The sequence below is a fragment of the Corynebacterium sp. HMSC078H07 genome (assembly GCF_001812805.1).
Lineage (GTDB): Bacteria > Actinomycetota > Actinomycetes > Mycobacteriales > Mycobacteriaceae > Corynebacterium.
The window spans coordinates 55,080-112,570 of sequence record NZ_KV810437.1 but is presented as its reverse complement, the minus strand read 5'-3'; the positions used below and the strand labels follow the sequence as shown (position 1 = coordinate 112,570).

Below are 57,491 nucleotides of genomic sequence, written 5' to 3'. Positions count from 1 at the left end.
TTGAGCGGAATCTTCGGGTTGGTGTAGCCGATAAGTGCGGTGGAATTGGTCAGGTAAATCTCGCCGACCTCACCGCGGGGAACCTCGTTGCCGTCCTCATCGAGGATGCGCAGTTTCGTGCCGGAGGCAATCTTGCCGCCAATGGTGGGGTCCTTGGCCACCTCCTCCATGCTGGCCGTCGATGCCAGCGCGAGCTCTGTCGAACCATAGACATTGCACAGAATCGGTCCGAAGCGCTCGTGGGTTTCCTTGACAATCTCCGGGGTCAGCGCATGACCAGCCGAGGCAATGAACTGCAGGCTCGAGGTGTCATAGTGCGCATCGGGGTCGGCTTCGACCATCTGACGGAAGAAAACAGGGGAGGACAGCAGGCCATCGAGCTGGTAGCGCTGAATGTCATCGAGTGCGGCCGCCGGGTCAAAGACGCGCCGCGTCACGATGGTGTTGCGCAGACCTAGCGCAATGTTGATGCAGGCCCAGCCCCACGTGTGGAAAATAGAGGCGGTCATCTGCACCTTCTGGTTCGCGCGCCACGGCACCGAGCCCACAATGGAGGCCACGACCACCGGCATTGTGGGCTCTGGGCGCATGATGCCCTTGGGAATTCCGGTGGTGCCGGAGGACATGAGCACGATATGCCCGTGCTGGGGCCAGGCGGGAAGCTTGTGCTTCTCGACGTCCCGCGGGCGCATCACAATCTGGCGCAGCGTAGGAGCCGCAGCCAGCGCCGCCGGACGATCTTCGCCGGATTCGTGAGCGATGACGACGGACAGGCCTTCGGGGAGGTCGCCGACAGGGTAGAGGCGGTCAATAAACTCATCATCGATGACGAGCACGTTGATGCGGTTTTCCTCGATGCAGCCGGCCAGCTGCTCCGGGGAGGAACCCACGTTGAGCAAGAAGATGTGCGCGCCCGCATAGCCCTTGGCTGCCAACGGGGTAATGATGCCGCGGCCGTTGCGGGCCATGACGCCTAAGCGGATCTCGTCGAGGTTTTTCGAGAGCAGCCAGCGCGCGAAGGTCTGGGAGTGATCGCGGAGTTGGCGGTAGGTGAGGGCCCCGTTGTCGTCGATAAGCGCCAGGCGTTCCGGGCAGGTCAGGTAGGCCTGCTCGACCTCGCGGGCGGTGGTGAAACGGTAGCGTGCCAAGACGGGCAGGGTTGCAGCCCAAGCGCGGGGCCCGCCGGCGGGGCTGATGAGGCCGGCGTGGAAGAGCGAGGGGATAAACCGAGCGATCGCGGTGGCGTGGAAGGTGATATCAGAAAGCTTCATAAGATTCTCGTGGTGGGGTAGAGGCGATAGGGAGGGATAGAAAGGCCGTCAATCAGAGCAATATGTTAAAGGTGTTGCTATTGTTACATAAGCTTCAATCGTTAGCTTAGTCTATTATGGTTTCGGTCTAGAACATACTCTTTCCCGAAAGGAACTCGTCACGTGAAGTCTACTCAGCGCCTCGCGGCCCTCTGCGCAACCCTCCTCGTGGCAGTCGGTCTTTCTCAGGCTCCCCAGGCAGCAGCAGCGGAACGCAACCTCGTTGCCTTCGGCGACTCCGTCCTGGCAGACCCGCAGTTGGATACCTACCTCTCCTCGCGCTTGGGCTCGTCCGGCCGCAATCCCAGCCTGGATTGCCCATCCGGTAATAACTTTGCCAAGCGTACCGCCGCCAAGCTGGGCATGCCGGTGGCGGACTTCTCCTGCTCTGGTGCGGTATCGATGTCGCAGGGCCCGCAGATGAATGCGCAGGTTGATGATGCAATTCGCCGTGGCAAGCTCACCGCTGAGACCCAACGCGTGATCTACGCCGGCGGTTTCAATGACACGTACAACAACGCTGGGCTGTCTGATAAGGACATGCGTGCCCGCTGGGTTGGCGCCAACGCGCCGATTATTCACAAGATTCGTGCCGCTGCGCCGAATGCCCGCATTCAGATTGTGGGTTACCCGACTATCGGTTCTGGTGACCGTTACTGCCTTATCCACGTTGGCCCTAAGCCGGCTGATGCCACCGCTTTGCCGATGGTCCAGCGCTATGAGAATGTCACGCAGTGGATGCAGGTGGACTTGGCTCACGCGACCGGCACGGAGTTTGTGGACATGAAGCCGATGACGTGGGACCGCGGCATGTGTGCGGATGCCAATAAGCGCCTGTGGGCAGGTCTCGTGGACTTCTCTGCAGGGCCGGGCAACCTGCCGCTGCATGTCAACGCGCGTGGTCACGAGTTTGTGGCCAACCATCTCGCTAGCTTCTAAAGGCGAACTCGTCTTCTCGTTGGGCCCGGGCGACGTTGCTCGGGCCTTTCGCGTACCCTCGCGGGCATGACTGTTAATGAAAATGTAAATGAAAATAGCTCCCAGCAAGGTGCGGAGGTTGTCCGCGGCGTCATTGCACGTTCCAAAGGTGCGCCCGTCGAGACCGTCAACATCGTAGTTCCCGCCCCCGGTGAGCACGATGTCATCGTCAAGGTGCAGGCCTGCGGTGTCTGCCATACCGACTTGGCCTACCGCGATGGTGACATTGAGGATGCTTTCCCCTTCCTGTTGGGCCATGAGGCGGCGGGCGTCGTCGAGCGCGTAGGTTCTGCCGTTAGCCACGTTGAGGTTGGTGACTTCGTCATCCTGAATTGGCGCGCGGTGTGCGGTGAGTGCCGTGCATGTAAGAAGGGCGAGCCGAAGTACTGTTTCAATACCCACAACGCGTCCGCGAAGATGACGCTCGCGGATGGGGATACAGACGCCGGCACCGAGCTCACCCCGGCGCTCGGCATTGGTTCCTTCGCCGAGAAGACCCTGGTCCACGAGGGCCAGTGCACCAAGGTAGAGGAGACCGACCCGGCCGCCGCCGGTCTGCTCGGCTGCGGCATCATGGCGGGCCTGGGCGCGGCCGTTAACACCGCTGACATCCAGCTTGGCGAGTCCGTGGCTGTCTTCGGCTGCGGTGGTGTGGGCACTGCTGCGATTGCCGGCGCGAAGTTGGCCGGTGCAGCGAAGATTATCGCCGTGGACCTTGATGAAAACAAGCTTGAGACCGCCCGTGAGTTCGGCGCAACTGACACTATTTGCGGCAAGGACCTCTCCGAGGATGAGGTAATCGAGGCCGTGCGTGAGCTTACCGACGGCTTCGGCACCGACGTCACCATTGATGCTGTAGGTATCCAGCCCACCTGGCGCCAGGCTTTCTACTCCCGCGACCACGCCGGCCGCATGGTGATGGTGGGCGTTCCCAACCTCACCGACCACGTCGACATCCCCGCCATCGATCTCTATGGCCGCGGCGGTTCCATCAAACCGGCGTGGTACGGCGACTGCCTGCCGGAGCGTGACTTCCCGGCTTACGTATCCTTGTCCAAGAACGGCCAGTTCCCGCTGGACAAGTTCGTTTCTGAGCGCATTGCGCTAGACGACGTCGAAGAGGCCTTCGGCACCATGAAAGCTGGCAAGGTTCTGCGGTCCGTCGTCGAATTCTAAAGAAAGCCGAATCTTCACAAGCACGAGCTTTACCTCAGCCCGGAAAGGAACCCGAAATGAAGATTGAACAGTTTGTCACCTCTGGCAAGTTCCGCCTTGATGGCGGTGAGTGGGACGTGGACAACAACGTCTACATCGTCTCCGGTGGCCAGGAGCTCTACATCGTGGATCCGGCACACGATGCCGAGCGCATTTACGACGAGGTGGGCGAGCGCTCCGTGACGGGTGTGCTGCTTACCCACGCGCACAACGATCACTGCGAGCTCGCTCCTGAGATTGCTGAGCACTATGGTGTGCAGCTCTACCTCCATCCGGACGATGAGCAGCTGTGGCGCGAAACCCACGCGGAGTCTAACTACGCCGCGCTGGAGGATAACCAGATCTTCAAGATTGGTGGGGAGGATCTCGTGGTCTTCCACACCCCGGGCCACTCCCCGGGCTGCGTCGTGCTGTACGACGCCGCCGATAACACCCTGCTCTCCGGGGACACCCTCTTCAACGGTGGCCCGGGAGCTACGGGCCGCAAGTACTCCGATTTCGATGTCATCATCGAGTCCCTGCGCAACCGCGTGCTCAACCTCCCGCCGGAGACCCGCGTCCTGCCGGGCCACGGCGATGAGACCACTGTGGGCGCGGAAGCTGCCCGCATCGACGAATACGTCGCCCGCGGCTACTAACTCTTAAACGCCGGCCCTAGGCCGGCGTGCGGGCAGCCTTAATGCCCACCGCCACCGTGGCGGCCAGGGACAGGCCGAACCAGACCCAGGCATCCGCTACGCCTTCGCTGAAGCTGCGAGCCTTTTCCTGCACCGCGAACTGCGCATCCGTGCTCAGTACCGCGGGCAGTGTCGCACTGCCATAACTGACAATGAACAGCGCGCCGATGAGCACGAAGAATGCTCCCGACACAATGGACACGGTATTCGTGTGTACGGGGCCTACAGTGACTTCGCGTCCGCGCAGCCACCGCCACGAACCGACGTCGAGGCGCTCCCACAGCGCAGCCAGCAGGAAGAGTGGCGCGGCCATGCCCGCGGCATACGCCACCATGATGATCCCGCCACAGAGTGCGTTGCCGGATGCAGCCGCCGTGGTGAGAACAGCACCCAACAGCGGGCCCGCGCAAAAACCGGCAAAGCCATACACCGCACCAAGCAGAAACACCCTGCCCCGGGCTTTTCCGGAGAGCGCATCCATGCCGGGGATGCGAAAGCCACCGCCCAGCGCGGTAAAGATTCCCAGGGCGATAATGATCCAGCCCGCCACCGTGATGACCTGGCTGCGATACTGCGCGAGCAGGGCGGCCAACCCCATGCCGATGGGCACGAGCGTGGTGCACAAGCCTAGGAAGAACACCAGGGTCTTAAACAGCAGCTGGCGCTGCGAATCAAAGGCATAGGCAAAGAAGGCCGGCACCAACAGCGCTGAACAGGGGCTGATCAAAGTCAGCACGCCAGCGATGAGGGCACCGAAAATCCCGATGCTCATACGCTCACCCCCACCGCATAACCACCCAGCAGCCCGGTCAGAAGGACGAGCGCGATGAAGACCCACACAATCAGCGGCGGCTTATCCATTGGCTGCCTTTCCTAGCTGCTCTTGGATGATCTGCTCAAATACCTCGGGCGGCTGTGCGCCACCGACGAACTGGTCTCCCACCACGAATGCCGGAGTACCCGTGATGCCAATCTGGGAAGCATAGCGAGTGGCCGTCTCGATGACCTCCGTGTAGGTATCGTCCGTGGCCTGCTGGCGGAACTTATCCAGGTCTGCAACGCCGGCCTGCTTGGCAAATGTCATGAAGTCGTCGATGTCGAACTCTGGGTGGCCACTGATGTCCTTGCTGGCGGTGTAAAGCTCGTGCTTGAACTCCGCGAACTTGCCTTGTGCCGCGGCAGCGCGTCCAGCCTTGGCGGCCTCGATGGCGGCAGGGCCGTTGACGGGGAAGTCATTCCACTCAATGCGCACCAAGCCCTTCTCCACGTACTTGGAGAGGATATCCGGCTCGGTCACGTTGGCGTGACGGGAGCAGAACGGGCACTCGAAGTCGGAAAACTCTGAAATCACTACGGGGGCATCCACCGCACCAATGGCGAAAGGATCATCCTCCTTCTTGCGGTGCACCACCGTGATGTCGCCGGACTTGGTGTCGCCGCCGGGGCCGAACGTCATCGGGTCACCCTTCCCGTCGGAAAATTTCGTGCCGGGGGTGGCCTTGGAGGCGTCGGCAGCCATGTCCTTACTGGAGTCCGCAGGGGCCGCGCTGGTCTGTACCTGCTCAGCACCCGGTGCCACGTTATCCTTTCCCGTATTGCGTTCACCCAGTAGGAAGCCAATGACGACCACCAAGAGAAGGATGACCACCAGCATTCCCCACACGATGGGGCTGACCGTGGACAGGGCTGACTTGCGGGAGGATGAGGACTCGCGTGAATTCGGCATGCCGTTACCTTAACCGCTACACGGCGCCGTGCCAGATTAGGGGTGAATTTAATTAGTTGGGACGGCCCTCGTCGGCGGCCGCGAGAAGGTAGTGGCCGTAGCCGGATTTCAGGAGCGGCTGAGCCAGCGCGGTAAGCGCTGCGGCGTCGATGAAACCTTCTGCAAACGCGGCTACTTCCGGTGAGCCAATGACGGTGCCGGTGCGCTTCTGCATGACTTCCACATATGCGGAGGCCTCACTCATGGAGTCCACCGTGCCGGTATCGAGCCAGACATCACCGCGCTGCATGCGCTTGACGCGGAGCCGTCCGCGGCGCAGGTATTCTTCGTTGACTGCGGTGATTTCTAATTCCCCACGCGCGCTGGGCTTAATGCCTTTCGCAATCTCCACTACGGAGTTGTCGTAGAAGTACAACCCCACCACGGCATGATTGGATTTTGGCGTGGCGGGCTTTTCCTCGATGGAGAGGGCCTGGCCGGTCTCGTCGAAATCGACGACGCCATAGCGCTGTGGGTCGGAGACCTCGTAGGCAAAGATGATGCCGCCATCGGGGCGGCGGCACTCATTAAGTGCGGTGGAGAAGCCGTGGCCTTCGAAGATGTTGTCACCCAAGACGAGTGCCACGTCGTCATCAGCGATGAAGTCTTCCGCAATGAGGAAGGCCTGGGCCAGGCCTTCTGGGCGCGGCTGGACCGCATAGTGGAGCATGAGGCCCAGCTGGGAGCCATCTCCCAGTAGGCGCTTGAAGGCGTCCTGGTCCTCCGGGGTGGTGATGATGAGGATCTCACGGATGCCGGCCTGAATCAGCGTGGTCAGTGGGTAATAGACCATCGGCTTGTCGTAGATAGGCATGAGCTGCTTTGAGATGCCCTTGGTGATGGGGTAGAGGCGGGTCCCAGAACCGCCAGCGAGGATGATGCCCTTCATGAGGTTTAAGCTTAACGGAGGAGGGCCCAGCGCTGGGGCGCGGCGGCGCGGGCTGGGGGAACATAACACTTAACTTCCCACTTAACATAACACGTGGGAAGTTAAGTGTTATGTTGAGTGTTATGCTCTATTTTCGCAGTCTGTAGCGTTGTTTGGGGCTGCGGCCGGGTTCGGTCTTCTCGGCGATATTATCGCGGATGAGCTCGTTCAGCGCTTTCTGGACTGCTGTCCTGCTCAGCTTTGTAGCCTCAACCAGCTCCGTCGTAGACACGGATGGGCTGGTATGGAGAAGGTGCTCCACGTGGTCGCGAGCCGTGCCGTAGCGTTCCTGGGTGGCCACTTTGCGGCGGTGAAAAATGATGGTGAAACTATCGAGCCGGTTGATAATCTCTGGCTTCGGCATGAGCGCATCAGCCAAAGCTTGGTGGATAGTAGCGATGCCAGTGCCGCGGTTCTCCGCGGCGACGCCGCCTTCTGGCAAGGGGATATCCTCCAGGAATGTGGTTAGCCGTTGGTTGCGGGTAGAGCTGACCCCAGCCTCTCCCAGATTCCGCAGCGTAACCCCTCCATAAAGACCACCCGGGCTGGTGATTTCTAGGCGGTCAACAAACATGTTGATTTGTACTTGGCTGCCGCGAGCGGTGGGGGAATAGTCGCGGTGCATGAGCGCATTCACCAAGGCCTCACGGACAGCGACTATGGGATAGTCCGGAAGTGCGGTACGAGACTTATCGCCTATAAAACCCGCAGTGCGCATGTTCTTTTTCACAATATCGATGCCCTCGCTCACTAGCTCCGGAATAGTGCCGTGAAGAGTAGCGCTGTCGAGTAGGCGAATGCCCGTGGTGACGTCTCCTTTGGATGTTCCCGGAAAGAGGGCGAAGGTCACGGTGAGGCGTGGGAAGAACTCCTGAGGGTAATCTCCCATCACGAGTAGGGAAGCCAGGGTTGGGTGGCCGCCCTTGAGGATGCGTAATCGTTTCAACGCTGTGTCATGCCCATTGGCAAAGGTTTTGGGTCGGCGTTCCTGTTGTACTGCAAGAAATGCATCGAGGGTTGCACCCTCGATATCGTCTAGGGAGGAGTCAGGGATTGCCTCCTCGTCCCACGTGGGCTGGGTGTGCTCCTCAACGAGCCGGTTCACCTCGTACTGCGAGAGCCGTGTATCGCCATCACCTGTGCGAATATAGCTGCCCTTATACAAGCCGCGTTCGGAAACATAGCAGGGCTTGTCGCGGGCGGGGAGTTCATCAATGGCTGCAACAAGTACTGTGCTGCCTTCGAACTCAATGATGTCGATATTGGGGCGAACCGGAGGGATGAGCTGTTGGCAGCGGGTTTCTAGTTGATCTTGGGATGTGGACGCGGAGAAGTTCTTCACGGGCGTGAAGCCATCGTCCTCTGATAGGCCAACGATGAGTGTGCCGCCGGTGCCATTGGCGAAGGCACTCAGGGAAGAGAGCACGTCCTTGCCCACAGCGGACTTCACTTCTACGGACTGCTTGTCGCTGCCGATAACCCGCAGCTGTGCAATCAACTCGCTGAGCTCCGTTAGGGTCATGAGCAGGCCTTTCTCTCTACATGCCACTCAACATAACACATAACATAACACGTGGGAAGTTAAGTGTTATGTTGAGTGTTATGCTGGGTAAAGTCCCAGGTAGAGCGCCAAAGCGGCCCGCCAATTCATCGGTGTGAAGCCGGTGGATTCAATCTTGGACAAGTCGAAGGCGGACTCTTTCGGGCGGGGAGCCTCGGGCCCGGCAATCTCGCGGTACTGCTCGGTGCTCACCGGCGTGACATCGGCGGGGTCCTGGCCCACGCCGGTGAAAACGGCCATGGCAATCTCATCGCGGCCCACGACGTCACCGGAGTTGGAGATGTTGTAGACGCCGTACTCCGCCTTGGTCTTGAGCAGGTGAATGATGCCCTTGGCTAGGTCCTCGGCAAAGGTGGGGCGTCCGCGCTGATCGTGAATGACGGAGGGCTTGACTCCCTTATTCGCCAGCGAGCGCATGGTGGCCATGAAGTTGGCGCCATCACCAAAGACCCACGAGGTGCGGATGACGTAGTGGCGCGGGGCGGTTTGCGCGGCGGTATCGCCCGCGGCTTTCGACGCCCCGTAGGCCGAGAGAGGTGAGGGTATTTCCTCTTCATCGTGGACCTCGTGGAAGCCATCAAAGATGTAGTCGCTGGAGACGTGCACCAAGGTGAGGTTGTTTTCTGCAGCAATGCGCGCGAGCTTCGCTGGCGCATCGGCGTTGACCGCCCATGCCGCAGCACGATTGTCCTCCGCGCCGTTGACGTTGTTAAAAGCCGCGCAGTTGATGATGGCGGAATACTGCTTCCACGCGCGGGCAGGTGGGCTGGTGATGTCGAAGTCCTCGTGCCCGCAGAACTCCACCGCGCCCAGGCCGGCAGAGGGCAGGAACTTCTGCAGTGCGCGGCCCAGCTGCCCGTTGGCGCCGGTGACGAGGATGCGGCGAGGGGGCATGGGGGAGACGTCGCCAAGCGCGGCGTGGTCCCTGTCCTTGTCGGAGATTTCCGTCGGCTCCAGCGGCCAGTCCACCATGTCGAGGTTGACGCAGGTGTACTCCGCATCCGGGGACCAGTGGTCATTGACCAGGTAGGAGTAGGCACAGGCTTCCAGGGCCTGGAAGCCGTTGGCCACCCCACGCGGGACGAACACGGCCGTGTCGGGGCCAATCTCGTGGGTCACCAGCTGGCCAAAGGTGGCAGAGCCCTCGCGCAGATCGCACCACGCGCCGAACACCCGGCCAGACGCCACGGAGACGAACTTATCCCAGGGCTCCGCATGTAGGCCGCGCGTGACACCTTTCTCCGCATTGAAGGAGACGTTGTTCTGCACTGGCTGGAAATCCGGCAGGCCCGCCGCCACCATCTTCTCGCGCTGCCAGTTCTCCTTGAACCAGCCGCGGTTATCGCCGTGGACGTCGAGCTCCACAATGAGCAGGCCCTCGATGGCCGTTGTCTGCACCTTCATGGCTTTTTATTGTCCTTGTTTTGCGTAGTTGGCTTCGACTTCTTCCTTGCCCGCGCGCCACCAGTCCTCGTTAGCGCGGTACCACTCGATGGTGGCGGCGAGGCCCTCCCGCAAGTCCGTATAACGCGGGGTCCATCCCAGCTCGCGGCGCAGCTTGCTGGCATCCATGGCGTAGCGCTGGTCATGGCCCGGGCGGTCCGCCACGTGGATGTAGTTCGCTTGGTCGCCGTCAGTAGCCCCCATGAGCTCGCAAATCATCTCGATGACCTGGCGGTTATTCGTATCCTCCTGGTCGGCGCCGATGTTATACGTCTCACCAATCTGCCCGCGGTCCAAGATGGCGAGTACGGCCTCGTTGTGGTCATCCACGTGAATCCAATCCCGCACCTGCTCGCCCGTGCCATAAAGCTTGGCCGGCTGGCCCAGGAGCAGATTGGTGATCTGGCGCGGAATGAATTTCTCAATGTGCTGGTAAGGGCCGTAATTATTGGAACAATTCGAAATAGTTGCCCGCAGCCCAAAGCTGCGTACCCACGCGCGCACCAGGTGATCCGAGCCGGCCTTTGTGGCCGAATACGGCGACGACGGGTTATACGGAGTCTCCTCCGTGAAGTAGGTATCCGCGCCAATCTCTAGGTCCCCGAAGACCTCATCGGTAGAGACGTGGTGGAAGCGCACATCGTGGCGGCGGCAGGCCTCCAGCAGCACGAAGGTGCCCATGATGTTGGTGTGGAGGAAGGGCGAAGGGTCCCGCAAAGAGTTGTCATTGTGGGACTCGGCGGCGAAATGGACGACGACATCGCTGTGTGCCACGAGCTTATCGACGACCCCCTCATCCGCCACATCGCCCACCACCAGCGTGGCGTCCACACCGGTGAGGTTGGCGCGGTTGCCCGCGTAGGTGAGCTTATCGAGGACAGTAATCTCCACCTCTGGCCGCTTTCGGGCCACGAGTCTGACGAAGTTTGCCCCAATAAAACCGGCGCCGCCGGTCACAAGCATTCTGCGCATGGTGCTCAAGTGTAGGGCATGGCGGCGCAGTTTTAAGCCGGGAACTTAGGCAGTGCCTCGTGGTTGAGCCACTCATCCAGGAGAGTGTCCACGGCCGAGGGATCAACAGCCACCGCACGCAGACGGCTGATGAGGTCCTCCGGGGTCACCGTGGAATGCTGTGCGGCGGAGAGGTACTCACGGACCGTGAGGAAGAAGATCTCATCACCCAACAGCCGACGCAGTGCATGGACGGTCAGCGCGCCGCGCTTATAGACACGGTCATCAAACATGTCGCGCGTGCCCGGGTCACTCAAAACAATGTCTTGCCGCTTGCGGGCCAACACCTGGTAATGCGAACGTGCAGAGTCATGCGCCGGGTGGCCATGGGCATGCTCGCGCCACAGCCACTCGCTGTAGCAGGCAAAGCCCTCATTGAGCCAAATATCCTTCCACTCACGCAGGCCTACGGAGTTGCCGAACCACTGGTGGGAAAGCTCATGAGCGATGAGGCGCTCGAAGACGTGATCACCTTTGACATGGTTGGAGCCGAAGATGGACAGGCCTTGGGCCTCCAGGGGGATTTCCAGCTCATCATCGGTGATGACCACCTGGTAGTCGGGGAAGGGATACTCACCAAAGAGACCGGAGAAGAAGTCCAGCATCTCTTGCTGCTGTGCAAACTCATCCAGCACCAGCTGCTTCAGGCGGGCTGGGGCCCAGGCGCGGACGTTGCGGCCGAGGCTGATTTCTATGTACTCGCCCACCTGCACTGTGGCGAGGTACGTCGCCATCGGGTGCGTCACGCGGTAGTGCCAGCGCGTCATGGAACCACCCGAACGGCGGCGGGAGACCAGCGTGCCGTTGGAGATCACGATGAAAGGATCATCCGCGGTGATGCGGATATCGAAGGTGGCCTTCTCACCGGGGGTGTCATCACACGGGAACCAGCTCGGTGCGCCATTAGGCTGGCTTGCGACGAGCGAGCCGGAATCGGTCTCCTCCCATCCAATCTCGCCCCATGGCGTGCGCAGTGGGCGCGGCGAGCCGCCATAGCGGATGTGCAGCTCGAATTCTTGGTCCTCCGCGATGGCGTCCGCAAAACTCACGCGCAGCTTTCCGGCAGAAAGGCGGTGGCGGGCCACGCGCGGGGCATTTTTTGCGGTGACGCGGCGAGCAACCATGGCTCCGCCGAGGTCCAACGTGAGCTTATCCAGCTCTTCCAGTGCGCGGATGTGCAGTACCGCAGTGCCTTGGAGCATATTGGGCTCTACGCGGTAGGTCAGGTCCAAGTCATAATGGGTAACCTCAAACCCGATGTTGAAGTCCACTCCCGTATAGCTATCCCGAGTGTGCGCGGCGGTTCCGTGAGCGGCGGTGATATGCGAAAGGGCGGTGGAGAGCAGCTTCATAATGCCGCTATCCTACCGCCCTTATCCCGCAAGACCGAAAAGCTTGGGGCTCTTGGTGGAGGCCTCTACAGAACGTTTAGGAGTTGAAAGCCGCCTCAAACGTAGGCCAAGACTTCTCCATGTCCTCGCTCCAGCCCGGCCAGGAGTGGGTACCAACATTGCGGAAGTTGTAGGTGGCCGGAATGTTCTGCTTATCCAGCTTCGCCTTGAGCATGTGGGTGCAGTGGTTGACACCTGCCTCAATGACGCCGCCCTCAACCTGCAGCTGAGCGGAACCAACGAAGGCGGCCGCCGGGTTGTAGCCCTTGTTAATCCAGTAGGACGGGGTGTCCTTCTCACCGGCCAGGCCGCTCGCGGAAGAAATGTACAGGTCGGTTCCGCGCAGCTTCTCCGAGTTCATGAGGGCATCGTTGTAGCGGTTGTACGGCGAGCCCATCGGGCCCCACATCTGCTCCGGCTGTCCACCGCCGCGGTTGACAGTGACGCGCAGGAACTCGTACTCCAGCGGGTAGGCAGTCGCAGCACAACCTGCGAAGGATCCCGCAGCATCATAGAAACCTGGGTTGTGTTGTGCCAGCAGCAGCGAGGACGTGGCGGACATGGACATGCCGGCAATGGCGCGCTTGTTGTTGGCATTGAGGCGCTGCTCCAGCGGTCCCGGAAGTTCCTTGGTTAGGAAGGTTTCCCACTTTTGTGGGCCCTTGAGGTACTTGCCGTTCGGGTCTTCCTGCCAGTCGGTATAGTAGGAGAACGCGCCTGACTGCGGAATAACCACATTGACGTCCTTGTCCGCGTAAAAGTCCACCACATTAGAGTTGGCCAGCCAGTCCGTGTCTTGCTCGGCAGAGCCAGCGCCGTTGAGCAGGTAGATGGTCGGGCGATCCGGATTCTTCGCCGGAATAACGGCCAGCGGAATCACGCGGCCGTTCATGGACGGCGACGTAGCCTGCAGCTTCAGCAGGCGCGGATCATCCTTGTAACGGTCGTACCACTTTTGACCCTCTATCTCGGGATTAGGTTCCAAGTCCGACACAGTGGACAGCGCGGCATCACCCGCAACCTCCTGCGGCTTCAGGGTGGCGGCACCCGCGACGGGGCTGACCAGCGCGGCTGCGGTGAGCGCGCCGGCGGCGAGAAGAGAGCTAAGACGCTTCATGGGGATCCTTATTCGACAATTGTTATGGCGAGTTGAGCTTACTGCTCAGTGGCTTCGGGGTCGACCTTCGGGGCTGCTTCAGAGTCGACCGGCAAGGAGTCAGCGGGGGCAGCAGGGTCTGCCTCTGCCGCAGCCTTGTCCGTATTTTTCTTATCGGTATCTTCCGCCTTGGCGTTAGCGTCCGACTCAGCGTCAGCATTGTCGACGGTATCTGCCTCAGACTCCGTCTCAGCCTCCGCCTCAGCGTCCTTGGCAGCCGGTGCATTCACCGCGCTGTCCGACGTCCCGCCGCTCACCGGCTCCACCGGAAGATCGAAAGCGCGGGCAAAGGTAGGCCACGAGGAGTTGATGTCATCGAGCCAGCCTGGCCACGAGTGCGTACCGGTCTCGCGGAAGTTGAAGTCTGCGTTGATGCCTTCGCGGTTGAACTTGGACTGCAGGTCGTGGGTACAAGCATTCATGGCTGCCTCAATGACGCCACCTTCAATCACCAGCGTCGAGGAGGACTTGAAGGCCTGGGCAGAGCCCAAACGCTCAAGCTTGGAGGAGCCCATGTCCGTTGCGCCGGCGAGGCCAGAGTTTGCAGAGACATAGACCTGGGAATTGCCCATGTTGTTCTTCGTGGCGTTGATGAGGCCATCGTTGTAGCGGTTGTAGTCCCCGCCCTTCGGGCCCCACATCTGCGTGGTGCTTCCGCCACCGCGGTTCACGGTGAGCTGCGTGTAGAAATTGGGCAGCGGGGTCGAGGTTGCCGCACAGCCAGAGTAGGAGCCGATGGCGTCGTAGAAATTCGGGTTGTGCTGAGCCAGCACCAGAGAGGACGTGGCGGACATGGACATGCCTGCGATGCCGCGCTTGCCGTTAGCGTTGATGTGCTCCTCGAGCGGTCCCGGAAGTTCCTTGGTCAGGAAGGTTTCCCACTTCTGTGGGCCCTTGAAATAGCCGCTATTCGGTGAGCTGAGCCAATCGGTGTAGTAGGAGAAGGCGCCCGCTTGTGGGATAACGACGTTGACGTTGCGGTCGCCGTAGTAATCATCTAGATCCTGGATTCCGTCCTTGTTCGGATCCAGGTCCTGGCCCGCAGTGGACGTCAACCAGTCCATACCCTGTTCAGCGCCACCAGCTCCGTTGAGCAGGTAGAGGGTAGGGCGGGAGGAATCAAAGGTTCCGTCCGGGGTGACAACAGCCAGCGGCACCTGGCGGTCCATGGCTGGCGCAGTAGCGTTGAGCGCCTTGACGTTCTGGCGGTAATCGGCGTACTTCAAGATGAAGCCCAGCCACTGCTTTTCGTCTGGAATCTTGTTGATGTTGACGTCCTTGAACATCACATTCTTTCCGATGGAAGCCTCATACTCCTCGCGGGAAGGAACGCGCTGACCGGCGTCATTCTTAGGGAGGTACTCCTCAATTTCGCTGTAGACATCGAGTTCAGAAATGGTGGACGGCGTTGCCTCGCCGCGAATCTGCTCCGGGGTGACATCGGATGCGCTGGCGATAGGGGAGGTCACGGCGCCGAGGGCAAGGGCGGAGGCCGCTGCCAGCGTCGTGAGAGAGCGCGCGAACTTCATAGGGTCTCGCTTTCTAAGTGATGAGCGGAATGTAGGGCAAGTCTAAAAGATGCTCTGGATATTCCCTTCGAGAATCTGTAACTGTGCAGGCAGAAGGGTAAATCCGCACCCTCAAGATGAGGGTAACGAGTTTAAACTTACCAAGTTATTGAAGTTATTGGTGGTATTGAAGTTAAAACCGTGTCATAATCTTCACGCGCACTGTCACGCGTCATGTAACGCCGCGGGCGTCTCATTCGCTAGAGGTGCTAGATGCTGTGACTACGTCCGCGGTGCCGCCGCGCTGCGGAACCTAGCCGCATGAGACTCCCTTACGCCAATAGAAAGCAGAACGATGAACTTCTTTGACACCATCCTCGTCGCCATCAACCAGGTACTGGGCCAGTTTGTCCACTCCGGTTCTTCCACGTCCTCGAAGGCAGCACTGGACTGGGGCCTCTACTAAAAGACATCGCACAACGTCAGTCCTCACCCAAAACTCACACTTGGGTGAGGGCTTTTCTGATCCGACTCTTCCCCACGGGTGGGGTTAAAACCGACGTAAGGGCTGGGCTCTGCGATAGCTCCGGCCCTTCACTGCCGTGTCGCCGTTCACGTCACCCCACACATCGTGGGGGTGGTGAGACATCAGGCACAAAGTTCCGTATTCTGTAGGGCGTGACTAATGAACATTTTGACGTTGTAGTACTCGGCGCGGGCCCCGGCGGCTACGTGTCCGCCATCCGCGCTGCCCAGCTGGGCAAGAAGGTTGCTGTTATTGAGAAGCAGTACTGGGGCGGTGTCTGCCTCAACGTGGGCTGCATCCCCTCCAAGGCGCTGCTCAAGAACGCAGAGGTTGCGCACACCTTTAACCACGAGGCCAAGGCCTTCGGTATCTCCGGCGATGTCTCCTTCGACTTCGGCGTAGCGCATAAGCGCTCCCGCAAGGTCTCTGAGGGCATCGTCAAGGGCGTGCACTACCTGATGAAGAAGAACAAGATTACGGAGATTAATGGCCTCGGCTCCTTCAAGGACGCAAAGACCATTGAAATCACTGAGGGTGATGACAAGGGTAAGACCGTTACCTTTGATAACTGCATCATCGCCACGGGTTCCGTCGTTCGCTCCCTCCCGGGCGTGGAAATTGGCGGCAACATCGTGTCCTTCGAGGAGCAGATTCTTAACGACGACGCTCCGGACTCCATGGTGATTGTCGGCGCTGGTGCCATTGGCATGGAGTTTGCCTACGTTCTGGCCAACTACGGCGTGGACGTGACCATCGTGGAGTTCATGGATCGCGTTCTACCGAACGAGGACAAGGATGTTTCCAAGGCCATTGCCAAGGAATACAAGAAGCTCGGCGTGAAGCTCCTGACGGGCTACAAGACCACCGCAATCAAGGACAACGGCGACAACGTCACCGTTGAGGTCGAGTCCAAGGACGGTTCCAAGACCGATACCCTCACCGTGGATCGCTGCATGGTCTCCATCGGCTTCGCTCCGCGCACCGAAGGTTTCGGCTTGGAGAACACCGGCGTTGAGCTCACTGAGCGCGGCGCTATTGCTATCGACGACTACATGCGCACCAACGTTGATGGCATCTACGCCATTGGTGACGTCACCGCGAAGCTGCAGCTGGCCCACGTGGCTGAAGCACAGGGCGTTGTCGCCGCCGAGGTTATCGCCGGCGCTGAGACGCAGCTGCTTGGTGATTACATGAACATGCCGCGCGCTACCTTCTGCAACCCGCAGGTTGCCTCCTTCGGCTACACCGAGGAGCAGGCGCGTGAGAAGTTCGCTGACCGTGACATCAAGGTTGCGACCTTCCCGTTCTCCGCTAACGGTAAGGCAGCGGGCCTCAACGAGACCGCTGGCTTTGTGAAGCTCATTGCCGATGGCGAGTTTGGTGAGCTCATTGGCGGCCACATGGTTGGCTCTAACGTGTCTGAGCTGCTTCCGGAGCTGACCCTGGCGCAGCGCTTCGACCTCACCGCTGAGGAAATCGGACGCAACGTTCACACGCACCCGACTCTCTCTGAGGCCATGAAGGAAGCTGCCGAGGGCATCGGTGGCCACATGATCAACCTCTAACAGAGCGCGACCTAGCCCGAGCCGGGATATTTGACTCGGGCAAGGCGGCGCTGACCGTACTGAGAGGCGCGGTCAGAACCGCTAGCAACGCACAAACTCCCCCTCATCCCGATGGAAATCGGAGGTGAGGGGGAGTTTGTCGTTATGCCGCTGCGGCGCTGAAGCACCTCAGCGTGTCCTACTTACTTGAAAAGGTTGGAGGACAGTACGAACGGTGCGCTCACGACGGTGATGAGGAGCTGCCAAACCTGACCAAGTGCGCCTTTTCCGAAGCTGCTCATAATAGAAATCCTTTCTGGAAGTGTTTAACGGTTCGCAGACCACTATAGACGCTTTACGGTGTCAAGATCGACGAGTTTTCGCTGTGAAAAGCTTTAAAAACATGTGATCTAGCTGAAATGTGACGAATGGTGATAATTATGTGTGCAGGTCAATCCGGTAAGTTGTCACGCTCACCTGTCGGCTAATGTGCGCTGCCCAAAAAGAGCCAAGTGGAGAGTCCTCCCCAGCCCTTTTTATTCTTCCTCGTTTACGGTGTAAAGTATGACCATTTTAATTCGGAGTTGGGGCAGGGAAATATGCGGAATTACCACTTCTTAGTTAATAGGGGGCAACAGCAGAACGGTGAGCGTCAATAATCAGATCCTCGTTGATTGCTGGGAAGGCGCGCTGGGCGCAATTCTGTCGGGGGCAAGTGTGGCAGCCGGCGCCAATCGGGGTGGCGGCGGACAGATCTTCTAAGTTGAGTCCCTCGGCATAGACGGTGCGATCGGCATGACGGGCTTCGCAGCCCAAGCCAATAGCGAACAGTTTGTTGGTATCGCCAAAGCGGCCCTGTGGGTAATTTACCGTCCGGGAAATCCATAGATAGTTACGGCCATCGGGCATCTGTGCCAGCTGGCGGGAGATGGTGTTAGGGCGTGAGAAAGATTCGTAAACGTTCCACAGGGGGCACGTGCCGCCGGAGTTGGAAAAGTGCACACCCGTGGCGGACTGCCGTTTGGACATGTTGCCGGCACGGTCCACGCGCACAAAGGTGAAGGGGATACCGCGTTCGTTTGGACGCTGAAGGGTGGAAAGGCGTGAAGCAACAGTTTCGTAACCCACGCCGAATACATTGCACAGGTACTCCACGTCGTAGCCGGACTGCTCCGCTTCAGTATGAATAAGCCCATATGGCAATAGCGTTGCGGCGGCGAAGTAGTTGGCGATACCGCGCTTGGCCAGGTTGATTGAAGCGTTTGAGGTAAACGGTTCTTCACCCACGAGGCTATCAATGAGTGAACCGGCTTCGAGGAAGCTAAGTTCGGCGGCCATGCGGAAGGCGCGCTGACCCACACTGAGACGACTAGCTAAGCGGAACGTACCGGTTTCACTATCGAAGCGGTGCAGGGTGCCATCCATGCGGTCAGTCGTAATGATTTCTATGCCGTGTTGGGAGGCGAGCCTTTCCCCGAGGACTTTCTCAATATCGCGAATATGAAATGGCGCTACGCCAAGTTCGTTGGCCAAAACTTCGGCGTGGATGTCGAGCTCGTCTAGGTAATTCTGGCGAGCGTAGAAGAAGTCACGAACCTCGTCGTGGGGCATTGACAGGGCTTGGCTTCCATCGGAGCGGCGGGAATCTGTCGCAAGCGAGAGCTTGTCGCGGATATTGCGGTAACGCCGGTGAATATCCACGAGTGTGCGAGCAACAGTGGGGTGGTTGTACACCAGTTCGGAGAGTTCCTGAAGTTCAACGGGGGAGGGGCAAATCTCCTGATCTTGAACGACATCCTGAATCTCTGCGAGCAGGCGCGAGTCATCATCGCGGGAGAAGAAGGTGGCATCGACGCCAAATACTTCAGTGATGCGGAGAAGGACCGGCACGGTAAGGGGGCGCACATCGTGCTCGATCTGGTTTACATAGCTAGCGGAAAGCCCCAGCGTAGCGGCGAGGGAGGCTTGGCTGAGGTCGCGTTCGCGGCGCAGCTGGCGGAGGCGTGAACCCACGTATGTCTTACTCATGTGAGCTAGGTTACCTATTGCCTTTCGGTCATAACAATAGTTTTGCAAATAATGTGTGAAGCATTTTAACTCTGCTGCGAAGCGGGGGTATTCGCATGGAGTGGGGGCTTAGGTGTAGGTGTGTATCTCATGCGAAAGTTTGACACCTAAAGGGGTGGGTTCGTCACTCGCGCAACATGCTGTGAGCAATGTCTCACAGGTCAAATGTTTACGCAATACCAATATTGCGTAAAAGGAAGTGATCAAGGTAAAGCGGCATAACCTCATGCGTAACTTAGGTGATCCATACCTCAGGTAGTTTCTACGGGTGGAGTGAGTATGGGTAGGTGTCACCGTCTAGTGGGGATTTGAGTAGTGGCCTGCGCGAAGGCCTGCGTAAGGTAAGGACGACTATGGAGGTGTCATGTCTGTAAAAAATCCTGACCGTGAAGCTCTCGCTCACGGCCGCATTACTAATGAAACGATTCGTCCTAAGCCGGGAATTCCGTCCTGGGCTTTGAAACTGACGATGGCTATTACCGGCCTGTTCTTTGCCCTCTTCGTAGTGGGTCATATGGCTGGAAACCTGAAGCTGTACCTGCCGGACGAGAACGGCGTGGTGCACCTTGATGAGTACGGTGCATTCCTGCGCGACCTCGGTGCTCCGCTGATCCCGCACGGCCACATGCTGTGGATTATCCGCATCGTGCTGCTGGCCTGCGTTATCGCCCACATCTACGGCGCCTTCGCCCTGACGGCTCGCTCCAAGGCAGCTCGTGGCAAATTCAAGCGCACCAACCTCATGGGTGGTCTGGACTCCTTCGCCACCAAGACCATGCTGGTTACTGGCGTTGTACTGCTTCTCTTCATCGTCTTCCACATCCTGGACCTGACCATGGGTGTGCAGCCGGTGGCCCCGGAGGCATTCGTCCACGGCGCGGTGAAGGCCAACATGATTGCTACCTTCTCGCGCTGGCCGGTGACCATCATCTACGTCGTCGCTATGCTCTGCCTCTTCCTGCACCTCACCCACGGCATTCGCCTTGCTGCGTCTGACCTGGGCATCACTGGTGCTAAGTGGCGCGAGGTCTTTGTCATCCTGGCGTACGTCGTTCCGGCCGTTGTGTGCCTGGCAAACATCGTTATGCCGTTGTCCGTCGCCCTGGGCTGGGTCAGCTAAAGGAGTTTTGAACCCATGACTAACGCGAATCCCGTGTCTGCCGCGAACGCAAACGAGAATGCGAACGCGAACACCGATCTGAAGCGCGAGCACCCTAACTTCTCGCACCCGCAGTCCGTCGTCCCGGGCGTCAAGCCGGGCCGCATCCTGGAGTCCCACGAGCCGCACGGCGTCCCGATGAAGGACATGTGGAGCTACCAGAAGGACCACATGGAGCTCGTCTCCCCGCTGAACCGCCGCAAGTTCGAAATCATTGTTGTGGGTACCGGCCTGGCTGCTGGTTCCGCTGCGGCTGCGCTGGGCGAGCTCGGCTACAAGGTAAAGGTCTTCACCTACCACGATTCACCGCGCCGTGCGCACTCCATTGCTGCGCAGGGTGGTGTGAACTCCTCCCGCCACAAGAAGGTGGATAACGACTCCGCTTACCGCCACACCAAGGACACCGTGAAGGGCGGCGACTACCGCTGCCGCGAGTCCGACTGCTGGCGCTTGGCCACCGAGTCCATCCGCGTCATCGACCACATGAACGCCATCGGCGCTCCGTTCGCTCGCGAGTACGGCGGCACCCTGGCTACCCGTTCCTTCGGTGGTGTCCAGGTCTCCCGTACCTACTACACCCGTGGTCAAACAGGTCAGCAGCTGCAGCTGTCCACCACTTCTGCGCTCTACCGCCAGATTGGCCTGGGCAACGTGGAGCTCTTTGCTCACCACGACCTGCAGGACATCATTACCTACAACGATGGCGGCAAGAAGCGTGCCGGCGGTATCGTGACCCGCAACCTCATTACTGGCGAGCTCAAGGCCTTCACCGGCCACGCAGTTATCCTCGGTACCGGTGGTTACGGCAACGTGTACCACATGTCCACGCTGGCCAAGAACTCCAACGCTGGCGCCATGATGCGCGCCTACGAGAACGGTGCTTACCTGGCCTCCCCGGCGTTCATCCAGTTCCACCCGACTGGCCTGCCGGTCAACTCCGAGTGGCAGTCCAAGACCATCCTCATGTCCGAGTCCCTGCGTAACGACGGCCGCATCTGGTCTCCGATTAAGGAGAAGGATGACCGTCCGGCCAATGAGATTCCGGAAGAGGAGCGCGACTACTTCCTGGAGCGCCGCTACCCGGCCTTCGGTAACCTCGTCCCGCGTGACGTGGCATCCCGTGCCATCTCCCAGCAGATCAACAAGGGCCTGGGCGTTGGACCGCTGCACAACTCGGTGTACCTGGACTTCCGCGACGCTATTGAGCGTCTGGGCCAGGACAAGATCCGTGAGCGCTACTCTAACCTCATCGAAATGTACGAAGAGGCCATTGGTGAGTCGGCGTACGAGACGCCGATGCGTATTGCTCCGACCTGCCACTTCACCATGGGTGGCCTGTGGACCGACTTCAACGAGATGACCACCATCGACGGCCTCTTCGCTGCTGGTGAGTGCTCCTGGACCTACCACGGTGCTAACCGCCTGGGCGCCAACTCGCTGCTGTCTGCTTCTGTTGACGGCTGGTTCACCCTGCCGTTCACCATCCCGAACTACCTGGCTGACCACCTCGGCGAGGAGAAGCTGGCAGAGGATTCCGCCGAAGCTGCTGAGACCATTGCTCGTGCACAGGCACGTATTGAGCGCCTCATGACGGTTAGCGGTAATGATCCGCATGGCCCGGCCTACTACCACCGTCAGCTCGGTGACATCCTGTACTGGGGTTGCGGTGTGTCCCGTAACGTTGAGGACCTTAAGGTCGCCATCGAGAAGATCCGCGCCCTGCGCGAGGACTTCTGGGCCAACGTTCGCATCCCGGGTGACGTTAACGACATGAACCAGGTTCTCGAGTACGGCCTCCGCGTCGCTGACTACATCGACCTGGGCGAGCTCATGTGTGTTGACGCCCTCGACCGCGACGAGTCCTGTGGTGCTCACTTCCGCGAGGACCACCTCACCGAGGACGGCGAGGCCGAGCGTGATGATGAGAACTGGTGCTTCGTCTCCGCATGGGAGCCGGGCGCTGCTGAAGGCGAATTCATCCGCCATGCTGAGCCGCTGTACTTTGATTCGATCCCGCTGATGACAAGGAACTACAAGTAATGAAACTGACACTTGAGATCTGGCGTCAAGCCGGACCGACGCAAGAAGGTAAGTTCGAGACCGTACAGGTTGACGACGCTGCCGAGCAGATGTCTGTCCTGGAGCTGCTCGACCACGTCAATGAGGGCCTCATTGAGGCTGGCAAAGAGCCGTTCGCATTCGCATCTGACTGCCGTGAGGGCATCTGCGGCACCTGTGGCCTCTTGGTCAACGGCCGCCCGCACGGCCCGGGCCAGAACACCCCGGCCTGCCAGCAGCGCCTGTTCCAGTTCAAGGACGGCGACACCGTCAAGCTGGAGCCTTTCCGCTCCGCTGCTTACCCTGTGATCAAGGACATGATCGTGGACCGCGCCAAGCTGGACCATGTCATGGAGCAGGGTGGCTACGTCTCCATGGACGCTGGTACCGCACCGGACGCTGATACCCTGCACGTCAACCACCAGACCTCCGAGTACGCACTGGATCACGCCGCCTGCATCGGTTGTGGTGCCTGCGTGGCATCCTGCCCGAACGGTGCTGCCCACCTGTTTACCGGCGCCAAGCTGGTTCACCTCTCCCTCATGCCGCTGGGCAAGGAAGAGCGTGGCCGCCGCGCCCGCAACATGGTGGACGATTTGGAGCAGAACTTTGGCCACTGCTCGCTGTACGGCGAGTGTGCCGACGTGTGCCCGGCTGGCGTCCCGCTGACCGCGGTTTCCGCGGTTACCCGCGAACGTGCACGGGCTGCTTTCCGCGGCAAGGACGACTAAGCTATAGTCATTCACAGGATTAACAGGAACGAGAGAAAGTTTCAGCCATGAGCGACCTCAACCCGGCAGTAGCTGATCACCACAGCGAGACCTACCCGGAGTTCTCCGGCAAGATTCAGGACTCCTACATCGAGGGTTACGACCCCGTGTCCTACGGTGCACCGCACTCTTCTCTGCTGCGTACCTCCACGTGGGTAGGCATGGGCCTGATTCTCTCGCTCCTGCCGGCAGCTGGCATCCTCATCTGGGGCCTCGGCACCTGGCAGTACCCGCAGGGCATTGCCGGCGCTGACTACCAGATGAACATCATCGTGGGTGCTATCTCCCTCGTTGTCGTCGCTGTCTTGGCCTTCGGTGCTGTACACTTCGGCCGCCGCTACTACCGCCAGTACCGCAAGGAAACCGGCCGCATCAACTAGGCACCTCCTAGGACGTTGAGCGCCTAAGTTTCTGTACTGACGCCACAACAACCCCTACCTCCAAACACACTCGGGAGACCATGTGAGGAGGTGGGGGTTGTTGGTGTTTGGGGTGGGTGCGCGGGCGCGGAAATACAAGGAAGAAGACAGGAAAGCTAGTGGCAGGGGAGCTGGGCGCTTGGCGACGTCAAAAGTTGCAATAAGCTTCGATCGATCACACCGTGCTGTTAACCGTACGCACTAAAGAGAAGTATCTTCGTGCTGCTTCCTCTTATCATTTTTGGATCCTACTAATGCAACCATGAAAAGAATGGCAGATGCCGCCACCTGGGTTCCCGTTACCCATAGAAAATTCGTTAGGTTGATAACACCGAACGCGAGGAACCCTGCTGCAACTACTACGATTCCGAGGGGAATTAGGGATCGAGACATTGGGACGTGCATTTTATTTGCTCCTACACTGGCCCCGGCAAGCTTTGTGGTTAATCTTGAACAGGGCACAACATTCTCTTTATGGGCTTTGCATTGAAGGCTACTGGGCCCTTTCCGAGCACGTCAAGGGATAAGGAGAAATGCGCACAAATCGGCTTCGCTTATTTCCAGAATGATTTCGAAAGTGTGTACCGAGCAAGATCAACGCGTACTTCGCGACTTGTTGTATGGCAGGCTAGATGATTTAGCTTCCCTAATTCAGTGCGCCCTTATTACCCACTAATGTTGACCAATGGAATCGAAGCTCGCCTTCGCCCCATTCCTCTTTACTGCTAAGACCCCAAGGAGAACCACCCATGACGCACCGCGCAGACGCAGGGCTTGAGCCGGCTCAGGAGACGGCGGCGGCGCAGATGTCGTTTGTGCCGCAGCCAGGAAATCAGGAGGCGCGCCGAGCGGACCTGCGGCGCTGGAAGGCGATTGCGCTGTCCTTCCTGATTGGTGCGGCGGTGATCTTTTTGGGGTGCTCGTGGTGGCAGGCGTCGGCAAGCGGGGCTCCCGTCTGGGTGGGCTACGTGCGCGCCGCGGCGGAGGCAGGCATGGTCGGTGGACTGGCGGACTGGTTCGCCGTGACCGCCCTGTTCCGCCGTCCGATGGGCCTACCCATCCCGCACACGGCGCTCATCCCGAACAACAAGGACCGCGTGGGTGATGCGCTCAAGGACTTCGTGGAGGAGAACTTCCTCACCGCGGATGCACTCAGCGCCAAGGTGCGGGAGGCAGAGATACCGCTGTGGCTGGCGCACCAGGGCGTGGAGCCAGGCAAGGCCGAGGAGGTCTCCGCATGGATTGGGCAGCGTGCGGCCAGTGTCGTATCGGATTTGGATGCGGCGGAGGCGGAGCACTTCATTAAGACCCAAGTGATGGATCGTCTGGCAGAACCCGAGTGGGGTCCGCCGCTGGGTAGGCTGCTGGAAGGCTACATTGCGGACGGCAAGGCGCGGCCGCTGGAGGATGACCTCATTGAGTGGGCACACGGCAAGATTCTTGGCATGGAATCCACAGTGGTCACTGCCATTGATGAGCGTATGCCTGGCTGGGCGCCGCGCTTTGCCCGCGAGATGGTGGGGGAGAAGGTGTACGCCGAGCTCGTGGAGTTCGCGGATGAAGTTCGCCGAAATGGCAACCACGAGGCCCGCCTAGCCATTCGCCGCAATCTGTCTAAGCTGGCTTCGGACCTGCAGTGGGATGAGGACATGCGCGGGCGCATTGAGGGCATCAAGCAGGAGATGCTGGCCTCCGATCAGGCACAGAAGGCACCGGCGGCGATGTGGGCGACGGTGTCCTCCACGCTCATTGATCAGCTCAATGATCCGGAGTCTTTCCTGCGCCAGAAGATTACGTCCAAGGTTAAGGAGCTGGCGCACCGCTTGTTGGAGGATTCGGAGTTCCTGGCCCAAGCCAACGAGCTTGTGGACAAGGCCGCGCGTTATGCCGTAGAGAAGTTTGCACCGGAGATTATCGCGATTATTCCGGAAACCATCAAGCGCTGGGATGCAGAGGAAGCGTCTCAGAATATTGAGCTCATGGTGGGCAAGGACCTGCAGTTCATTCGCCTCAACGGCACGGTTGTGGGTGCACTAGCCGGACTGGTTATCTACACTGTTAATCACCTGCTTTTTGGTATCTAACAAGGAGTTATGACCATGTCCGTATTTGACTCAATCAAGAACGCCGGCAGCTCTGCTTTTGATGTGGCCAAAGACTTCGGCGGCCGCTTTAAGGAAGAACGCCAGCGCCAAGCACAAAGTGCGCAGGCAGACCGTATTGCCCGCGCGGCTGATGCCTCCGGCATGGGTGATGGCACTGCGAAGGAAGAATCTTTTATTGACCGCGTAACCTCCACTGCGAAGGACTTGGGTGAATCGGTCTCCTCCGCCGCACGGGAGACCCGAAAGTCGGAGTCTTTTGAAAAGGCCCGCACGGATTTCAACACCGCCTTCAACGAGACCCGTGACGGCGTGCAGGGTGCTATCAACAATGCCAAGGAGCAGCGCGCTGAGCGCCCTGAGACGCAGGAGCCGCAGGGCCCACGTAATCCGTACGCCCCGAAGCAGAACGACAACATTATTGACGGCGAAATCGTCGACGAGAACTAATTAATGCACACTTTTCTTAACATTCTTGCGTGGATACCGCACTACATTTTCATGGCGGTGTCCATCTTTGCCCTCATCGGTGCCGTCTTGGCGGCCTTGACGCGGGAGGATGCCTTCCGTGCAGGTGACCGCCAAAACAAGTGGGTATGGGTAGCCCTTCTAGGAGGATCGGCGCTGTTCATGAACTTGCCGTTGCCCTTTGTCAGCTGGATTGGTGCGATCATCACCGGCGTGTACTGGTTCGATGTGCGCCCACAGCTTAAGGCCATCATCAACGGCGATTACTCCTACTAATGCGCAGTCTTCTTCAGGCCTCCCTTGAGGAGGTACGTGCACAGTCGCCCGGCCGGCGCGTGGTTGTCTCGCCGCATCATGTCATGGCGGCTGCTGAGGCCGAGCACATCATTTCGGTTGCCGGCTATCCCACTGGGCGCCACCACTCCTTGGTCAAGGCCGCAGAGGCGCGCCTCGCGGTGCAGTCAGGTGCGGCGGAGGTGTGGGTTGCGGTGGATGCCGTGCTTGGTGACGTCACCTCGTTGCTCTCCGAGCTCGTCACCCTTCGCGAGGCTTGCCCGCTGCCGGTGCGCCTAGGCCTAATTCTTCCCGCGGACCCAGCCCTGTCCTATGAGGACCTTGCGCGAACCGCTGAGCAGGCGGGGTATCAGTGCCTCGTCGTGTCAGACGACGACACCTTGCCCAAGCTGGATAGCCAGCTTCCCATTGAGCGTCTTTAGCCCGCGGGAGTGGACGCTGGTGCCGGTGCCGTGGCTGCATCGAGCTCGCTCATTGGCACGTCGTGTCCAATCATCGTGAGGGTGACCTCGCCAGCGCCAACGTCGACGGATTCGAAGGTGAGCTGCTGGCCAGCGAGCTGTTCTTCCATGCCTTCTGCCAGGGCATTGGAGATAGCATCTGTGGCCTGACCGGGGAGATCAAAGCCGAAGAGGGATGCATTTTCTGCGTTGATGGCGAGCTTGCCGTCGTGGACCTCCGGCTTAAGGGCGAGCGTGGCCAAGCCGCCGGCGAATTCGACGTTGAGGTCATCTTCGGCGTCGTTGGCGGTGATGGCGGTGACGACGAGATTGCCCACAGCGTCATAGCCGGACTGGTCCGCAATGGCCTTCTGGAAGCTCGCCAGCAGGAATTGATCCGGCACCGTGGTTGAAGCACGCAGCGTGCCCGCCACCGGCTCCTTGGACAGGGTCATGTCCTCCACGTGGATATCGGCGGCCGGCTGGCCGGTGATGGTGGTGCCCTCAATCTTCAACGTGGATGGGGTCTTCATGTCCATCTGCGGAATCTTGCCGTTGAGCATGCCGAAGACCATGGGGCTAGCGCCGAAGCTCACCTCGGGTTCTTCTGTGGTCTCCACGCCCTGTTCCTTGGCGGACTGCACGAACTGGTCTTTCATCTGGGTGCCCAGGAACCAGCGCAAGCCGAGCTCTGCTACCAAGATGATGAGCAGGAGTGCCACGAGCACGCCGATGAAGATTTTCCAGGCCGTTGAGGCGGGAGATTTAGAAGAAGCCATGACTACTAGTGTGGCGCACTGGCTTAAAGTCCGCCAACTACAACGTCCCAATCCACTGTGAGCACGTTATCCCGCAGGCGGCGATGGACCGGGTGGAGAGGAATGGTGCCCTGGAGCTGCTCGCGGGCCATGCGCCAGCGCACCCGCGGGCCGTAGGGAGCCCAGCCAGCGGCGCGATCCCAGGCGTCGTCAGCCGCCTGCAAAAGTTCATGGATCGGCTCGCCGGGCACATTCTTGTGGATGAGGATTTTGGGCAGGCGCTCCGCAATATCGCTGGGGCGCTCCACGTCGAAAGGATCCCAGGCGAGGGTCAGGGAGAGGGGGCCAGAGACGTCGAGAAGCACCCAGGCGGCCCTGCGCCCCAACTCATCGCAGGTTCCCTCCACGAAGAACCCGCCGGGCGCTAGGCGCGAGGTCACCGTATCCCAGGCTTTTTCTACCTGGTCCACGTCATACTGGCGCAGCACGTTGAAGGCGCGCACCAGCTGCGGGCGGTAGCCGGCCAGCTCGAAGCCGCCGAGCTCAAAGGTCACGCCATCGCGCGGCGGCAGCACGCGCTCCGGGGAAATCTCCAGTCCCGTCACGCGCGTGCGGGGATTAACACTGCGCAGCCAGCCGGCCCACTCCACCGTGGTGGTATGTGAGGCACCGTAGCCCACGTCGAGCGCCAGCGGCTCATCCGTGGAGCGCAGCAGGGAAGAAATCTCCGGGTGTGCCACCATCCAGCGGTCACAGCGGCGCAGACGATTGGGGTTGGTAGTACCCCGGGTAACCACGCCAAAAGGCTGACCAGCGCTTTCCTGTGCTCGCAGGTTATGCGCGTGATCGGCCATGACAGTAACGGAAGGGGTTACACGTTTAGAGGTTGTTGGAGATCCACTCTTCGGTGAGCTTGCCCTCGTTGGTGTAGAGCTCCTGCAGAGCCTCAGCGACCTTCGGCTCGATGGCAGCGCCCATCATCGGGATGTTGACGGAAACCTCAGAGACGTAATCCAGAGCGGTGGACTCGCCCTGGCCCTTGTAGGTGATGTCGCCCTTGAAGTCGACCGGGGTGCCCTTGACGTCAGCGGTGAAGGAGACGGACATCTGATCATCGACAACCTCGCCGATGGTCACGGTGCGCTTTTCCTTGAGGTCCTGGGAGACCATAGCGCGGACAGCCTCCGGCAGGAGGGACGTCGGCAGAATTTCGTAGAGCACGGCGGTGTTGCCGGTGAACTCGTGCACGGTACCCGGTTCCGGGGACAGCTTGGCCACGATGAAGTCCCAGTACTCCTGAGTGGTCAGTGCCTTGTGCACCTTATCGATGGGCTGGTTGATGATAACGGTGTTTTCGCTACGGGTTGACATGAGTTACAGACTACCTTGGTAGACGTGCTAGATAAATTCATGACTCTCGCTGAACTAGACGGTGTCACTCTCGATTCCGAGACCACCTTCGCCGATCTCACTACTCTGCGCATTGGCGGCGCCCCGCTGGTGACGGTGCGGTGTGCCAGCGCTGAGGCCGCCATCGCGGCATTAGCAGTGCTTGACGACGCCTCCCAGGACTACCTCGTCGTCGGCGGCGGCTCCAACCTCGTGGTTGCGGAAGGTCAGCTCGACGTCGTGGTGGTCATCCTCGACTTTGAGGACATCGATGCCTCCGTGGCGGATGGAATCATCCGCGCTGATGCGGGTGCTGTGTGGGATGACGTCGTGGCCTTGTCCGTCGAGTGCGGCTTGGGCGGTATTGAGTGCCTCTCCGGCATCCCAGGCAATGCCGGCGCCGTGCCGGTGCAGAACGTGGGTGCCTACGGCGCGGAGACCTCCGACGTCCTCACACAGGTCTACCTCTACGAGCGCGCTACCCGCACCGCATCGTGGGTACCGGCCGCGGACTTGGAGCTGGCCTATCGCTACTCCAACCTCAAGTTCACCGGACGCGGCGTGGTGCTGGCTATCGAGCTTCAGCTGACTACCGATGGCCTGTCGAAGCCCCTGCGCTTTGGCCAGCTCACCCAGAACCCCGGTGAGCGCCGCCCTGTTGCCGAAGTCCGCGAAGAGGTACTGAAGCTGCGCCGCAGCAAGGGCATGGTGCTCGACCCACAAGACCATGACACGTGGTCAGCCGGTTCCTTCTTTACCAACCCCATCGTCGAGCCCCAGCTCGCCGATTCCATCCAGGAAGCCGTCCGCGCCGCCCGCGGCGACGAAGATGCGGACCGCATGCCGCGCCACGTGGTGGGTGGGACCACCACGTCGGGAGAAGGAGGAGAAGGAAAGGAAAAGCTTTCCGCCGCGTGGCTCATCGAACGCGCCGGCTTTGCCAAGGGCTACCCAGGTGCCGAGTCCGGTGCACGCGCAACGCTGTCTACCAAGCACACCCTGGCGCTGACCAACCGCGGTGAGGCCACCGCAGATGACATCGTCGCCCTTGCCCGCGAGATCCGCGCCGGGGTTCAGAAAGCCTTCGGCGTAATGCTGGAGCCAGAACCCATCTGGCTAGGGGTAGAAATATAAGTAAAAAAGATTTAAAATGGCGTTGAATTACTAGCCCGCCGCCGGCAGACACTAGGTGCCCAGAAAGGACAAAACATGTACATCCCCAAAGACGTACTTTTCGCCATCCTCCTCTTTGTCTCGGCCCTTCTCTGCGCGGTGGCGATCCTGTTAGTCCCAGGCCTGTTCGCGGAGTTCAGCGCAGCGCGCTGCACCTTGATGGCGAGTGTCTTGGGGCTCGGCGTCACCGGGCTGTTTGTCGCCCGTACCCAGATCCGACGCCTTGAGCACTAGCGCTTAGGCCATGACGTTGAGCCACTCATCCTTGGCCGCGAGGAAGTTGCGTGCGGCCTCCTGCGCGCCCTCGAGTGAGTGGTGGGCGCCCCAGCCGCACTGCACCTCGTTGGCGGCGGGAACCTCGGTGGCGTTAAGGATGTCATTGAGCGCGCCTTCGACGGCGCGGAGCAGCTCATCCTGCTCCATGCCGTTGGTGATGGCGTAGAAGCCGGTACGGCAGCCCATCGGGGCAAAGCCAATGAGCTTGTCGGTGTAGTTGCGCATGAAGTTGGCCATCATGTGCTCCACCGAGTGAAGGGCTTCGGTGCCAAGATGCGCTTTGTTGGGCTGGCAGAAGCGCAGGTCATACTTGATAATCTCTATCCCGCCGCCCAAGTCGGTGCGGTCGGCGACGCGGATATAGGGGGCGTCGACAAGCCGGTGGTCGAGCTCAAAGGACTTCACATTGATCTTGTTCTCAGTGCTGTTCTCAGTCATGCCTCCCCAGTGTAACCACGGGCTGCATCGAGGCCCGAGTGTCCTGCCCCTGAACGCGGGCTGTACCGCATACGCTGGACAGATATGAGCGACGAGGAGATCGGGGGCAACGCCATCCCGGTCGAGAGACCAGAGACCATCGTGCCGTGGAAGAGCTCGAGCATCCTCGAGGTTGAGGGGCACGATGATGCCCGCGATCCTTTTGCCAAAGGCAACCGCCTTCGCCGGGAGAGCTGGGGACTAGTTATGCGCCGCACGTGGAATGACTTCTTTCACGATGCTTTCATGGACCGCGCCGCCGGAATGACGTACTTCACGCTCATGGCGTTTGCGCCCACGGTGCTGGCGGCCTACTCCATCGCTACTCTTATCTTCTCCTCCCGCAGGGAGGAAGTGGAGCAGTTGACATCGCAGTTCATCGAACAGTACATTCCTAGCTCCTTCTCGGAGGAGGCGAATGTTGTCGTCAGCGCCATTATTGGCTCAAGCGCCCAAGGTACCTTCGCCTTGATTGTGTCCTTGGCTATCTCCTTGTTTTCTGCTTCGGCGTATGTGCGAGCCTTCGCGCGCACAGCCAATACCGTGTACGGGCGAGTGGAAGGCCGCGGCATCATTCGCACGTGGTCGCTGATGTGGGGGCTGACCGCCATTATTGTCATTGGCGCGGTCATCGTGCTCTTTGCCAACTTGCTGCGAGATACCGTCATCAGCGAGGCCATCTACCCTTTAGCCCGCCAGGTCGGCCTTGAAGATGCCGCTACCTACCTAGTCCAGGCCTTCCTGCCCGTGTGGAATTGGCTGCGTTTCCCCGTCACGGTGGTCGTAGTCCTCACGCTGATTGCGGTGCTCTATCACTTCAGCCCCAATGTGCGGCCGAGTCGCTTTCGCTGGATTACTTACGGTTCCGTCGTAGCACTCGTGGGCACCGTTGGGGTCTGGGGCTTGTTCGGCCTTTACATCACGTATCTTGCCGCAGCCAGCGCTTATGGTGCATTGAGTACCATCCTGGCTCTTTTCATGGCCATTTGGTTGATGAATACGTCCCTCATTGTGGGTATCAAAATTGATGCCGAGGTGCTGCGTGCAAAGGAGCTGCAGCTAGGGATGCACTCGGAACGCTTCATCCAAGCCCCGCCGCGCTCAGATGCATCCTCCCGCGCTCAGGCCCGTGCGCAAAAGCGCCTTGAGTACAAGGCACGTGAGATTTCCGATAGCGCGCGGCAGGAACAGCCCGAGTAGTTGAGCGCTATTTCAGCGAGTAGTAGATAGAGCTTTTCGTGGTGGGATCAGAGACCACGATGTTGCCGCTCTCGGTGTTCTTGGAAGGGGCACTAAAAATGAGTGTCTTACTTCGGGTCTTCGCCTGCGACAGGGGGTTATACAGCTCGTTGTCGGAGTTGACTGATGACCCATCCAATTTTCGGTTCTTCAAAGCCCAATGGTCGCTGTAGCTAATGAGTGGCACATTGAGGTAGTCAGGATTATCGCTTAAGTACGTGATGGTGACGTCGACCGAGATATACTCTCGTCCTTTTCTGGGCCGGGGAAGTAGGGGATGGGCGGCAACGAGAGAGTCGGAGTTATTGACCACAAGATTGCTCACTGTCAGTTGCCATTCTGGGCTAGATAACATGGTGTTCAACGGCAACGGGTCGCTTCTCGAGCCTTCGTCGCCATCGAGAATGTAGTGCTCGCCATCAGTATTCGGAGTCAGTTGAAAGGTGCTCGTAGGGTTCGGTGCAGCGATAACTTCGTGGGTAGTAACCGGAGTGGCGTCCGTGGACTTCGGAAGCACGAAAAACGCGGCAGCAGCCACGACGCTGCCAATGACGCTGACGGCGATGGCGACAACACCAACCGGGGTGGATTGCCGGGCAGATAGGGTCGCGGCAAGCCCCGTGGCCACAGCCGCAGCGAGCATGACCCAGCCGGCGATGTACACAACGGGAAGACACGCCAGCAGCGTGTGCCCACTAGAGCGAGCACCACAGCTATTAGGCCGAGGCGGTCCTTCTTGGGCTGGGAATCCTTTTGGGAGGTAGAGGTCATGGGAGGGACTCTTTCAGATGTGGAGAGGGGCCCCTTGGCCCGGCCTATGTGTGCTCGACCTGTTCCGTCGAGTAGCTCGTCAACGTGTCTTCCCACGAGGCCCCCTCCTCAAACAGCACAAACAAGCCGACGGTTAGTGCAATCTTAATGATGAAACCGAGGACTGCTCCCACCGCTGCGGTGCACAGCGCGATGATGGGCCAGAGGTTCCTCTGGTCTTTCATGAACAAACCAATAAATCCCAAGATGACGGCAGTGCAGAGCACAACTCCGTCGATGAGGAACGTGAAAGGCAGACAGGTGAGCACGAATCCGAACAGCGCCGTGATGAAGGCGATGATCCCCAGAGCATTGGATTGTCGCTGCGGCGGCTGGGGCGGCTGCGCGGCACCGTAGAAGTTCTGTTGGCCATACGGCCCATTCTGGGGAGGCGGGACGTGTGAGGGCTGGAAACCGGAGGGATGCTGGGGAGGTTGTGTCATAGTGTCCTATTTCAATGCGAGGAAGAAGGGAATCTCAGTGCCAGGCGCGATAATCCCGAAGGTACCGTCTTCAGCGCCGTTCTCCGGCACGCTGACAGCGACTCTGCCGGTGCGCTTCTCCTGCGGCTGGAAAGGGGTGTCCACGTCCATAAATCCGTCGACGTCCCACTTGATGGGCTGTCCGTTCTCCTCTTCACCAGGGTCGAAGTAGAGGAACGCCATTTCCGAGCTAGCGTCAGTCTCATTACCGGTGTACGTCAGTGTTAAGTCAAAAACTAAGTACTTTCGACCATCTTCTGGCTTTTCATAGGACGGGTCCGCCGCCATGACCTCGTCAGTGCCGTCGAAGTTGAGGTTGGCTACGTCCACTGCCCATTCAGGTCCGTTCAACGTCGTGTTGAGCGGTAGGGGGTTTGAGTGTGAACCAGGGGTGCCGTCCTCAACGTGCTGGTTGCCGTTTTCGTCGGGAACGCTGTTGAAGTACTCCGTCGAGATGGGGGTAGGGGAGCTTGTGCTTTCCGACGTCTCCTCACCCGATGGCTGCACCGTCGTCCCCACGACGGAGCTCCCCGCATTTGGAGTTTGTGTCGTATCCGGCAGTGAATTGAGGAACTTTGCGGTGATGAAGAAGAGAAAGACTATCGAGGCAATGAAGCTACCCACCACGGAGATGAGCAGCGCGGCCACGCCCCAGAACTTGGATTGGTTGTTGAGGAACAGCGCGACGATGGCAGAAATGAACCCCGCGACGAGCATGATCCAGCCCACGACGTAGATGCCGGGAACGCAGGCGATAATGGTGCCCAAGACAGCGAACACTGTGGCGATAATTCCGACGACGGAACTCTTCTTTGGCGGTTCTGGTTGGGGCGGAGGTGCCCCATACCCGCCGCCCGGGTTGCCGTAGGGAGCCCCAGGCGGCGGGAAGGCCTGGTTGGCGTAGGGATTCTGCTGCGGGGCATCCTGATGAGGGGCGCCCTGCTGCCGGGGGCCCGGCGGCGGGTTGTGCGGCGGATACGGCGGCTGAGTCATCACGAGGCTCTTTCGGGGGGTGGTGGGAGAGGTGAGTGGAACCTCATAGTAACCGCAGCATAACCGCCGCGTGCGGGAACAAGGGATAGGTGGGGAGTGCTCCTAGTCTTCTGGGTAGGTGCCGTCCTCGCTGAGGCGCGCGGAATCGTCGAGAAGCATCGCGATTTCCGCAGCCTTGGCGTTGTGAGCCGGCAGGCGGCGTCCTTCGATGACCTCGAAGAGCGGAGCGCGGCCCAGCATGCCGGCCTCAAAGTGGGCGCGGCCGGCGCGCAGGCGGCGCTCGGCGCGCTCGCGCCACGAGGTGGCAGCATCCGCCTCGCGCTGCTGAGCTACTGCCTGCTCGAATACGCCCGGGTGAGCGTAGACGATGAGCGCGCTGACGTGGCCAAAGCCGAGCGAGGTCAGCGCCGCTGCCTTCACATTGTGGCCTGCAGAGCCGAGATCCAGCGGGGAGCGCAGCCACACCAGGTTCGGTGCCTTCGGGGCAATGAGCGGGTCGACGCAATCCAGGGAGACGTTCGCCGGGATGCGGTGCGTGCGGAAGACATCAATGATGCCGCCGGTTTGGAAGAGAGCAGCACCCGCCTTGGAGTGGCCGGTGAGTGTCTTCTGGGAGATGACGAACATCGGCTGGTCCTTATCGCGGCCAATCGCCGGCCACAGCAGGGAGTGCAGCTCCGACTCATTGGGGTCATTGGCGTTGGTGGAAGTGTCGTGCTTGGACAAGACGCTGACATCGTTGGGAGTGAGGCCGAGTCCGCGCAGCGAGCGCGCCAGGCGGGAGTTTTCCCGGCCGCGGCCAGCACCCAGCGCACCCAGGCCCGGGGCCGGGATGGAGGTGTGGGCGCCGTCGCCATAAGACGCCGCGTGCGCGACCACCGCGAGCACTGGCAGTCCTAAGTCGGCTGCTAGTGAGGCACGAACGAGCAGGACCGTGCCGCCACCTTCGCCTTCGAGGAAGCCGCCGCGGCGGCGGTCGTTGGCGCGGGAGATGAAGCGATCATCGATTCCCTTGGCGGTCATTGTCGCGGTTTCTGCGGTGGCGTTCATATCTCCGAAGCCCTGGAGGGATTCCACCTGCACATCGTCGATACCGCCGGCCACGACCACATCAGCCTTCCCCAACGCAATCTTGTCCACGGCCTCTTCAATCGACACTGCAGCGGTAGCGCAGGCACCGATGGGGTGAATCATGGAACCGTAGCCGCCCACCAGGGATTGCATGGTATGCGCCGCGATGACGTTGGGCAGGGCCTCCTGCAGGATGTCCGAGGGGCGCTCCTCACCCAGGAAGCGGGTGACGAAGACCTTGTGCAGGGACTCCATGCCGCCGATACCTGTGCCCTGCGTGGTGGCCACCTGGCCCGGGTGGATGGAGCGCAGCAACTCCGCCGGGGAGAAGCCTGCCTGGGTAAAGGCATCCACTGCCGTAACCAGATTCCACACCGCCATGCGGTCGAGGGAATCCAGCATGTGCTCCGGAATTCCCCACTTCGCAGCGTCGAAGTCGTCCGGCATCTGGGCGGCCACGGTGCGGGTGAGCGCGGCCTTGCGCGGCACCTTGACCGTAGCACCTTTGCGGCGGGTGACCTGCCATTCGCTATCCTCCTCGACGATGCTGACGAACTCCGGATCCGCTTCCTGGATATCGCGGGCGGTGGCTTCCGAATCCACCGTGAAGGTGACGTCGCGGTCGAGGAAGACGGTGGTCAGATCGATGGATCCACGGTCGGTGAGGTGGTACTTATCCGTGAGCGTGCGGATGCCACAGCGCGCGACGACCTCATCGCGGAAGCGCTCGAAGATGTCCTCTTCGGCAATCTCTTCGTCGTCGTTCACGACGAACCAGCCCGGGTGCGGGTCCTCACGCCATTCCACTAGCCCGGTCATCCAGGCCAGCTCCAGCACGCCGGCTGCGGTGAGTTCCGCGGAACCATCGCGCTGCAGACCATACTCGGCCTCGAAGCGCGTGCGGCCCGAACCCCACGAGGAGACTTCGCCGATGCCGGCGATGACCACCATGTCCTCTAGGTCCGTGGTGACCTGGCCGATTTCTTCCTCCAGGCCTGGCTGAACTGCGTGCACCTGGTTGGGCAGTGCGGTGATGGTCGCGAGGGCGTCCTGCTCCTCGTGCGGAACGACGCCAGTCGGCTCCGCACCTGCGGCAAGCTCCGTCAGGGAAAAGCCCTCCAGGCCACCGGTGAGGTCCTTCTCCACCGGAGCAAGTGCTGCCTGCTCGCGGACATCCGTGCTGGCCAGTGCCATAAGCTCGGAGGAAATCTCCTCCGGGCTCCACACCTTGATGCCGGCCTTCTCTGCGGCGGGCACCAGCGCATCATTGCCTCCCATGAGGTGCGTGCCGGCGACCCAGCCAATCTTGGCCTGTGCCAGGGTGACTCCCTGCGGCCAACCGGCCTCGACCTTCCACTTGTTGAGGATGGCATCAAGTGCTGCCTTGACCTCGCCGTAGGCGCCGTCGCCGCCGAAGGTGCCGCGGTTGGGGGAGCCCGGCAGGACGACATGGCAGCGCTTATCGAAGTCCCCCTGACTCAGCCGTGCTAGCCCCGCAATGGTGCGTTCGACGGACCACAGCAGCAGCCGGGCCTGGGACTCGGTGGTGCCGGAGGCATCCGCCAGCGAGCCGGACACACTTGGCGCGGCGAAGGGGAAGGCCAGCGTCGGCGTGAGGGCCGGCTTGAGAATCTTGACCTCGTTGCCCACGGACTCGCGCTGCTCAGTGCCGATCCAGTCGATGAGCGCGTCAATATCGCGGAAGCTCGACAGGTTCGCCGGGACCAGCCACAGGGCGGAACCAGCAGCGCCGTGCTCGGCATAGAGCGTGCGCGCGAACTCCTTGCGGGCTTGGCTTATACGGGAGGCAGTCATAATGACCGTGGCGCCGCCTTCCAGCAGACGCTCCACCAACGCGGTGGCGATGGAACCAGGTGCAGCACCCGTGACTAGGGCAATCTCGCCGGCATACGCGCCGGGCGTGGTGTCCACGGCAGCCTTCGCTATGTCTTCGCGCTTCCACCAGCGAGCCTGGCGTGCCAGGTCCTCGCCAGTACCGCGGAAGCTCTCAACTGAATACTCGGCCTGGCCCAGTGCCACGCGGGCAAGGCGCTCGCGGGCGATGGCCCAGGAGTCGTCGAAAAGCACGGCCTTCGTCGAGTCAAACGACGGAGCTACAGACTTAAGCCACCCAGAGCCGAGCTCTGCCTCGACGGCATCGATGACGGTGGTATCAGGCGCTTCGACGAGTTCCGGCTTGGAGTCCAGCCCGAGCTGGGAGAGAACCTGGCGGGCAGCTGTGGCCAAGACACCGTTCTCACCGGTGACGGTCTCGGCGAAAGCATCCAAGGCAGCAGAGTCGACCACGGCACCGCCCCCGGCACCACCGGCGGCTGCGCCCTTGGAGACAGTAGCGCCGTGGGCAGCGGCGACGGCCTGGACGGCGGTGTCGATCAGCTCGTGCGCTGCAGACTTGGAGGTGGCACTCGCCGGCACGGTGCTCAGCGAGCCGCCGCGCACCGAGTCTTCCTCGCGGGAGCCGAGGAGGATTTCCGCTTCGATGTGGGCAATCCAGGATTCGGGCAGTCCCCAGGTTCCGGTGACGTACTCAGCCACGGCGGTGGGCTTGAGGCCCGCTGCACCAAAGAGCTGGCGCAGGCGTGCTCCGACGGCCTCACCGAGCACCGGGCCGAAAGCGGCATAGCCCGGTGCCGCAGTGGACACCTTCTCGCGCAGCGTGGCTACGTCGGCATCAGCAGCACCATCGATGGCGGGCACGCCCAGTTCCGCCGACATGTCCATGAGCAGCTGGTTGCGGCGCGAGGATACGCCGTTGGTGAGCTCCTCCACGGTATCGGAGTCCATAATCTGGTCCACGCGGATCTTGTTCTGGAAGGCGAAGAGCACCATGATGGCCTCCGCCGCGCCGAAGCGCAGTTCGGGGGCGTCGCCAGACGCGACGCCCGGGGCCGCAGGTGCAGGAGTTGGCGCCGGAGTTGGTGCAGCCGGAGCCGGAACGTCGTCTGCCTGCGGTGCTTCCTCGGCGACGGATTCCGCAACGGGTTCTGGGGTGGGGGCCTCGGAGACGTCGGCAAGCATGACCTGCTCCTGGTCGCGCTCCACGTTGAGCACGCGGATGGTGCCCTCCGGGATGCCGGCAACCTTAAGCGAGCGCTCGGCCAAATTGGTGAGCGTGGGCGAGGACGCCAAGCCCACCTCGATGATCTGCTCGACCTTGCCAAAGAGGAACTCCTGGGTTTCAATCCAGCGCACAGGTGAGGCGAACTGCCAGGACAGTAGCTCAATGAGGAGCAGGCGGGCGAGCTCGTTGTCGTCCATGTCCGCAGCATTGAGCCCGTCCAGCTTTCCGGACGGCGCCAGCGGTGCCACGGCGTCGACGAAGTCCTGGGTGAGCTCGAAGGGTCGGGCCACGAGGTTCGGGATGTAGCGGCCCACCAGGGCATCGAGGTCCAGCTGTGCCGGAAGCAGCTCGTCGAGCTTCTCTGCAAAGGCCGGCACGCCTTCGCGCAACACGCGGGAGTGGAAAGGCACGTCAATGCCCGGGACCATGACGGCCGCGCGCGGGGTGACGGCATTGGCCTTGTCTACCAGGGCCTTGAGTCCCTTCTTCGTGCCGGCGATGGAGTATTGCTGGCCGCGGATGTTGTAGTTGACAATCTCCAAGAACTCGCCGGTGGCCTCGGCGACCTCAGCCACCCAGGCGTCGACGTTGTCGGCATCAATACCCGCCATGTTCGGGCGCAGTGCGGCCATGGCGTACTCGGAATTTCCTTCAGCATCGCGCGGCACCAGGCTGCCCATGGCGGAACCGCGGGAATAGACGATGTCAATAACACCCTCGAGGTCGAAGATGTTCGCCAGCGAGGCAAGGGCGGTGTATTCGCCCAGTGAGTGGCCGGCGAAGTAGGAGGTGGGCGCCAGGGCGTCGTCAGCGCGCAGGCGTTCGGTTTGGGCATAGGCCACGACGGCCAGGGCTACCTGCGTGAATTGGGTCAGGTGCAGCACGCCCTGCGGATGGCGGAAGGTGGTGCCGCGCACGGAGAGTTCCGTGGGGTTCTCATCGATGATCTTCTGGATGCTAAAGCCCAGGTTCGCGCGGGTATGCGCGTCGGCGCGGCGCCAGGCCTCGCGTGCCGCCGGGGAAGCTTGGCGGTCACCCTGGCCCATGCCCTCTGCCTGGATGCCCTGGCCGGGGTAGACGTAGGCCGTGGTCGGCGCGGCGAGCAAGGCTTGGCCGCGGGAGACTACGTCGCCGTCGATGCGGCAGGTGACTTCGAGTGCCTGGTGGATGCCCTTGCGGCCGACGCGCTCGACGGTGATCTCGATGTCATCACCCAGCTGCACCATGCCGTACATGGAGTAGGTCCAGCCCACTACGCGGCCGTGGCGCCCGGCTACGTGCTGCGCCGCAGCGGAGAGCCACATGCCGTGCACCAGCGGTGCTTGAAGGTTGACCAGCTGGGCCGCGTTATAGGACGTGTGAATCGGGTTATAGTCGCCGGAGACCAGCGCGAATGGCGTCATATCCTGCGGGGCGGTGACGGTGGCGCGGTCGATAAAGGAGCGTGGCGTCGGCACCACCTTGGTGGCGGACTTTCCGCCGCCCCACTCTGGAGCGGGCTTCGGCGCTGCGGTTCCGGTAGCGCGGCCGCGGATGGCAAAGCGGTGCATCTGCGTGGCCACGATGTCACCGGACGCGTGATCCGTGAGCTCGAGCTCGACCGTGACGATGCGCCCAGAAGCAGATTCCTCCACGGCGGTGCAGGAAGAGGTGACGTCGATCTGGCGGCCGTCGGCAAGCTGCTCCAGCGGCACCCGCACGTCGATGACGTGGTCCAGGTGCACCGCGTTGAGCAGGCCTTCGATGACCGGGTAACCGTCCTCCAGGCGGCCGGAGCCGAGCGCGGCGTAGATGGCCGGCCAGCACGGGCCGACCAAAACATCCGGGGTGCCGGCCTTTTCAACGGAGGAATCGCCACAGGTCACCGCGCTGTGTGCGGACAGCAAAGAGGCCGGGAAGTGGAAGGAGTAGCCCGACTCCACCGTGGGCATTTCCGTGATCTCATCGCCCTGTTCGGCCGTGGAGCCCACACCGGCCAGGCCCTCCAGGAGAGCAAAGACGGAGCCTGGCAGGCGCTCCTCGGAGACCACCGGGGAGCCGCCCGTGGCCACGTCCTCCGGCAGGTCTACAGGAACGGTGACCTCGCGAACGCAGAAGGGACGCTGCTCTTCAGGGAGATCATCCCAGTAAGAATCAGCGGTGATGACAATTTCCCACTTGCCGTCCGCATCCTGGCGCAGGTCGAAGGCATTCTCATCCATCTCATGCGCCGGGTTCGCCATCAGGTGGCCATGCCACAGCAGGGTAGGCGCGGTGCGCAGGAACTCGGCCTCATCGGCAGCGGAGTTCAGGCGGGAGAAGGCCTTCTGCGGTGTCGAACCCTGCTCCAGCAGCGCATCCGTGGTGGCCTGCTCGAAGCGGGCAAGCAGGTCTGCCACCGGCTCGTTCTTCGCGGTAATGCCGGCCACGGCCACTGGACCTGGGATGATGCGCACCTGGTCGGCAGTGTAGCGCTCATCCTGGGCCTGCCACAGGGTATCTTTGCCAAACCAGGACTTCAGGTCACCATCGATGGCAGGTACCCACGGCATGGGCTTGACGTGCTTGTAGTGCAGCGAAATCCACCAGGCGGCATCGCGCGCGGAGACCTCGGTGGTACGTGCAGCGGGATATTCAGCCAGCAGCTTCGCGACGGCCTGCGGGGCATCGTGCACAGCTTCCACAGTGGGGAAGAGGGTTTCAATCTGGCCGTGGTCAGCCGGATTCAGGCGGGCCTCGACGCGGTGGAGGAGATCGAGGAAACGGTCATCCCAGCTCGGATCCACGAACGGGTGGGCCAGCTCCACAAAACGCTCGAGCCACGCGGCGTAGGTCATGGATTCCACGTCGCCGAAGTAGGGCTTGCAGGTCTTGGCTAGAGCACCGATGATCTCCTGGCGGTGTGCCGGGTACTCCTCGATACTGAGGGAGGTAATGAGGCGTGAGGCTGCAGCGAAGGAATTGTCCAGGTCGTGGATGTCTGCCAGCAGGTGGGACTGCGATGATGCCACGCCGTGCGCGCCGCGGCCACGGCCTACCCATCCGCCGTTGTCTTCTGGGCTGATACCCGGAGTGTTGACCAGTAGTTCCTTGACGGAGTCGGTAGCTTTGGCCTCCTTGGTGGCCATGGCGACGGTGCCGAGGAAGACGGCGTCGACAGGCATAGCAGGCAGGCCATGCTTCTTCGCCCACGCGCCGGTGAGGTACTCCGTGGCGCGCTCCGGTGTGGCGATGCCGCCGCCCACGGCAAGGTAGACGTTGCTGTGAGCACGAATCTCAGCGTAGGTCTCCAGCAGCATGTCATCGAGGTTTACCCAGGAGTGGTGACCGCCAGCATGCCCGTCCTCGACCTGCATGATGATCTGATCCTCCGGGTAGGCAGCGGCGATGGCCAGCACGTCTCGGATCTGCTTGGCGGTGCCGGGCTTGAAGGAAATGTAGGGGAAGCCGTCCTCGTGCAGGCGGGCGAGGAGCTCGCCGGCTTCCTCTACCTCGGGGATACCGGCGGAGATGCACACCCCGTTGAAAGGCGCGCCGGCCGCACGGGCCTTGGGCACGAGGCGCGCCTGACCAAACTGCAGGTTCCACAGGAAGCGATCGAAGAACATGGTGTTGAACTGGGCAGTGCGGCCCGGGTGCAAGTGCTTTTCCATGACTGCGAGGTGGGCACGGAAGACCTCTTCGGAGTACATACCGCCGCCGGCCATCTCCGTCCAGTGTCCGGAGTTTGCCGCCGCGGCCACGATCTCACCGTCAGCGGAGGTCGGAGTCATGCCACCCAGCATGATGGGGGAGAGGCCCGTGAGATCCGAAAAGCGCGTCTGTGTAACGGTGCGCCCGCCAGGAAGCTCAAGGATGCGTGGTGCAAAGTCGGCGTAGTTCAGTGCAGTGGACAGTTCGGTGCCGGGCGTGGTGAGAGAGTCGATGGCCTGTGGGGTGGCGGCCTCCACGACGACAACCCCGGTGCCCTCCACCGCGCGGCGCGTGATGGACGTCAGAGCGCGGTCGAGGACGATAAGGTGAGTAGCGTCCAGCGCTTTCAGCGTCTCGGGCCACGTGTGCTCGGCCACGAGGATGGCCTCTGCGTGCTCGCGAGCGGCTTGTTCATCCAAACCGCATTTCTGCGCCAACGCCACGGTGCGTTCAGCGGCCATGGCGAGCACCGGGTTATGGAAAGGCAGAGCTACGGGCAGCTCGTCGAAACGTGCTTCAAGCTCGTCACCACCGATAGTGCGCTCCTCTAGAGCGACGTTGTGCTGCGCAGCGGCGCCTTCAATCGCCGCGCGCGTTGCCGCAAGGTCTTCTGGACTGCCTGATAGCACGAGGTGGCGCCGCCCATTCACCACAGCGATGTCCGCTGTTCCGTGCAGGCGCTCGACGACGAAGTCGCGCTCTAGCCCACGCACCGACAGCATCTGCGAGCGGGGATCGGTACCGTTTACCGCCGTCGCGGCCGTGCCCATGAGGAGGGCAAGGGCTAGGGCTTCCGCTGGCTTATCGACGGCCATCTCCCCCAAGCTTCCCTGCGAGTGCCCCGCGGTCAGGTCGAGCGAGACACCCAGGTCCCGGAGTTGCTCGATGGCCGCAATTTGTCCCAGCACGATGCCCGGGATGGAGACGGCTGGGAGTACATCGCCGGGCTCGCGTTCTGCCTCCCCGCCGATGAGTTGCTCCACACGTTCCACCGCACCGGGACATGTGGAGGCTACCGAGCGGGCTACCGGGGCGATGAGCAGGCGAGCCTGGGCGAGAACCTCCTGCAGGCGCTGGGCAGTGGCTGGAGTGTGCGTGGCGGCGGCGATGAAGCTTTGCCATTCAGAGCCCTGACCCGCGAAAAGGACGGCTGGGCGGGGCATAGAATGCAGCGGAGTTACAGGCATTTTTCCTCTTTGTGCTGGTCGGGGATAGGTCTCTGACTAGTTGAAGAGCATTAGTTTGCCCAACATAACTAATCATGATGACGCCACCGTAGTCGAAGCTCGATTAATAGAGGGCCTCCCGCGCGCAAAATGTGAGGTTTTTCTCACGTTTGATTCTCGGGTGGGGGTACTCGCCTGCTTCTCGGCGAGCGAAGGTGCTCAACCTTTTGTATTCTTGGCGGCACTGCAGCAGCTCGGGGGAGAGTGACGTGTGTGGGGACCTCACGACCAGCTCGCTCAGTATGTAGGTAACACACAAATTTCTAGGGGGGGACAATGTCTCAAACCGCATCTCATAAACCAGCCAAAACCCCAGCAGCACTCAGCACTAGGCGCGTAAAGAAGGCCATGGAGAAGCTAGCCGGCACGCTGGAAAACAACTCCATGGGCCTGCCTACCATCCGGATCCCGGGCGGACTCATGAGTGTTGGCGTCAACGACGAGTTGGGAGGCCTCTCCATTCTTGGCTATTGGGGTGGCGCGGTGTGCTTCGATCCAGACCGGCAGCCCTTGCGTATGGACGTCAACGATTTTAACGGTGGAGGTATCTCCGGCAGTCTCGTCGCAGAGCCTTGTGGAAGCTCCATAGCTCACTCACATCTGCGCGTTTATGCACCGCCTTACCTGCCGTCGACAGCAACGAATTCGCAGCTCAAGAGCATCATTTCTGGATACGCGAAGTCCCTCTCAGCGGTCTTTGCGCGCTTCGATGAGCACTTTCCGGAGGAACCCTCCGAACCTATGCGGGGTGCTGGGCTCAAGCACGTGACTCCACACTATTTCAGTGAGGTGTACGAGGTATCAGCAGTCGGTATGTGGCGCGTGCACCAACGCGCAACGCGCCTCGTCTCGATGGAGCACCCAGTTCACGTTGTGAACCACGGCAACGGCACGGTGGGCATCACGATTAAAGACCACACGATTACCGTGCAGGCGGCATGCGACGGCTCCGACGATATCGAACTAAGCCTCGTGACCCCGTCAGGGCGGTGCCTCTGTGACCTTGATGCCCTCGTGCGCTGGGCGGAATTCAAGAATGATGTCCAGTATGCGTACTCCGCGCGCATTGAGACTGTACGTCGAGGTGCCGACGAGGACCTAGTCCTTGTCACCACGGCCCGCATCCCCACTGGATGGGGCTACACGGACGCGCAGCTGGATCACCAGTTGAGTACTCTGGTGAGCCAGCTGATCTGGGCCGGGGAGGAGTTCTACTCAACGTTCAACCCCAGCCGCTTCATGAGCTATGCCGAACGTGCTGCTTAAGCCTAGGCGTGCTCTTTGATGAGCTTCAAGAGTTCCTTCTGCACTTCGCGGCGGCGGACCTTGCCCAGCTGGTCCGACGCGAGGTGCTCGAAGTGATAGAACCTGCGCGGAACCTTGTAGCGGGTAAGGCGCTCACGGCAGTAGTCCTTGAGGCCTTCGGGGTCGAGCACGGCGCCGTCGTTAAGCACAATGCATCCCACGACGTCCTCAGAACCATCGTCACGGGGCAAGCCCACTACAGCCACGTTGGTCACGTCTGGGTGCTGGCGAATGACGTCTTCGACCTCCGCCGGGTAGATGTTGAAGCCGCCTGTAATGATCATCTCCTTGATGCGGGAGACAATCTTGATGAAGCCATCTGACTCCATAATCGCCATGTCACCCGTGCGGTACCAGCCATTGTGGAAGGCGTTCTCGGTGGCCTCCGGCATATTGAAATAACCCTTGAATACCTGGGGGCCGCGCACGAGGAGCTCGCCCGCGGTGCCGTCCGGCTGGGTCTCGTCGAGGTTATCTGGGTTGCCAATGCGTACCTCGGTATCCGGGAAAGGAATACCGATATACCCCGGGCGGCGGTTCTTGTTGAGCGGGTTCACCGTAACGATGGGGGAGGTCTCCGTCAGGCCGTAGCCTTCCACAAGAAGACCGCCGGTGAGGGCTTCCCATTCCTCGACGATTTCCGGCGGCAAGGCGGCCGCGCCGGAAAGACTGTTTTCAATGCCGTGCAGGTCAATGCCTTGTTCCTTGGCTGCCTCCATAACCTTGGCATAAATGGTGGGCACGCCCGGCATCCAGGTGGGGCGGCGCTTCTTCATGATGTCCAGCAGGAGCGGAATCTTCGGGGCTGGCGCCAAAACCAGCTCGCCACCGATGTGCACGCCGAGTGCCGCGATAAGGGTGAGGCCGTACACATGGAAGAGGGGCAGGGCCGCCAGCATTCGTTCGGCCTTTTCTCCAAGTTTCGGAACCCAGGACTCCGCCATCTTCATGTTGCAGTAGAGGTTGGAGTGGCTCAGCTCCGCGCCCTTCGGGGTTCCCGTGGTGCCGGAGGTGTAGAGAATGAGTGCAGTGTCGTTATGGTCGACCTTCGCGTCTGTCAGCTTATGACCGTGGCCGCCGATGGCACGGCCAGTGAGGGCGCTCCATGGCACGGTGTTGGGGGCTGGGACGGAGAGTTCTTCGCGCTTGTCCTTAATAAAGGGGATGGGCAAACGTAGGAGCGCTTGCTTGCGGCGCGGCATCGCCTCAATCATGTTGACCGTGACGATGGTTTCCAGCGGGGTAGAGTCACGCAGCTTCTCGAACGTTGGGCTCGCCTTGTCCCAGACCACCGCCACGCGCGCGGCGTGGTCGTTGAAGAGCGGCTCCAGCTCCGGGGCGGTGTAGAGCGGGTTGTGCTCCACGACGGTCGCTCCCAGCTTCAGGATGGCGTAGAACACCGCCACGTGCTGAGGACAATTTGGAAGGGCGACTGCTACGCGGTCACCGGGGCGGATTCCGAAGGCCTTTAATCCTGCGGCGGCGGCGCGCACGTGGGTATCGAGCTCGCGGTACGTCATCTGGCTGCCGAAGAACCAGGTGGCTGGCCTATCTCCGTAGGCCTCGACGGTTTCTTGGTAGGAGTCCAAGAGAGTCTTGTCGCCGTAGTCCAAGTGGGGTTTGGTCCACTCGGGGTAGTACTGCAGCCATGCCTTGGTCTCGTAGGCAGAGGGCGCTTTCACAGGGGCTTCGGTCATGAGCGAGAACTCCTTAGGTGGTCAAATATGTTATGTGTGGAACAGTATAACTAATTTGTGACCGTCGTCTCGCAAAACTTTGCAAAGTTGCTACCCGTAACGAAAGGAGCTGCGTGGGGACCCACCGACACGGATGAATAGTCGCTTAAGCTGTGGGTCCTTCGTGCCCGTCGGGAGGGGTGGTAGAAAGTGGTGCCCAGTGCTCGTAGCCGGGTTGCTCCCAGGGTTTTAACGGGGGCGGTTGTGCTCCTTTGTGCCAGTAGCCAACCCATGAGTAATAGCGTTTATCAAAGTCGGGCTCGGCAGCGTGAGTGATCTGGTCGATGACATAGTTGAGATGATGGGCCACACAGTGACCGGTGTAGCGCAAGGTGCACCAGCCTGTGAGGACGGCCTCGTTGTTCTTCCAGTGATCCCGAATCCATTCCTGACCTGCCGAGTGGTATTCAAAGCTGTTGATTTCCACCGCGACCTTCAGGTCAGGCAGCACGATATCCCAGTAGTAGCGGCCAATGCGGACGTTGCACTCCACGTTTAATCCGCGTGTTGTGAGTTCGCGGGCCACCATTATTTCGGCACCGGAGTCCGTGAACAGTGCCGCGGAGCTGAGGATCTTTTGGGTCCGGGTAGGTATCTGTTTGAGTGCGGCTCGATGGGCCTCGAGGCGGCTTCGTCCCTTCTTGGAGGAATAAATGTGCTCGAAAACCTTCTTCGCCAGTTCAACGTCGACCGTACTCAGAGCCACCAAGGGGTTGAGCACCCGGTACGTTGACACGCTGAGTGTGCTGTCAATAGTGGTACGCGTGAAGGAATAGAAGCTGGACGGTGGCAAGGCACCCAACCCAGCGAGATGAAGAGGGAAGGTCAAGGGCTCATTTAAAAGGAGCTGAGCGGCAGTGAGTCCCGATGCGAACAGCCAGGGAAATTCTGCGTGTAGCCCACTCAGGAGCCCGAGGGGAGTAGGTTGTCCCCACACATAGAGGCCTCGGCCTAATCGGGTAATTTCATTGCGTTTGAGTAGAGCTGCGATGGCGGACTTGGTCTGCCCGCGCACGACACGTTGGTTCATACTTATTCCCCCCAGAATGCGTGAACCTTAATGTAACACCGATGAGCCCTAGGTGCGCGACAACCGTCCTAACTCTAAAAAGTCTGGGAGTTTCGAGCCTTTTCGGCGCGACTTTTCAGAGTTAGGGTGGGGTGGTCTACAGAGCCAGGGCGGTTGAAACCAGCTACTTCTCAACCTTGAGACGCTTGAGCAGATCCTCCTGCACGTCGCGGCGGCGAATCTTGCCCAGCTGGTCCGTGGCGAGCTGCTCGAAGTGGTAGAAGGTGCGCGGAACCTTGTAGCGGGTCAGGCGCTCACGGCAGTAGTCCTTGAGGCCTTCCGGATCCATGGCGGCGCCGTCGGCCAAAATGACACAAGCCACGACGTCTTCCGAGCCATCCGAGCGGGGGCGACCCACGACCGCTGCTTCGTCGACGTCTGGGTGGGAGGTGAGAACCTCTTCGACCTCGCCAGGGTAGACGTTGAAGCCGCCAGTAATGATGATCTCCTTGATGCGGCTGACCAAGCGAATGAAGCCGTCTTCTTCCATGACACCCATATCGCCGGTGCGGAACCAGTCACCGTGGAAAGCATTCTGGGTGGCTTCCTCATCGTCGAAGTAGCGCTTGAATACCTGTGGGCCGCGGGCGAGTACCTCGCCTTCTTCGCCATCCGGCATGGTCTCATCGAGGTTGTCCGGGTTGGCGATGCGAATCTCGGTATCAGGGAAGGGGATGCCCACGTAGCCGGGACGGCGGTCGGAGCTCATGGGGTTACCCACGATGATGGGCGAGCACTCAGTGAGGCCATAACCTTCAACCAGCATGCCGCCGGTGTACTTCTCCCACTTCTCCACGGTGTTGACCGGCAGGGTAGATGCGCCGGAGAACGCTGCGCGGACGCCATCGAGGGACACACCGTCTTCCTCTGCCTTGGCCACGATGCGCTCGTAGAGAGTCGGCACGCCCGGAATCCAGGTGGGGGTGTGCTTCTTCATGAGATCCATGATGAGCGGCATCTGCGGGCTCGGCAGGAGGACCAATTCGCTAGCGATGAGCGGCGCCAAGGTGGCGTTCATAGTGAGGCCGTAGGCATGGAAGAACGGCAGGGCAGCCAACATGCGCTCCGGGGAATCGCCCAGGCCAGGTACCCAGTGCTTACCCATGAGCAGGTTGGAGAAAAGGTTGCCGTGAGTAAGCTCCGCGCCCTTAGGTTTACCCGTCGTACCTGAGGTGTAGAGGATGATCGCGGTGGTGTCCTTGGTGACTTCCTCCGGCGAGAGGACATCGGAACCATCGCCGCCGATGGCATTGCCCACGAGGGACTCCCACGGCACCGTATTAGGTGCAGGGGCGGTGAGCTGAGCGCGCTTGGACTTCAGCGGTGGAATCGGCAAGCGCAGAGCCAGGCGCTGCGGGGTGGGCATGGCGTTGACCATGTTGATGGACACGACAGTTTCCAGGTTCGTCGTGGCGCGCAGCTTTTCCAAGGTGGAGGCCGTCTTATCCCACGCGATGGCGATACGTGCGCCGTGGTTCTGGAACAGGCCCTCGAGCTCGTGGGCGGTGTACAGCGGGTTGTGGAGAACAGCGATAGCTCCCAACTTCAGCACGGCCCAGAAGGACGCGATGAACTGCGGGCAATTCGGAGCCACGATGGCGACGCGGTCGCCCGGGCGAACGCCGAAGGCGCGCAGACCAGCAGCTGCGCGGCGCACCTGCTTGTCCAGCTCGGCATACGTTTGCGTGCGGCCGAAGAAGTAGGTTGCGGACTTGTCGGGGTGCAGGGCGAGGTTGTTGTCGTAGACGTCGAGAAGCGTGGTGTCCCCATATTCCAAGCTGTGCGGGGTCCATTCTGGATAGTGCTGGAGCCACGCCTTGGACTCGAATGCCGACATCTCTACACCTTTCGGTCACGTCTCTGAAGTTGGGAGCCAGTATAACGTGGCTGCTTTCCAGATACACTGGGTGACTATGCGCATCGCGATGATTTCCATGCATACCTCGCCCCTTGAGCAGCCCGGTTCCGGTGATGCCGGAGGCATGAATGTGTACGTGCTCAATACCGCCCGCCAGCTCGCGCGCCTAGGCGTTACCGTGGATGTTTTTACTCGCGCCACGCGCCCGAGTCAGGGGGAAGTGGTGGACGTCGAGGAGCGCCTGCGCGTCATCAATATCGTTGCTGGCCCGTACGAGGGACTAAGTAAAGAGGAGCTGCCTACGCAGCTCGCGGCGTTTACCGGCGGCATTTTTAACTTCGCGCGCTGCTTCAACGTGGATTATGACGTTATCCATTCCCACTATTGGCTGTCTGGGCAGGTGGGTTGGCTGCTGCGAGACTTGTGGGACGTACCGTTGGTGCATACCGCGCACACCTTGGCCGCGGTCAAGAACGTGCACCGCACGCTGGATGACACCCCGGAGACCGAAGCACGCCGCATCTGTGAGCAGCAGCTGGTGGACAATGCCGACATCCTCGTGGTTAACACGGCGCAGGAGACGCGTGACTTGGTGGAACACTACGATGCGTCACCAGAAAACATCGTCGTCGTATCACCCGGTGCAGACACGGAGCTCTTCACCCCGGGCACTGACCGCATGACGGAGCGCGCTCGCCGCCAGCTGGGTATTCCACTGCACACGAAGGTCGTGGCCTTCGTCGGCCGCCTGCAAAAGTTTAAGGGGCCAGAGGTTCTCATTCGCGCCGCAGCGGAGCTGATGGAGCGCGATCCGGATCGCCGGCTGCGCGTCATCATCTGCGGAGGTGCCTCCGGGGCGAATTCTTCCCCAGACACCTACCAGAACTTGGCGAGGGAGCTAGGTGTGGACCGTGTCGTGCGCTTCCTCACCCCGCGCCCGTCGCAAGAGCTGGTGTCCATTTATCAGGCGGCGGATATTGTGGCGGTGCCTAGTTATAACGAGTCGTTCGGCCTCGTGGCCATGGAGGCGCAAGCATCGGGCACGCCCGTTGTCGCCGCGGCCGTCGGCGGTCTGCCCATTGCCGTGGCGGACGGGGATACTGGCTTGCTCGTGCACTCCCACGGGGCGGAGGACTGGGCGGACGCATTGGAGCAGTTGCTTGACGACGACCCCCGCCGCATCGCCATGGGCGAAGCCGCCGTCGATCACGCCCAGCAGTTCAGTTGGGCGGCCGCCGCAACGCAGCTCGAAAACATCTACGCCGATGCCATGAGTATCGAAATTCCGGACTGTCATGCGCGCCGGGCAATCGGATATTAAAACCACCTGACGCGCTGCCGAAAAACGTGGCATGCTGGTGTTTATGAGTAACGGAAAGCTGATTCTTCTTCGACATGGACAGTCCGAATGGAACGAGTCCAACCAATTTACCGGTTGGGTAGACGTCAACCTCACCGCCAAGGGTGAGGGCGAGGCCAAGCGCGGCGGCGAACTGCTCAAGGAGCAGGGCATCCTGCCGGAGGTTGTGTACACCTCTCTTTTGCGCCGTGCTATCCGCACCGCCAACATTGCCCTCAACGCGGCTGACCGCCACTGGATCCCGGTCGTGCGTGACTGGCGCCTCAACGAGCGTCACTACGGCGCTCTGCAGGGTCTTAACAAGGCAGAGACCAAGGACAAGTACGGCGAGGAGCAGTTCATGTCATGGCGCCGCTCCTACGGCACCCCGCCGCCGGAGCTCGAAGATGGTGCTGAGTACTCCCAGGCTGGAGACCCGCGCTACGCCAACCTGGATCAGGTTCCGCGTACCGAGTGCCTGAAGGACGTCGTCGAGCGCTTCGTTCCTTACTTCGAGGAGGAGATCCTCCCGCGCGCCAAGAAGGGCGAGACCGTTCTCATCGCTGCACACGGTAACTCCCTGCGTGCGCTGGTCAAGCACCTGGATCAGATCTCCGATGAGGAGATTGCTGGCCTCAACATTCCGACGGGCATCCCGCTGGTCTACGAGATTGCTGAGGACGGCTCCGTGGTGAACCCGGGCGGCACCTACCTCGACCCGGAAGCAGCCGCTGCTGGCGCCGCCGCCGTTGCTGCACAGGGCGCCAAGAAGTAACTCCGCCCTCGCGCACTGCGCATAATCCCCAGGGAGTCTATACTCCGTGGGGATTTCTTTTGAGGTGTGAATCATCGTGGAATTTGTACTCGCTTTCCTCGCCGGTGTGGTGGCCTGCGGCCTTGCTATACCGGTTGTCACGCGTATCCGCGAAAGACTGGAGCGCCGCCGCGCCCGCGACGCTGACTCCAATCAAGTCACCAGCGTGAGCCAAGTTCTCCACCTGGCGGTGGGTGGATCGCCATCCGGCATGACGGTGCTCTCACGCACTAAAGAAGTCATCTTTTCCAACCCGGCCGCACACGAGATGTCGATGGTCCACGATCGTGCCGTGAACCCGGACATTTGGTCCGTGGCGCAGGAGGTCTTCGAGGATAAGGAGACCCGCACTCTGGATTTGTCCATCCCCAAGCGCCGCACCGGCAACCGTGTTACCCAGGTGCGTGCGGTAGTCAAACCGCTGACGCTTAACGACGACCGCTTCATCATCGTCTACGGCACCGACGAGTCCGAATCAGTCCGCATGGAATCTGCTCGCCGTGACTTTGTGGCTAACGTGTCCCACGAACTCAAGACACCCGTCGGCGGCATCGCATTGCTGGCAGAGGCCCTCCTGCAAGACACCGGGGACCCCGAACACGTGGAGTACTTCGGTAGCAAGGTTCAGAAGGAAGCTGCCCGAATGGCGGATATGGTCAACGAGCTCATCTCTTTGTCCAAGCTGCAGGGTGCGGAAGCCCTCCCGGAGATGGAGCCGGTTGACCTCGATGAGATCGTCGACGAGGCCATGACACGCAACCAGCTGGCAGCCGACGCACACAATAACCAGCTCACCCGCGGCGAATCCGTCGGTGTGCAGGTGATGGGCGATAAATCCCTGTTGGTTACCGCTATTTCGAACCTCATTTCCAACGCTATCCACTACTCACCAGATGAGATGCCGGTGTCGGTTACCCAAAAGGTGGTCAGTGGAAACGTTGTCCTTGTCCGCGTCACCGACCGTGGCATCGGCATCGCCCCAGAAGACCAGGAGCGCGTATTTGAGCGCTTCTTCCGCGTGGATAAGGCCCGCTCACGCCAAACCGGTGGAACTGGACTGGGCCTGGCCATTGTCAAGCACGTCGTGGCCAACCATGGCGGCAATATCAAGCTGTGGTCCCGGCCGGGAACTGGCTCGACGTTCACAATCGAGCTCCCTATCTACACCGAAGAAAAGCCAGCGGATACTGTAGATAATAAGGATAATAAAGAAGACGGAGCCGTCAGCTCCGCCGCTCCTGGCCTGCAGCGTGCAGTTGCGCGCGTAGCCGCTCGTCGAAAGGATAAATCGCAATGACCACCATCCTCATCGTCGAAGATGAAGAGTCGCTTGCAGATCCCCTTGCATTCCTCCTTCGCAAAGAAGGATTCGATGTTCTCTTGGCCCCCGACGGGCCCAGCGCCTTGGAGCAGTTCGCGGCCAACACCGTGGACATCGTCTTGCTGGACCTGATGCTGCCGGGGATGTCTGGCACGGACGTGTGCAAGCAGCTGCGTGCTACCTCCTCGGTGCCGGTCATTATGGTTACCGCGCGTGACTCGGAAATCGACAAGGTGGTTGGCCTTGAGCTCGGCGCCGATGACTACGTGACCAAGCCTTATTCCTCCCGCGAGCTCATCGCCCGTATCCGTGCGGTGCTGCGCCGCGGCCACGAGGTGTCCTCGGAGGGCGGCGAAGAGGAGCCGCACAACCAGATTCTGGAGGGCGGCCGCGTGCGCATGGACGTGGAACGCCACACGGTGCTGGTGGCCGGCCAACCGGTGTCGATGCCGCTCAAAGAGTTCGATCTCCTTGAGTACCTCCTGCGCAATGCTGGCCGTGTGCTTACCCGCGGTCAGCTCATTGACCGCATTTGGGGCGCAGATTACGTCGGTGACACCAAGACGCTCGACGTTCACGTTAAGCGCCTCCGCTCCAAGATTGAGTCGGAACCGTCTCACCCGAAGCACCTCGTCACCGTGCGCGGCTTGGGCTACAAGTTCGAGGCCTAAGCTCGAGGATCCGCCGGGTGGCGCGGAAACTCCACTCCGGAGCGTGCCCGCGCTTCGCAGTGCCGGGCTAGAATCTCATAGCAGTCTTCGCCTAACAGAGCGATGAGCTCGGTCTTTTGAGACTTCCAGAGCGGCTCTTTTGCCGTGTGGCAGGACGGGGATGCTGAGCACCACCAATCAAAGTCCTCACCACCATTGCCCCACCCGCGGCGGTCATACTCGCCGATAGTGGTGCGCAGAATCTCCTCGCCATCAGGGCGCTCCTCATAATCCTCGTGGCGGCGAATCGGCACCTGCCAGCACACCTCAGGTTTGACCACGGTGAGCTCCTCACCCGCGTCGAGCGCCCACTGATGGATGGCGCAGCCAGGGCCCGTGGGCCAGCCTTCGCGGTTGGCGAAGATACAGGCGCCGTCGACAAGCGGCGTCTTCAACGCCGGCTCCGGTTCGCCATCGTCACCGTCGAGCTCATCCCATTCCAACCACGGTTCCAGTTCTTCGGGCTGACCGTTTTTGAGGTACTCGTCGACGTCCTCAGGGCGGTGCTGCCAGTAGCGTGCGGGCATGCGCGCCACGGCGTCGGCAAGCTGGTCGCGGTCGATTTCATCGGCCATGTAGGCGCCATGCACACAGCACCCAACGTCGCTCTGTTGCTTATCGATGCCGTGGCACCTCTCGGTCCCAAACTGGCACTCGTAATGCGACTCGAGCCACGTGAGATCGATTGAGTAGACGTGCAAGGGATCCTCGGGATCGGTGAACTCAAACCACTCTCGTGGGAAGTCAGGGGCCTTTTCGCGGCCTGCAAGGATGGACTTGGCGGCGGGGGAGGAGGTGGGAAAACCCAGGTAAACCTCATTTGATTTCGGGCGATTCACACCTACCCACGGTAGACCTACTACTGTGGGGGTGTGCGATTAGGTGTATTAGACGTCGGAAGTAATACCGTCCACCTCGTTGCGGTCGATGCCGCAACCGGTGGCCGGCCCACCCCGATGAGCGACTGGAAGACGCCCCTGCGTCTAGTGGAACAGCTCGACAAAAAGGGCAACATCCACGAGAAGGGCTTGAAAAAGCTTATTTCTGCTGTGGGTGAAGCCAATGAGCTGAGCCAGAAGCTGGGGTGCGATGAGCTCATGGCTTTTGCCACCTCTGCGGTGCGTTCAGCTACGAACTCGGCCGAGGTTCTCGATGAAGTGGAAAAGAACACCGGCGTCCGCCTAGAAATCCTGTCTGGTGAAGAAGAAGCCCGCCTGACCTTCTTGGCCGTGCGCCGCTGGTATGGCTGGTCCGCGGGTCGCATCACCAACCTCGACATCGGCGGCGGCTCTCTCGAGCTGTCCACCGGTACCGACGAGCACCCAGAGCTCGCTTTCTCTCTCGACCTCGGCGCTGGCCGTCTGACTCACAATTGGTTCGACACCGATCCGCCGGAAAAATCCAAGGTGAATCTCCTCCGTGACTATATTGATGCGGAATTGGTTGGCGTTGCCGATCAGATGCGCGCCCTGGGCCCCTCCGGCTTGGGTGTCGGAACCTCAAAAACCTTCCGTACGCTGGCCCGACTCACCGGTGCCGCACCGTCTTCGGCGGGTCCGTATGTGAAGCGCACCCTCACCGCACCGGGTCTGCGTCAGCTCATTTCTTTCATTTCTCGCATGACTGCAGCTGACAGGGCAGACCTTGAGGGTGTAAGTTCTACCCGATCGCACCAAATCGTCGCGGGTGCTCTTGTGGCCGAGGCGAGTATGCGTGCCCTGGGAATCGAGAAGCTAGAGATCTGCCCCTGGGCTCTCCGTGAAGGTGTCATTTTGCGCCGTACCGATAAGGGACTGGAATAGGAAAGAAACGTGGCTGACGAGAAACAGTTGACAGTTGCGGAGCTGCTGGCCCGTAACCAGAAGGATCGCTCCGGTGGAGAGAAGAGTTCGCGCCGCCGTCGCCGCAGCCTTGAGGAAGGCGGCATCTCCGTCGCGGAGCTGACCGGCAACCTCGAGAAGGTGAAGGCAACCCCGGCCGAAGCGAAGCACTCCAACGTCTCTATCGATGAGACTGCGCCAGTCATTCCTGCTCCGCAGAAGGACGCCGAGAAGACTGAACCTGAGCCGAAGGCTGAACCCGAGCCGAAGACTGAGTCTGAGCCGCAGGCAGATGCCGTCCGCGTGGAGCGGCCGGACAAGACCGATTCTGAGCCCAAGCGTTCCCAGCCCTCCACCGAGGACACCCGCGTCATTCAGCGCGTCAAGGACGCACCTGAGAAGAAGTCTGAGGACAAGGTCGAAGAAAAGGTTGAGGACGAAACCTCGACTACGGGTGAACTCGAGGCCGTCGACCACGACGTCGAGGAATACGACGAGTATGACGAGGACTACGAGGAGGAGAAGCTTAACCCCTTCGCCGTCGTCCTGCTCGCCCTCGTTGGCATCGTGCTGGGTGCCGTCGTGTTCAAAGGCTTCGAAATCCTCTGGGACCGCTTCGACCGCCTCGTCGTCGTGGTGCTCGGCGTTGTCGTTACCGGCGTCATTGTCGGTATCGTCCACGCTCTGCGCACCAGCCGCGATGGCCTGTCCATGTTCCTCGCGGCCGTAGCAGGCCTCGTGCTTACCTTCGGCCCGCTGCTCGTTGTGATGTAGCCGTGACCCAGGGTTTCTGGCACCCTGGGATCATGACTAAAATTGCAGTACTAGGTGGAGGACAAATCGGCGAGGCCCTAGTTTCCGGGCTGGTGAGCGCAGGCTACGACGCTGCGGACATCGTGGTGACCAACCGCCGTTCAGAGCGCGGCGAGGAACTGCACGGCACCTATGGAGTGACCGTCACCAGTGATAACGCGCAAGCCATCGAGGGTGCCGAGTACATCTTCGCGTGTGTGAAGCCCTATGCCATCGTCGAGTTGCTCGACGGTCTCGATATTTCCCAGGACGCCGTCGTGGTGTCCATGGCTGCGGGCTTGACCCTCGACACTCTCGAGAAGGCCGCTGGCGAAGGCGTACCGGTCGTCCGCGTGATGCCCAACACCCCCATGCTTGTCGGCAAGGGCATGTGCACGTGTGCGGGCGGTCAGCACGTGAGTGAGGAGCAGCTCGGGGGTGTGGTCAAGCTGCTCGAGGCCGTCGGTGAGGTCGCCGTCATCGAGGAAAAGCACATCGACGCCGCGACCGCCCTGGCTGGCTCCGCGCCTGCCTACTACTTCCTTGTCACAGAGGCGCTTATCGACGCCGGCGTGCAGCTCGGCCTTACCCGTGACGTCGCCGAAAAGCTGGCCACCCGCACCGCCCAGGGCGCAGGCACCATGATGACGGAATCTGGGAAGGATCCCGTCGCTCTTCGCGCGGGGGTGACCTCCCCGGGGGGAACCACCGCGGCTGCGCTTCGGGAGCTTGAGGAGTCCGGTATTCGCGGCGCTTTCTTCCGCGCGGCGGAGGCATGTGCCCAGCGTGCGCAGGAACTAGCCTAGATTTCTCCTCCTTCCATGGGAATGGTGTGACGATTGTTGTGAGGCGAGTTTCTGGGGAACAACGGTGCGAATGTGGAAAAAAATGGCACTTGGGTCGCATTAGTCACAGGTTTCACGCTAAGCTTGCAGGAGCGCGTGCGTGATAGTCCTGTGGGAGGGGAAGCCTACAGCGCGTCACGTGCTGAAGGGTTAAATAAACTATGACGAATGAAGATAAGGGAACTTTCCTGACCATCGCCGAAGTTGCGGAGATCATGCGTGTCTCCAAGATGACGGTGTACAGGTTGGTTCACGCAGGTGACATGCCGGCAGTGCGCGTGGGACGTTCGTTCCGCGTTCATGAATCCGCCGTCAAGGAATACCTTGAGGCATCCGTGTACGGAGCCTAGCGTTCATCTCTCTCTGACAGCGCCCACCCCTGTGGACTCCTACGGTCCACGGCGGTGGGTGCTGCCCTTAGTTTTGGTGCTGGGAAGGGCGCTA

Annotated in this window: 47 protein-coding genes (1 of these 47 only partly in view); 24 read left to right on the top strand and 23 right to left on the bottom strand. The window is 60.8% G+C overall.

Going from position 1 to position 57,491, the window contains the following annotated elements; genetic code table 11:
- A protein-coding gene (locus tag HMPREF2875_RS01180) for an AMP-binding protein (protein WP_070669677.1) crosses the window boundary here: on the bottom strand, nt 1–1,271 show its 5' portion. It extends 391 nt beyond the left edge of the window; 1,271 of the gene's 1,662 nt are visible here — the first part of the coding sequence; the start codon lies at nt 1,269–1,271; its stop codon lies off the left edge, out of view.
- Nucleotides 1,272–1,433: 162 nt separating this feature from the next.
- Here HMPREF2875_RS01180 and HMPREF2875_RS01175 point away from each other — a divergent pair, with 162 nt between their 5' ends.
- The 3 genes from HMPREF2875_RS01175 to HMPREF2875_RS01165 all read left to right on the top strand — a co-directional run bounded on the left by HMPREF2875_RS01175 (nt 1,434) and on the right by HMPREF2875_RS01165 (nt 4,141).
- The gene (locus HMPREF2875_RS01175; RefSeq protein WP_070669673.1) at nt 1,434–2,249 is read left to right on the top strand and encodes a GDSL-type esterase/lipase family protein; all 816 of its coding nucleotides are present in this window, start codon (nt 1,434–1,436) and stop codon (nt 2,247–2,249) included.
- Between the two features lie 66 nt (nt 2,250–2,315).
- Nucleotides 2,316–3,464 carry an S-(hydroxymethyl)mycothiol dehydrogenase gene (locus HMPREF2875_RS01170; RefSeq protein WP_070669671.1) on the top strand — a complete coding sequence of 383 codons (1,149 nt, stop codon included), beginning with the start codon at nt 2,316–2,318 and terminating at the stop codon, nt 3,462–3,464.
- Between the two features lie 56 nt (nt 3,465–3,520).
- Entirely contained in the window at nt 3,521–4,141 is a 621-nt protein-coding gene (locus HMPREF2875_RS01165; protein WP_070669669.1) for an MBL fold metallo-hydrolase, read from the top strand.
- A 16-nt stretch (nt 4,142–4,157) separates the two neighbouring features.
- On the opposite strand, the gene HMPREF2875_RS01160 is transcribed toward HMPREF2875_RS01165, so the two are convergent.
- The 9 genes from HMPREF2875_RS01160 to HMPREF2875_RS01120 all read right to left on the bottom strand — a co-directional run bounded on the left by HMPREF2875_RS01160 (nt 4,158) and on the right by HMPREF2875_RS01120 (nt 14,964).
- On the bottom strand, nt 4,158–4,952 hold the full coding sequence (locus HMPREF2875_RS01160) for a cytochrome c biogenesis CcdA family protein (RefSeq protein ID WP_070669667.1): 795 nt from the start codon (nt 4,950–4,952) through the stop codon (nt 4,158–4,160).
- Between the two features lie 81 nt (nt 4,953–5,033).
- Nucleotides 5,034–5,906, bottom strand: a complete 873-nt coding sequence (locus HMPREF2875_RS01155; protein WP_083311806.1) for a DsbA family protein — start codon at nt 5,904–5,906, stop codon at nt 5,034–5,036.
- Between the two features lie 52 nt (nt 5,907–5,958).
- Nucleotides 5,959–6,834, bottom strand: a complete 876-nt coding sequence (gene rfbA, locus HMPREF2875_RS01150) for a glucose-1-phosphate thymidylyltransferase RfbA (RefSeq protein ID WP_070669665.1) — start codon at nt 6,832–6,834, stop codon at nt 5,959–5,961.
- Nucleotides 6,835–6,961: 127 nt separating this feature from the next.
- On the bottom strand, nt 6,962–8,395 hold the full coding sequence (locus tag HMPREF2875_RS01145; RefSeq protein ID WP_070669663.1) for an ATP-binding protein: 1,434 nt from the start codon (nt 8,393–8,395) through the stop codon (nt 6,962–6,964).
- A gap of 78 nt (nt 8,396–8,473) precedes the next feature.
- A complete protein-coding gene (locus HMPREF2875_RS01140) occupies nt 8,474–9,838 on the bottom strand; it encodes a sugar nucleotide-binding protein (protein WP_070669661.1) in 1,365 nt (454 codons plus the stop codon).
- A gap of 6 nt (nt 9,839–9,844) precedes the next feature.
- Nucleotides 9,845–10,840 (bottom strand): dTDP-glucose 4,6-dehydratase, encoded by a 996-nt coding sequence (rfbB, locus tag HMPREF2875_RS01135; protein ID WP_210388123.1) that lies wholly within the window; start codon nt 10,838–10,840, stop codon nt 9,845–9,847.
- A gap of 41 nt (nt 10,841–10,881) precedes the next feature.
- On the bottom strand, nt 10,882–12,240 hold the full coding sequence (locus HMPREF2875_RS01130) for a M1 family metallopeptidase (protein ID WP_070669657.1): 1,359 nt from the start codon (nt 12,238–12,240) through the stop codon (nt 10,882–10,884).
- Nucleotides 12,241–12,316: 76 nt separating this feature from the next.
- A complete protein-coding gene (locus HMPREF2875_RS01125; protein ID WP_070669656.1) occupies nt 12,317–13,396 on the bottom strand; it encodes an alpha/beta hydrolase in 1,080 nt (359 codons plus the stop codon).
- A gap of 38 nt (nt 13,397–13,434) precedes the next feature.
- Complete coding sequence (locus HMPREF2875_RS01120; protein ID WP_070669653.1) at nt 13,435–14,964, bottom strand: alpha/beta hydrolase; 1,530 nt, start codon at nt 14,962–14,964, stop codon at nt 13,435–13,437.
- Between the two features lie 657 nt (nt 14,965–15,621).
- On the opposite strand from HMPREF2875_RS01120, the gene lpdA reads away from it, so the two are divergent.
- Nucleotides 15,622–17,034 carry a dihydrolipoyl dehydrogenase gene (lpdA, locus tag HMPREF2875_RS01115; protein ID WP_039673426.1) on the top strand — a complete coding sequence of 471 codons (1,413 nt, stop codon included), beginning with the start codon at nt 15,622–15,624 and terminating at the stop codon, nt 17,032–17,034.
- 600 nt (nt 17,035–17,634) lie between these two features.
- Here the strand turns inward: lpdA and ramB are convergent.
- Nucleotides 17,635–19,041, bottom strand: a complete 1,407-nt coding sequence (gene ramB, locus HMPREF2875_RS01110) for an acetate metabolism transcriptional regulator RamB (RefSeq protein ID WP_070669651.1) — start codon at nt 19,039–19,041, stop codon at nt 17,635–17,637.
- Nucleotides 19,042–19,444: 403 nt separating this feature from the next.
- Here ramB and HMPREF2875_RS01105 point away from each other — a divergent pair, with 403 nt between their 5' ends.
- From HMPREF2875_RS01105 to HMPREF2875_RS01070, 8 genes are all read left to right on the top strand, one after another.
- Nucleotides 19,445–20,200, top strand: a complete 756-nt coding sequence (locus tag HMPREF2875_RS01105; protein WP_070669649.1) for a succinate dehydrogenase cytochrome b subunit — start codon at nt 19,445–19,447, stop codon at nt 20,198–20,200.
- 15 nt (nt 20,201–20,215) lie between these two features.
- Nucleotides 20,216–22,279 carry a fumarate reductase/succinate dehydrogenase flavoprotein subunit gene (locus HMPREF2875_RS01100; protein WP_070669646.1) on the top strand — a complete coding sequence of 688 codons (2,064 nt, stop codon included), beginning with the start codon at nt 20,216–20,218 and terminating at the stop codon, nt 22,277–22,279.
- On the top strand, nt 22,279–23,028 hold the full coding sequence (locus tag HMPREF2875_RS01095) for a succinate dehydrogenase/fumarate reductase iron-sulfur subunit (protein WP_070669643.1): 750 nt from the start codon (nt 22,279–22,281) through the stop codon (nt 23,026–23,028). The genes HMPREF2875_RS01100 and HMPREF2875_RS01095 overlap by 1 nt, the downstream gene beginning before the upstream one ends.
- 47 nt (nt 23,029–23,075) lie before the next feature.
- The gene (locus HMPREF2875_RS01090) at nt 23,076–23,447 is read left to right on the top strand and encodes a hypothetical protein (RefSeq protein ID WP_070669640.1); all 372 of its coding nucleotides are present in this window, start codon (nt 23,076–23,078) and stop codon (nt 23,445–23,447) included.
- 788 nt (nt 23,448–24,235) lie between these two features.
- Nucleotides 24,236–25,570, top strand: coding sequence for a DUF445 domain-containing protein (locus HMPREF2875_RS01085; protein ID WP_070669639.1), 1,335 nt, complete (start codon nt 24,236–24,238; stop codon nt 25,568–25,570).
- Between the two features lie 15 nt (nt 25,571–25,585).
- Nucleotides 25,586–26,038 carry a CGLAU_01105 family protein gene (locus tag HMPREF2875_RS01080; RefSeq protein WP_070669689.1) on the top strand — a complete coding sequence of 151 codons (453 nt, stop codon included), beginning with the start codon at nt 25,586–25,588 and terminating at the stop codon, nt 26,036–26,038.
- Between the two features lie 3 nt (nt 26,039–26,041).
- Complete coding sequence (locus HMPREF2875_RS01075; protein WP_070669637.1) at nt 26,042–26,332, top strand: DUF2516 family protein; 291 nt, start codon at nt 26,042–26,044, stop codon at nt 26,330–26,332.
- Complete coding sequence (locus HMPREF2875_RS01070) at nt 26,332–26,772, top strand: deoxyribose-phosphate aldolase (RefSeq protein ID WP_070669635.1); 441 nt, start codon at nt 26,332–26,334, stop codon at nt 26,770–26,772. Before HMPREF2875_RS01075 ends, HMPREF2875_RS01070 begins: the two co-directional genes overlap by 1 nt.
- Here the strand turns inward: HMPREF2875_RS01070 and HMPREF2875_RS01065 are convergent.
- From HMPREF2875_RS01065 to HMPREF2875_RS01055, 3 genes are read right to left on the bottom strand one after another with little or no spacing between them, the layout of a single operon-like run.
- Nucleotides 26,769–27,569: an LmeA family phospholipid-binding protein gene (locus HMPREF2875_RS01065; RefSeq protein WP_070669634.1), complete on the bottom strand. Its 801-nt coding sequence runs from the start codon at nt 27,567–27,569 to the stop codon at nt 26,769–26,771. The genes HMPREF2875_RS01070 and HMPREF2875_RS01065 overlap by 4 nt on opposite strands.
- A gap of 23 nt (nt 27,570–27,592) precedes the next feature.
- Nucleotides 27,593–28,402, bottom strand: a complete 810-nt coding sequence (locus HMPREF2875_RS01060) for a class I SAM-dependent methyltransferase (protein ID WP_070669632.1) — start codon at nt 28,400–28,402, stop codon at nt 27,593–27,595.
- Nucleotides 28,403–28,427: 25 nt separating this feature from the next.
- Complete coding sequence (locus HMPREF2875_RS01055) at nt 28,428–28,919, bottom strand: DUF2505 domain-containing protein (RefSeq protein WP_070669629.1); 492 nt, start codon at nt 28,917–28,919, stop codon at nt 28,428–28,430.
- Nucleotides 28,920–28,958: 39 nt separating this feature from the next.
- Between HMPREF2875_RS01055 and HMPREF2875_RS01050 the strand changes: the two genes are divergently transcribed.
- Nucleotides 28,959–30,071 (top strand): UDP-N-acetylmuramate dehydrogenase, encoded by a 1,113-nt coding sequence (locus tag HMPREF2875_RS01050; RefSeq protein ID WP_210388122.1) that lies wholly within the window; start codon nt 28,959–28,961, stop codon nt 30,069–30,071.
- 75 nt (nt 30,072–30,146) lie between these two features.
- Nucleotides 30,147–30,344, top strand: coding sequence for a hypothetical protein (locus tag HMPREF2875_RS01045; protein ID WP_070669625.1), 198 nt, complete (start codon nt 30,147–30,149; stop codon nt 30,342–30,344).
- Between the two features lie 3 nt (nt 30,345–30,347).
- On the opposite strand, the gene HMPREF2875_RS01040 is transcribed toward HMPREF2875_RS01045, so the two are convergent.
- Nucleotides 30,348–30,824 carry an S-ribosylhomocysteine lyase gene (locus HMPREF2875_RS01040; RefSeq protein WP_070669624.1) on the bottom strand — a complete coding sequence of 159 codons (477 nt, stop codon included), beginning with the start codon at nt 30,822–30,824 and terminating at the stop codon, nt 30,348–30,350.
- Nucleotides 30,825–30,908: 84 nt separating this feature from the next.
- On the opposite strand from HMPREF2875_RS01040, the gene HMPREF2875_RS01035 reads away from it, so the two are divergent.
- Nucleotides 30,909–32,063, top strand: coding sequence for a YihY/virulence factor BrkB family protein (locus tag HMPREF2875_RS01035; RefSeq protein ID WP_070669622.1), 1,155 nt, complete (start codon nt 30,909–30,911; stop codon nt 32,061–32,063).
- A 7-nt stretch (nt 32,064–32,070) separates the two neighbouring features.
- Here HMPREF2875_RS01035 and HMPREF2875_RS01030 read toward each other — a convergent pair whose 3' ends face one another.
- The 4 genes from HMPREF2875_RS01030 to HMPREF2875_RS01015 form a co-directional block, all read right to left on the bottom strand.
- Nucleotides 32,071–32,766 (bottom strand): hypothetical protein, encoded by a 696-nt coding sequence (locus tag HMPREF2875_RS01030; RefSeq protein WP_070669620.1) that lies wholly within the window; start codon nt 32,764–32,766, stop codon nt 32,071–32,073.
- A 151-nt stretch (nt 32,767–32,917) separates the two neighbouring features.
- Entirely contained in the window at nt 32,918–33,355 is a 438-nt protein-coding gene (locus HMPREF2875_RS01025; protein WP_070669618.1) for a hypothetical protein, read from the bottom strand.
- A gap of 6 nt (nt 33,356–33,361) precedes the next feature.
- On the bottom strand, nt 33,362–34,387 hold the full coding sequence (locus tag HMPREF2875_RS01020; RefSeq protein WP_070669617.1) for a DUF308 domain-containing protein: 1,026 nt from the start codon (nt 34,385–34,387) through the stop codon (nt 33,362–33,364).
- A 102-nt stretch (nt 34,388–34,489) separates the two neighbouring features.
- Nucleotides 34,490–43,399, bottom strand: coding sequence for a type I polyketide synthase (locus tag HMPREF2875_RS01015; protein WP_070669615.1), 8,910 nt, complete (start codon nt 43,397–43,399; stop codon nt 34,490–34,492).
- Nucleotides 43,400–43,714: 315 nt separating this feature from the next.
- Between HMPREF2875_RS01015 and HMPREF2875_RS01010 the strand changes: the two genes are divergently transcribed.
- On the top strand, nt 43,715–44,704 hold the full coding sequence (locus HMPREF2875_RS01010) for a hypothetical protein (RefSeq protein WP_141754541.1): 990 nt from the start codon (nt 43,715–43,717) through the stop codon (nt 44,702–44,704).
- Nucleotides 44,705–44,706: 2 nt separating this feature from the next.
- Here the strand turns inward: HMPREF2875_RS01010 and HMPREF2875_RS01005 are convergent, their stop codons facing one another.
- The 3 genes from HMPREF2875_RS01005 to HMPREF2875_RS00995 all read right to left on the bottom strand — a co-directional run bounded on the left by HMPREF2875_RS01005 (nt 44,707) and on the right by HMPREF2875_RS00995 (nt 49,385).
- On the bottom strand, nt 44,707–46,440 hold the full coding sequence (locus HMPREF2875_RS01005; protein WP_070669612.1) for a long-chain-fatty-acid--CoA ligase: 1,734 nt from the start codon (nt 46,438–46,440) through the stop codon (nt 44,707–44,709).
- 145 nt (nt 46,441–46,585) lie between these two features.
- Nucleotides 46,586–47,215: an endonuclease domain-containing protein gene (locus HMPREF2875_RS01000; protein ID WP_141754540.1), complete on the bottom strand. Its 630-nt coding sequence runs from the start codon at nt 47,213–47,215 to the stop codon at nt 46,586–46,588.
- A 457-nt stretch (nt 47,216–47,672) separates the two neighbouring features.
- Nucleotides 47,673–49,385 carry a long-chain-fatty-acid--CoA ligase gene (locus tag HMPREF2875_RS00995; RefSeq protein ID WP_070669608.1) on the bottom strand — a complete coding sequence of 571 codons (1,713 nt, stop codon included), beginning with the start codon at nt 49,383–49,385 and terminating at the stop codon, nt 47,673–47,675.
- Nucleotides 49,386–49,461: 76 nt separating this feature from the next.
- Between HMPREF2875_RS00995 and mshA the strand changes: the two genes are divergently transcribed.
- The 4 genes from mshA (at nt 49,462) to HMPREF2875_RS00975 (ending at nt 53,551) form a co-directional block, all read left to right on the top strand.
- The gene (mshA, locus tag HMPREF2875_RS00990) at nt 49,462–50,727 is read left to right on the top strand and encodes a D-inositol-3-phosphate glycosyltransferase (protein WP_070669607.1); all 1,266 of its coding nucleotides are present in this window, start codon (nt 49,462–49,464) and stop codon (nt 50,725–50,727) included.
- A 43-nt stretch (nt 50,728–50,770) separates the two neighbouring features.
- Nucleotides 50,771–51,520 (top strand): phosphoglyceromutase, encoded by a 750-nt coding sequence (locus tag HMPREF2875_RS00985; RefSeq protein ID WP_070669688.1) that lies wholly within the window; start codon nt 50,771–50,773, stop codon nt 51,518–51,520.
- 76 nt (nt 51,521–51,596) lie between these two features.
- On the top strand, nt 51,597–52,856 hold the full coding sequence (locus tag HMPREF2875_RS00980) for a sensor histidine kinase (protein ID WP_210388121.1): 1,260 nt from the start codon (nt 51,597–51,599) through the stop codon (nt 52,854–52,856).
- Nucleotides 52,853–53,551, top strand: a complete 699-nt coding sequence (locus tag HMPREF2875_RS00975; RefSeq protein ID WP_039673479.1) for a response regulator transcription factor — start codon at nt 52,853–52,855, stop codon at nt 53,549–53,551. Before HMPREF2875_RS00980 ends, HMPREF2875_RS00975 begins: the two co-directional genes overlap by 4 nt.
- Here HMPREF2875_RS00975 and HMPREF2875_RS00970 read toward each other — a convergent pair.
- The gene (locus tag HMPREF2875_RS00970; RefSeq protein WP_070669603.1) at nt 53,548–54,429 is read right to left on the bottom strand and encodes a DUF3109 family protein; all 882 of its coding nucleotides are present in this window, start codon (nt 54,427–54,429) and stop codon (nt 53,548–53,550) included. The genes HMPREF2875_RS00975 and HMPREF2875_RS00970 overlap by 4 nt on opposite strands.
- 33 nt (nt 54,430–54,462) lie before the next feature.
- On the opposite strand from HMPREF2875_RS00970, the gene HMPREF2875_RS00965 reads away from it, so the two are divergent.
- The 4 genes from HMPREF2875_RS00965 (at nt 54,463) to HMPREF2875_RS00950 (ending at nt 57,397) form a co-directional block, all read left to right on the top strand.
- Nucleotides 54,463–55,392, top strand: a complete 930-nt coding sequence (locus HMPREF2875_RS00965) for a Ppx/GppA family phosphatase (RefSeq protein ID WP_083311805.1) — start codon at nt 54,463–54,465, stop codon at nt 55,390–55,392.
- Nucleotides 55,393–55,401: 9 nt separating this feature from the next.
- Nucleotides 55,402–56,184, top strand: coding sequence for a hypothetical protein (locus HMPREF2875_RS00960; protein ID WP_070669599.1), 783 nt, complete (start codon nt 55,402–55,404; stop codon nt 56,182–56,184).
- Between the two features lie 32 nt (nt 56,185–56,216).
- The gene (gene proC, locus HMPREF2875_RS00955) at nt 56,217–57,008 is read left to right on the top strand and encodes a pyrroline-5-carboxylate reductase (protein ID WP_070669687.1); all 792 of its coding nucleotides are present in this window, start codon (nt 56,217–56,219) and stop codon (nt 57,006–57,008) included.
- A gap of 200 nt (nt 57,009–57,208) precedes the next feature.
- On the top strand, nt 57,209–57,397 hold the full coding sequence (locus HMPREF2875_RS00950; RefSeq protein WP_010189818.1) for a helix-turn-helix domain-containing protein: 189 nt from the start codon (nt 57,209–57,211) through the stop codon (nt 57,395–57,397).
- Nucleotides 57,398–57,491 lie beyond the last annotated feature (94 nt).

Bases quoted from the DNA above. Each gene is read 5' to 3' on its own strand.
- HMPREF2875_RS01085 (WP_070669639.1), top strand. From the start codon at position 24,236: ATGACGCACCGCGCAGACGCAGGGCTTGAGCCGGCTCAGGAGACGGCG.
- rfbA (WP_070669665.1), bottom strand. From the start codon at position 6,834: ATGAAGGGCATCATCCTCGCTGGCGGTTCTGGGACCCGCCTCTACCCC.
- HMPREF2875_RS01130 (WP_070669657.1), bottom strand. From the start codon at position 12,240: ATGAAGCTGCTCTCCACCGCCCTTTCGCATATCACCGCCGCTCACGGA.
- HMPREF2875_RS01120 (WP_070669653.1), bottom strand. From the start codon at position 14,964: ATGAAGTTCGCGCGCTCTCTCACGACGCTGGCAGCGGCCTCCGCCCTT.
- HMPREF2875_RS01060 (WP_070669632.1), bottom strand. From the start codon at position 28,402: ATGGCCGATCACGCGCATAACCTGCGAGCACAGGAAAGCGCTGGTCAG.
- HMPREF2875_RS01020 (WP_070669617.1), bottom strand. From the start codon at position 34,387: ATGACTCAGCCGCCGTATCCGCCGCACAACCCGCCGCCGGGCCCCCGG.
- HMPREF2875_RS01035 (WP_070669622.1), top strand. From the start codon at position 30,909: ATGAGCGACGAGGAGATCGGGGGCAACGCCATCCCGGTCGAGAGACCA.
- HMPREF2875_RS01170 (WP_070669671.1), top strand. From the start codon at position 2,316: ATGACTGTTAATGAAAATGTAAATGAAAATAGCTCCCAGCAAGGTGCG.
- mshA (WP_070669607.1), top strand. From the start codon at position 49,462: ATGCGCATCGCGATGATTTCCATGCATACCTCGCCCCTTGAGCAGCCC.
- proC (WP_070669687.1), top strand. From the start codon at position 56,217: ATGACTAAAATTGCAGTACTAGGTGGAGGACAAATCGGCGAGGCCCTA.
- ramB (WP_070669651.1), bottom strand. From the start codon at position 19,041: ATGAGTAAGACATACGTGGGTTCACGCCTCCGCCAGCTGCGCCGCGAA.
- HMPREF2875_RS01025 (WP_070669618.1), bottom strand. From the start codon at position 33,355: ATGACACAACCTCCCCAGCATCCCTCCGGTTTCCAGCCCTCACACGTC.
- HMPREF2875_RS01040 (WP_070669624.1), bottom strand. From the start codon at position 30,824: ATGACTGAGAACAGCACTGAGAACAAGATCAATGTGAAGTCCTTTGAG.
- HMPREF2875_RS01155 (WP_083311806.1), bottom strand. From the start codon at position 5,906: ATGCCGAATTCACGCGAGTCCTCATCCTCCCGCAAGTCAGCCCTGTCC.
- HMPREF2875_RS01045 (WP_070669625.1), top strand. From the start codon at position 30,147: ATGTACATCCCCAAAGACGTACTTTTCGCCATCCTCCTCTTTGTCTCG.
- HMPREF2875_RS01160 (WP_070669667.1), bottom strand. From the start codon at position 4,952: ATGAGCATCGGGATTTTCGGTGCCCTCATCGCTGGCGTGCTGACTTTG.
- HMPREF2875_RS00985 (WP_070669688.1), top strand. From the start codon at position 50,771: ATGAGTAACGGAAAGCTGATTCTTCTTCGACATGGACAGTCCGAATGG.
- HMPREF2875_RS01105 (WP_070669649.1), top strand. From the start codon at position 19,445: ATGTCTGTAAAAAATCCTGACCGTGAAGCTCTCGCTCACGGCCGCATT.
- HMPREF2875_RS00975 (WP_039673479.1), top strand. From the start codon at position 52,853: ATGACCACCATCCTCATCGTCGAAGATGAAGAGTCGCTTGCAGATCCC.
- HMPREF2875_RS01065 (WP_070669634.1), bottom strand. From the start codon at position 27,569: ATGGCTTCTTCTAAATCTCCCGCCTCAACGGCCTGGAAAATCTTCATC.
- HMPREF2875_RS01140 (WP_070669661.1), bottom strand. From the start codon at position 9,838: ATGAAGGTGCAGACAACGGCCATCGAGGGCCTGCTCATTGTGGAGCTC.
- HMPREF2875_RS01125 (WP_070669656.1), bottom strand. From the start codon at position 13,396: ATGAAGCGTCTTAGCTCTCTTCTCGCCGCCGGCGCGCTCACCGCAGCC.
- HMPREF2875_RS01095 (WP_070669643.1), top strand. From the start codon at position 22,279: ATGAAACTGACACTTGAGATCTGGCGTCAAGCCGGACCGACGCAAGAA.
- HMPREF2875_RS01100 (WP_070669646.1), top strand. From the start codon at position 20,216: ATGACTAACGCGAATCCCGTGTCTGCCGCGAACGCAAACGAGAATGCG.
- HMPREF2875_RS01050 (WP_210388122.1), top strand. From the start codon at position 28,959: ATGACTCTCGCTGAACTAGACGGTGTCACTCTCGATTCCGAGACCACC.
- rfbB (WP_210388123.1), bottom strand. From the start codon at position 10,840: ATGCTTGTGACCGGCGGCGCCGGTTTTATTGGGGCAAACTTCGTCAGA.
- HMPREF2875_RS01070 (WP_070669635.1), top strand. From the start codon at position 26,332: ATGCGCAGTCTTCTTCAGGCCTCCCTTGAGGAGGTACGTGCACAGTCG.
- HMPREF2875_RS01075 (WP_070669637.1), top strand. From the start codon at position 26,042: ATGCACACTTTTCTTAACATTCTTGCGTGGATACCGCACTACATTTTC.
- HMPREF2875_RS01005 (WP_070669612.1), bottom strand. From the start codon at position 46,440: ATGACCGAAGCCCCTGTGAAAGCGCCCTCTGCCTACGAGACCAAGGCA.
- HMPREF2875_RS01015 (WP_070669615.1), bottom strand. From the start codon at position 43,399: ATGCCTGTAACTCCGCTGCATTCTATGCCCCGCCCAGCCGTCCTTTTC.
- HMPREF2875_RS01145 (WP_070669663.1), bottom strand. From the start codon at position 8,395: ATGACCCTAACGGAGCTCAGCGAGTTGATTGCACAGCTGCGGGTTATC.
- HMPREF2875_RS01080 (WP_070669689.1), top strand. From the start codon at position 25,586: ATGTCCGTATTTGACTCAATCAAGAACGCCGGCAGCTCTGCTTTTGAT.
- HMPREF2875_RS01010 (WP_141754541.1), top strand. From the start codon at position 43,715: ATGTCTCAAACCGCATCTCATAAACCAGCCAAAACCCCAGCAGCACTC.
- HMPREF2875_RS01090 (WP_070669640.1), top strand. From the start codon at position 23,076: ATGAGCGACCTCAACCCGGCAGTAGCTGATCACCACAGCGAGACCTAC.
- HMPREF2875_RS00995 (WP_070669608.1), bottom strand. From the start codon at position 49,385: ATGTCGGCATTCGAGTCCAAGGCGTGGCTCCAGCACTATCCAGAATGG.
- HMPREF2875_RS01165 (WP_070669669.1), top strand. From the start codon at position 3,521: ATGAAGATTGAACAGTTTGTCACCTCTGGCAAGTTCCGCCTTGATGGC.
- HMPREF2875_RS00950 (WP_010189818.1), top strand. From the start codon at position 57,209: ATGACGAATGAAGATAAGGGAACTTTCCTGACCATCGCCGAAGTTGCG.
- HMPREF2875_RS01055 (WP_070669629.1), bottom strand. From the start codon at position 28,919: ATGTCAACCCGTAGCGAAAACACCGTTATCATCAACCAGCCCATCGAT.